Below are 57,671 nucleotides of genomic sequence, written 5' to 3'. Positions count from 1 at the left end.
GTCAGCTGGTTGTCCGGCAGCTACCTGGTGATCCTCGCGCTGCTGATGATCCTCGGCGCAGGCATGCAGCGCCGGCCCTGGGCGCTGCCGTTCAACCTCAGCCTCCAGGTCCTGGTGATCCTCGGCGCGTTCATCCACCTGTCCATCGGCATCATCGGCCTGCTCTTCGCGGCCGTCTGGGCGTTCATCCTGATACTGCGCGCCGAGGTCAAGCGCCGGATGGACCAGGGGCTGCTGCCCAGCCAGCGGATGAATCGGTAGAGGCGTGCCCCCGCACTCGCTCCGGCCATGCGCGGGCGTCGGCGAACTGCGTCCGGCGGTGTCCATCAGCGGCCCGGCAACGGCTGCCGACGCGGACCGAACGCGGCTGGGAGCATCGCTGCCGAGCGCTGGTTCGGTAGCGGGTGATGAGGTCAATTAGGCTGTGCGCCGTGACTGAGCAGACGTTGGTACTCATCAAGCCGGACGGCGTGGCCCGTGGCCTGGTCGGCGAGGTGCTGGCCCGTATCGAGCGCAAGGGCCTGAAGATCGCGGCCCTGGAGCTGAAGCAGGTGTCCGGGGAACTGGCCGAGGCGCACTACGCCGAGCACGCCGAGAAGCCGTTCTTCGGCTCCTTGATCGAGTTCATCACCTCCGGCCCGGTCGTGGCCGCAGTCCTGGAGGGCCCGCGCGCCATCGCCGCGTTCCGGCAGATCGCAGGCGGCACCGACCCCGTCGAGAAGGCCGTGCCGGGCAGCATCCGCGGCGACTTCGCCCTCGAGACCCAGTACAACCTCGTGCACGGCTCGGACTCGCCCGAGTCGGCCAAGCGCGAGATCGGGCTCTGGTTCCCCGAGTTCCCCGCCTGAGTTCCGCCGCCGACTCGCCGCGCCCGCTCGGGCGCGGCGAGACCGCGCGGGCCTCGCGGGCTCGCGCGTCACATCGTCCCTTGTCATGGGGGTCGTGCCGATGTGGCAAACCCGGGGCATCGGGCCGCTCACGCGCCGATGGCGAACCACGGGCGCACGATGTGGGATACTGGCAGTGGTCGTCAACGACACCGACAGTTCGCGCAGGTACGCGAATGGTCGGTGACGATGGCGACCGGATGACACCGCGGTTCGATGCCGATCATCGCTGCCACGGAAGGCCGCGCCCGGTTGCTGAGGGTGTGGCGGTCCGCGCAGGCACGCTGGATGAGCGCTCGCTTCCACGGAGTTCAGCCAACAGCCAGGCGCCGCGTGACCAGTTAGCCCGAAGACGAAGAACCAGGTGACAACCGGGCACGCGGGGCGAGACCACAGGACCTCACGTCGACGGCGTGAGGTGTACGGACAGCGCCCCCGCGTTGGCCGCGTCACTCCGTACCGGGAGGGACGCGCCCGGGGGTCCGAGGAGACTTCGTGGCCGATCAAGAGCCGCTGGAAACAACATCACAGGATGCCGATCAATTGCCGGAGCGAATCCGAGTTCACGCGCTTGCCAAGCGGCTGGGAGTGACGAGCAAGCGCATCCTGGCCAAACTCACCGAGCTGGGCGCCGACGCGCGCAGCGCGCAATCCAACGTCGACCGGGCGGTCGCGGAAACGGTGCGCGACGCACTCGTCGCTCCCGAACCCGCTGCGGCGACTCCCGCAGCGGAAGCCGAACCGCCTGCCGCCGAGCCGGAGGCAGCGGAGAAGGCCGCACCGGAGCCGGAGAAGCCCGCCGCGCAGCCGAGCGGCCTGCTCTTCTCCGCCCCTGACCCGGTGCACATCGGGCGATCGACGGTGAGCGCCGAGCCGACGCAGCTGTTCACCCATGCCGAGCCGAGCGAGCCGCAGGTCGCGGCGCCGCCGGTCTTCGAGGCGCCCTCCATCGCGGCACCGCTGTTCCTTTCGCCCGACGCGGCGGCCGCCGAACAGATGCGCAAGCAGCGCCGTGCCGAGCGCGAGGCCAAGCGCGCCGAGGAGGCCGCCGCGCAGGAGGTCGTCGAGGAGGAACCCGAGACCACCGAGGACGAGCAGGACAGCGCCGAGCAGCACGGCGACGGTGAAGGCCAGCCACGCCGTCGTCGTCGTGGCAGGCGCGGTCGTGGCCGTGGCCGCGGCGAGCAGCACGCCGATTCCGACGCCGAGGGCGACGAGGGCGATCAGTCCGAGTCCGACACCGAGGACGAGCCCGCCGCCGAGACCGCCGAGGACGCGGAATCCGCCGAGGCGAGCGACGAGGGCGAGGAGAGCGAGCACGAGGACGCGGTGCCGGAGGGCGCGAGCCGCCGTCGCCGTCGCCGCCGCCGCCGCAAGGTCGGCGGGGAGAGCGACGCCGAGCCCGCCGACGACGACCCGCCGAACACCGTCGTGCACGAGCGCGAGCCGCGCAGCAAGAGCCGCGGCCGGGCCGCCTCGGACGAGGTGCAGGGCATCACCGGCTCCACCCGGCTCGAGGCGAAGCGTCAGCGTCGCCGCGACGGTCGCGAGGCCGGTCGCCGCCGCCCGCCGATCCTGACCGAGTCGGAGTTCCTGGCCCGCCGCGAGGCGGTCGACCGGGTGATGGTCGTGCGCGAGAAGTCGTTCCCCGAACATCCGGCCGCCACTCAGGTCGCGGTGCTCGAGGACAACATCCTCGTCGAGCACTTCGTCACCAACACCGGCCAGGCATCGATGGTCGGCAACGTCTACCTGGGCAAGGTGCAGAACGTGCTGCCCAGCATGGAGGCGGCGTTCGTCGACATCGGCCGCGGCCGCAACGGCGTGCTGTACGCGGGCGAGGTGAACTGGGAGGCCGCCGGGCTCGGCGGCAAGGAGCGCAAGATCGAGCAGGCGCTCAAGCCCGGCGATCAGGTGCTCGTCCAGGTGTCCAAGGACCCGGTCGGGCACAAGGGCGCCCGGCTGACCACCCAGATCAGCCTGGCCGGTCGCTTCCTGGTGTACGTGCCGGGCGGCACCTCCACCGGCATCAGCCGCAAGCTGCCCGACACTGAGCGCAAGCGCCTCAAGGAGATCCTGCGCGACATCGTGCCCGCCGACGCGGGCGTGATCATCCGCACTGCCTCCGAGGGCGTCAGCGAGGCCGAGCTGGCCCGCGACGTGGAGCGGTTGCAGTCCACGTGGCGTGCCATCGAGGAGCAGGCGAACAAGGACGGCGGCGCGCCCAAGACGCTGTACGAGGAGCCCGATCTCCTCGTCAAGGTCATCCGCGACCTGTTCAACGAGGACTTCTCGCGGCTTGTCATCGAGGGCGACCGGGCGTGGAGCACGGTCGAGACCTACATCCGCACCGTCGCGCCGGATCTGCTCGCGCGGGTCTCCCGGCACGAGAACAACGGTGTGGACGTCTTCGAGACCTTCCGCATCGACGAGCAGCTCGGCAAGGCGCTCGATCGCAAGGTGTGGCTGCCCTCCGGCGGCACCCTGGTGATCGACCGCACCGAAGCCATGACCGTCATCGACGTCAACACCGGCAAGTTCACCGGGTCGGGCAACAGCAACCTGGAGGAGACCGTCACCAGGAACAACCTGGAGGCGGCCGAGGAGATCGTGCGCCAGATGCGGCTGCGCGACATCGGCGGCATGATCGTCGTCGACTTCATCGACATGGTGCTCGAGTCGAACCGCGACCTGGTGCTGCGCCGCCTGACCGAGGCGCTCGGCCGGGACCGCACCAGGCATCAGGTCTCCGAGGTGACCTCGCTCGGCTTGGTCCAGATGACGCGCAAGAAGCTGGGCACCGGGCTGGTCGAGGCGTTCTCGACCACCTGTGAGCACTGCCACGGCCGGGGCATCCTGGTGCACACCTACCCGGTGGAGCTCGCGCCCGCCGAGGACACCTCGACCCGTCGCGAGGGCGGCTCGCGCCGTCGCCGCGGCCGGGACAAGGGCGCGGCCGCCGCGGCTGCCACCAACGGCACGCCGCCGCCGAGTGAGTCGGTCGAGGAAGGGGCCGCCGTCAAGCGGGCGCATCCGGTGGCGCTTGCCATGGCCGCGCACAACGTCGAGACCGAGCATGCCGAGGAATCGGTCGCTGAGGCCGAGGTCGTCGCGACCGATGCCGACGCGGTGGCGGCGAATGTGGCCGATGCCGTTGTGGCCGCCAAGGAGTCGATCGCCGAGGAAGCTGCCGAGGCCGAGCCATGGGCCGAGGAGGTCGCCGAGGTCGAAGCGGTGACCGAGGAAGCCGTCGGTGTCGTGGCCGAGGAGGCCGTCGCGGAAGCGGCTGTTGCCGAGGAGGCCGAGGCCGAGGAGGTTGCCGAGATCGTGGCGGAGGCGGCCGCCGAGGCGCTGGAGGAGCAGGTCGAAGCGGTCGAGTCGGCGCCCGCGGAGATCGACCTGGTTCCGGCGACCGAGGAGCCGGAGCCGACGGTGCGAAAAGAGGCCGAGGAAGCCGCTGTCGCCGCCGCTGATCGAGCGGTTGCCAACGGTGAACCGGCGCCCCCGCAGGCGCCTCGCCGCCGCAGGGTGGCGCGTTCGGCGGCCGCGCCCGCGGCCGACAGCGCCGGAGCCGTTTTCGTGCTGTCCAGCGCCGACCAGGGCGGCACGCCCGCAGTCGACTACTCGCAGCCCGAGTCGGTCGACCTGCCGCAGCGTGGGCGTCCGCGCCGCAGGGCCGTCGGCCGTCCCGCGGGCCCGCCGGTCGATACGCCCAGCTGAGTCGAGTGTGATTCGGCCGGTCGGACCCGCGAGGGGCGACCGGCCGAATGCGTTCGGGCGTCGGGCAGCTCGGGAAAATGCGGCCCTGACGGGGTAGCCGAGTGATCGCCGACCGCCGAATTGGGTCGTAGACCGGGGGTCTGGTAGCCTTGGACGGTCGCTGCCTGGCGATGCGCCCGAAGCTGTTGAACACAGCGAGGTATGCGCCCCCGTGCAGCAACCAGCCAAGACAATTCACGTCACGACCTGTGGCGTGAGTGAAGCACGAGAAGACAATCGAGTGGAGGAAGCCGACCGATGGCAACGTACGCGATCGTCAAGACCGGCGGAAAGCAGTACAAGGTCGCGGTCGGTGACCTGGTGAAGGTCGAAAAGATCGAGGGTGCGCCGGGTTCCGCCGTCGAGCTCTCGCCCGTCCTCGTGGTGGACGGCGCCGAACTGACCACCGACGCGGCCAAGCTGGCCGAGCGTTCGGTGACCGCGGAGCTGGTCGAGCAGACCAAGGGCCCCAAGATCCGCATCCACAAGTTCAAGAACAAGACCGGCTACCACAAGCGCCAGGGTCACCGTCAGCCGCTGACGGTCCTGAAGGTCACCGGCATCAAGTAAGACATCCCGAGGAGACTCAGCTATGGCACACAAGAAGGGCGCGTCCAGCTCCCGGAACGGACGCGATTCCAACGCCCAGCGACTCGGCGTCAAGCGCTTCGGCGGCCAGACCGTCAAGGCTGGCGAGATCCTGGTGCGTCAGCGTGGCACCCACTTCCACCCCGGCGTGAACGTCGGTCGCGGCGGTGACGACACCCTGTTCGCCCTCGAGGCGGGCGCGGTCCAGTTCGGCACCAAGCGTGGCCGCAAGACCGTCAACATCGTCGTCCCGGAGCCGGTTCAGGCCTGACCGCCTAGCCGATCCAGACAAAAGCCGAGCGGGTCAGGGTACGTCACCCTGACCCGCTTTTCGCGTTCTCGTGGCGGCGACCGCCGAAGAATCAGCGCGAGCCCTCGAAGAACGACCAGCCCAGAAGGAGGATGATTCGACTCATGTCGAAATTCATCGACCGTGTCGTGCTGCACGTGCGTGCCGGAAAGGGCGGTCATGGGTGCGCGTCGGTGCACCGCGAGAAGTTCAAGCCGCTCGGCGGACCGGACGGCGGTAACGGCGGTAACGGCGGCGACGTCGTCCTCGAGGTCGACGGGAACGTGCACACCCTGCTGGACTTCCACTTCCACCCGCACGCCAAGGCGGGCAACGGCAAGCCGGGCGAGGGCGGCAACCGGGACGGCAAGACCGGCGGCGATCTGCTGCTGAAGGTGCCGGACGGCACCGTCGTACTGGACGAGGACGGTGAGATCCTGGCCGACCTGGTCGGCGTCGGCAATCGTTACGTCGCCGCCCGTGGCGGACGCGGCGGGCTCGGCAACGCCTCGCTGGCCTCCAAGGCGCGCAAGGCGCCCGGCTTCGCGCTGCTCGGCGAGGACGGTGAGGAACGCGAACTCGTCCTGGAACTGAAGTCGGTCGCCGACGTCGGTCTGGTCGGCTTCCCGTCGGCGGGCAAGTCCTCGCTGGTCTCGGTGCTCTCCGCGGCCAAGCCGAAGATCGCCGACTACCCGTTCACCACGCTCGTGCCGAACCTCGGCGTGGTGGCCAGCGGCGACACCACCTTCACCATCGCCGACGTGCCCGGCCTGATCCCCGGCGCCAGCGAAGGCCGCGGCCTCGGCCTCGACTTCCTGCGCCACTTGGAGCGTTGCGCGGTGCTCGCGCACGTCGTCGACTGCGCGACCCTGGAACCCGGCCGCGACCCCGTCTCCGACGTCGACGCGCTCGAGGCCGAGCTGGCCGCGTACAAGCCCGCGCTCGCCGCCGACGCCGGTCTCGGTGATCTGGCCGATCGTCCCCGCGTGGTGATCCTGAACAAGACCGACGTCCCCGACGCCGCCGAGCTGGCCGAAATGGTCACGGCCGAGTTCGCCGAGCGTGGTTGGCCGGTCTTCGAGATCTCCGCCGTGAGCCGAGCTGGCTTGCGCCCCTTGACCTTCGCGCTCGCCGACCTGGTGCGCGAATACCGTGAGGCGCACCCGAAGGCCGCGCCCAAGCGTCCGGTGATCCGGCCGATCGCGGTGGACGAGTCCGGCTTCAGCGTGATCGCCGATCCCGACGAGCCGGGCGGCTTCATCGTGCGCGGCGCGCGACCAGAGCGCTGGGTGCGACAGACCCAGTTCGACAACGACGAGGCCGTCGGCTACCTGGCCGACCGGCTGGCCCGCCTCGGCGTCGAGGACGAGCTGGTGCGCCTCGGCGCCGAACCGGGCGCCCCGGTCACCATCGGCGACGTCAGCTTCGACTGGGAGCCGCAGATCTCGGCGGGCATCGACCGGGTTCCCACCGGCCGCGGCACCGATGTTCGTTTGGAGCAGAGCGACCGGGTCAGCGCCGCCGAGCGCAAGCACGCCTCCCGGGTGCGTCGCGGCCTGGTCACGGAGGACGAGGACCGGTCGTGAGAAGTGCCGCCACCGAACGGTTTCGAACCTCTGGTGGCGGCATTTCCCGGGAACGGCCGATGTGGCAGGCCGGGTAGTTCTTTCGGTTGCGGTACAGGGGAGTTCAGTTGTGACGCAGGTGAATTCGGAGCTAGCGGACGCGGTGTCGCCCGGCGGGCTCAGTGAGGCGCGGCAGGCGATCGCCGCGGCGCGCAGTGTCGTGGTGAAGATCGGGTCGTCGGCCTTGACCAGCCTGAAAGGCGGTCTGGACACGACGCGGCTCGATCGTCTCGCCGATGCGGTCGAGGCACGCATGCGCGCGGGATCGGACGTCGTCGTCGTCTCGTCCGGCGCCATTGGCGCGGGTATCGCTCCGCTCGGGTTGTCCAGTCGCCCAAGGGATCTGGCGACAAAGCAGGCGGCGGCCAGCGTCGGCCAGCTGGCGCTGGCGCACGCGTGGGGCACCTCCTTCGCCCGCTACGGCCGCACGGTCGGGCAGGTGTTGCTCAGCGCCGACGATTTCTCCCGCCGCGAGCACCACCGCAACGCCCAGCGCACCCTGGACCGGCTGCGCTCGCTCGGCGCGGTCGCGGTGGTGAACGAGAACGACACCGTCGCCACCGAAGAGATCCGATTCGGCGACAACGATCGGCTCGCGGCGCTCGTCGCACACCTGGTCGGCGCCGACGCCCTGATCCTGCTCTCCGACGTGGAGGGCCTCTACGACGGCGATCCCCGCAAGGGCGCCGCCAATTTCATTCCCGAGGTGCGCAGCAGCGCGGATCTGGACGGCGTCATCGCGGGAAGCGGTGGCGCGCTCGGCACCGGCGGCATGGCCTCCAAGCTCTCCGCCGCGCGGCTGGCCGCCGACGCGGGCGTCCCCGTCCTGCTCGCCGCCGCCGAGGAGGCCGCCACCGCGCTCGCCTCCGGCACCGTCGGCACCGCCTTCGCCGCGCGTCCGGTCCGCCTGTCGGCCCGCAAGTTCTGGGTCCGGCACGCGGCCGACAGCCGCGGCGCCCTCGTCCTCGACGAAGGCGCCGTGCAGGCCGTCGCCCACCGCCGTCGCTCCCTGCTCGCCGCTGGCATCACGGCCGTCCGCGGTCGCTTCTACGGCGGCGACGTGGTCGACCTCCTCGCGCCCGACCACCGCCTGATCGCCCGCGGGGTCGTCGAATACGACAGCACCGAACTCTCCACCATGCTCGGCCGCTCCACCACCGAACTCCCGGACACCATGCAGCGCCCGGTAATCCACGCCGACGACTTGGTCAAAGCCTGACCCCAGGCCAACATACGGCGCGTATTCCGCACACACCCACCGGCTGCGCGAGGGGGCCGAGCGCTCCCTGGCACCATGCGAAATTTTCTGCGCCACAGAGCAATCCAGCGCCGCACCGGCACTGCCGTCAGTGCCATGTGCACGTCGCATACCTTGTGAACTCCTCGCAGCGATCGTGGAGCCTGCGAGGAGTGCGAGGGGCCTGCGAGGCGTACGAGCGGCGCGCGACACCACGCGGAAGCGCTGCGGCGCAACATGTTCGGCGCCCGGTTGGTGCTCGGTGGCGGTTTGCCATGTAGGACCGTATGAAACGCGTACGCCGCAGCAACCGGCCGTCGCGGTGGGCAGGTACTGCCTGCTGGCGCCACGTGCAGCTCGCTTACCTTCTGCGCTCCTCGCACGGGGTGTGCCGTGCGCGCGGAGTGCGAAAGGTATGCGAGGAGTGTCAGCGGTGCGCGCAACCGCGCGAAAGCCGCTGCGTCGCGGCACCAGGCGCCGCGTTGGTGCCGCTGCCCGTAGTGCCACGTGAGCTCGCATATCCTGCGCGCTCCTCGCAGGGGTTGTGGCCGGTGCGAGGAGTGCGAAGGTACGCGACGGCTCTCGGGTGCCGGGTCGGTGCGTTAGCTGGTTGTGCCGGATCGGGGGACTACGCCGGGTTGGTCGGTGTTGGCGGAGCCCTGGTTTTGGGCGTCCGGGATTGGGCCGGTGACGCCGGGCTGGCCGCCCAGGTCGGGTAGCGGCTGGGTTTCGCCGGATGGCGGGGCCGGTGCCGGCGGGGGTGGAGCTTCGTGAGCGGGTGGTGGCGCGGGAATCTCCTGGGGTGGCGGGGGCGCCGGGGCCTGTGGGGTAGGCGGTGGTGTGTCCAGGGTCGGGGGTGCCTGGGGGGATGGCGGCGCGGGGGTGTCCTGAGGTGGAGGTTGCACCTGCTGCGGTGGCGGTGCCGGGGCCTGTTGGGTAGGCGGCGGTGCGTCCAGGGTCGGCGGCGCCTGGGCAGTCGGCGGTGCCGGGGCTTCCTGGGTAGGAGTCGGTACGTCTCGAGTAGGCGGCTCGTGGATGGGCGGCGGCACGGGGGCATCCTGGGTCGGCGGTGGTGCCGGAGCCTCTTGCGTAGGTGATGGTGTGTTCTCGGTCGGCGGTGCCGGGGTGTCCTGAGTTGGTGGTGCCTGGCTCGGCGGCGGTGCCGGAGCTTCTTGTGTAGGCGACGGCACGCTCTGGGTCGGCGGTGCGGGGGTGCCTTGGGTCGGCGGCGGTGCCTCCGTGGTCGGTGCCTCCGTGGTCGGTGGCGCCGGGGTCTCGTGAGTCGGTGGCTGGATGTCCTGGGAAGGGGGTGCCTCGGGTGTCGGGGTCCGCGATTCCGGCGACGACGGATCGGGTGCCGAATCGATGGGCGGTTCGGACTGCGAATCCGATTCCGGCGGAACGCTTTCCGTCCCTTCCGGGGACTCCTTGCCCGGCGCTCGGTGCCCCGTCGACCCGTTCGACGACTGCGGGATCACCCCGGCGTCCGGAATACCCGGCAGCACAGGAGGTTCCGGCAACGCGGGGACGCCGTTGCCCGCCATCGTGTAGGCGGGCTTGTACACCATGTTCATCGCGAGCACGGCTTCTTGACGCAGCGCTTCCTGCGCCATCTGCGCGTCGATGACGTTCGCCGCCTCGAGCAGTTGCGCGATGGCGCCGATCGGCCCTGAGCTGCCGGGCGGCACGACGGCCAGCTTGACCGCTTCGGCCGCCGCCGCGACGCCGCCGAGCCGCGCGCCGACCTGTCCCATGACGGCGCTGAGTTCGTCGACGGAGGCGGCGAAGCCGCGGGTGCTCGCGTAGGCGGCGTTGGCGGCGGCGCCTTCCCATTCCATGCCGTTCATGACCCGGTCGGCGCCGCCGCGGGTGAGCGGCATCGACGTGGCCAGCGCGGCGGCGACCTCGAGCCAGGTGACCGAGGCGCGCAGGATCTCGCCCGCGTCGATCTGCTGGGTCTTGGCGTAGATCTCCTCGTGCGGCATCGACTCGAAGTGCTCCATCGAGTTGATGTAGGTGGGGTCGGTGCCGGTCATCGGGGCAGCCTCGTTTCCACCGCGCGCAGCGCGGCCGCGTTGGCGGCGTCGGCTTCTTCGTAGAGTCCGGCGCTGATCAGGAACGCTTCCTTCATGCGGTAGGCGGCCTCGATGTAATGGTCGAGCAGTGCCGCCGCGTCGCGCGCTTTGTGCCCGAAGCCGGCCTGCAATTGCTGCGCGGAGACGAAGCCGCCGAATCCCTTTAGTTCGGCTACGGATTCGAGCCGCTGCTGCAAATAAATCAGCCGGTCGGCCTGGTTGTCGTACATCTCGGCGCACCGCCGCGCGGCGTCCGGATCGAACTTGACGGTGCCTGCCTGCGCTTCCTGCTTGAACCGCGCTATATCGGCTCGGCTGGTCTCGATCGTCATGCGCACCCCCGTTGATCGGTCGGTCCGCCTAAGCCTAATGGGTGCCGCCGGACGGAGTCCGTCGAAAGCGTGCGCGTGGCAGAAGCGGAGGCAAGGTACGCCTGATATGCACTGGGCTGGACGGAATCCGCCGAAAGTTCGCGCCGCTCAACGTGCCTGAGCCGGAATGCGTTTCTGCAATTGTGCGGCGACTTGCTCGGGCGAGGCGGGCACGATGTGCACCGTGTCGCCCGCCTTGATCAGGTAACGCCCGTCGCCCTGCACATCGATCCAGGTGTAGTGGATCGCGGGGACCGGTTCGTCACGATCCAGCCGCGCTTCGATGCGCAGGTGTCCCTCGGCGGTGTGCGGTTTGAGCAGCAGCCTGCGGATGAGGGGCGCGGCGGGTTGGGCGGCGATGACGGTCTCGGTGTCGCGGACCGCGGCGGCGGCGGCCGCACGGGCGGGTTCACGCCCGGCGGGCGTTCTCGGCAGCAGCGTGGCGATGCGGCTGCCCAGCTTGCTCGCGTGCCCGATCGAGATGCGCACGCGACCGCCGAAATCGGGTCGGGTGCCGGGCTCCTGGATGGCGAGCACCGCGCGGTCGTACACCGCGCATGCCAGCAGTCGCAGCTCGCTGTTCGGGGTGTGTGCGCCGCCGATGGCCACGATCCTGGTGTGTGGTTCGGCGAGGATCCGCAAGCAGGCCGACAGGTCCGGGTCGGCGCCGAGCGGCAGGCGCTGGTTCAGCTGGGCGCGCAGCGCCTCGGCCTCGTGCTCGGTGCGCGGCGTCTCGAGGATGCGCAGCGGGTACGGGTGACGATCCACCTCTGTTTCTCGCCATATGTGGGCGAACTCGTCCGGGGTGAACGTCCAACCCACGCCGAATCACTCCTCACCGAACCCACCGAACTGCCCGCAGCATATCGGTGTCACGCACCGCGCGACGAACTGTTCGGGAACTGGTACCACTGGATCAGGGGCTAACGCCGAGCCGGAAAACCGGATATATCCAGACGAACCCTTGGTTTTCGCGCGGCCGATCGTGGGCCCGGGGCGCCCGGCTCCGGCGCGTCGATCAGGGGCGATGGGAGAGATGCCGTGCAGGTACTCGGGCCGTGGGACGAACTGGCGAAGATCGCCGCGCTGGGGGGCGGTAAGGCGCGCGGATTGCACACCGTACAGAACAGCGGTTTCCGCGTTCCGGACTGGGTGGCGCTCGGCACCGACGCGTTCGCGCGCTTCCTCGCCGAACACGAACTGGCCGAACGGTTTTCCGCGATCGGTGCGGCGGACGACCTGGATCGCGCGCTGGCGCTCGGCGCCGAACTGCGCGCGGCGATCGGTTCCGCGCCGCTGCCCTCCGACCTGCGGGAACTCATCGCCGACGGGTACGCGAGAATCGGCGGCGGACCGGTCGCGGTGCGTTCCTCGACGGTCGCCGAGGACGGCGCCGAGCACTCCTACGCGGGTCAGTTCGACTCCTTCCTCAACGTCAACGGGATCGAAGCGGTGGCCGGCCGGGTGCGGGACTGCTGGGCGTCCGCCTTCTCCGAGCGGTCGATACGGTACGCCTCCGCGCGGTCGCGTCCGGTCGGTGGCGCGCCGGGCGTTGTACTGCAACGTCTGGTGTCCGCGCGGGCCAGCGGTGTGCTGTTCACCGCGAATCCCAGCACCGGCGTGCCGGGAGAACTGCTGATCAGCGCGGTGTACGGCCTCGGCGAGGGCTTGGTGTCCGGCGCGGTGGACGCGGACACGGTCACCGTCGAGAAGGCGACCGGCGCCGTGCTCGACACGATCATCGGCGACAAGGACAGCAGCTACACCCCCGCCGCGGAGCAGGGGTGCGAGGCCGGCGAGGTGGCGGCGGCGCTGCGCGAGCGCGCCGTGCTCACCGGCGCCGAGATCGCCGAGCTGGCGGAGCTGGGCCGTAAGCTCGAAATCATCTGCGGCGCACCGCAGGACATCGAGTGGGCGCTTGACGACGTCGGCCTGTGGGTGCTTCAGTCCCGCCCGATCACCACCGAACCGAAACCCGCGAACGCACCGCTGCGCGGCGCCGGTGAGACCCTCGCGCCCGGCGAACTCCGAATCTGGGACAACTCGAACATCATCGAGAGTTTCAGCGGCATCACCTCCCCGCTGACCTACACCACCGCGGCGGGCATCTACGGCCGCGTATACCGCGGCTATGCCGCCTCGTTGCGCGTGCCGCGCGACCAGCTGCGGCAAACCGACGCGTGGACTCCGGTGCTGCTCGGTTACTTTCACGGCCGGGTCTACTACAACCTGCTGCACTGGTACCGGATGGTTGGCATCGCGCCGGGCTACCCGCTCAACCGCCGGGTGCTGGAGGCCGCGCTCGGCGTAGCCGAGCCGCTCGCGGACGACATCGCGAAAAACTTGCGTCCCTTCGTCTTCCACAACCCGCTGGCGCGCCTGCGATCCCGCACGGTGACGACGGTGACCTATCTGCGGCGGCTGTTCGGCATCGACGCCATGGTCGAGGACTTTCGCACCGAGTTCTACCGCGTCTACGACGAATACGACGGACTCGACTACGCGTCGCTGTCCGGCGCGGAAGCCTATGCCGCCTATCGCGAAGTCGATCGTGATCTCGTCGAGCGCTGGGGTCCGCTGATGGTGCTCGACGCGATCCTGCTGACCTGCACCGGCCTGCTCTACGCGCTGACCAAGGCGCTGCTGCCGAAGGCGCCCGAGTGGTTCCTGTACGCGGTCGTCGGGCCCGGCGCCGACGTCGAATCGGCCGAGCCGGCCCGCGCGATGACCGCGTTGGCCAGGACGGTGGACGCGGATCGGGAACTGACCGCGCTGGTGCGGTCGACCCCGCCGGATCGGCTGTTCGCCGCACTGGCCGATCACCCGGATTTCCGCGCCGAGGTCGACGCGTACCTGGACCGCTACGGCTACCGCAGCCTGGACGAGCTGAAGCTGGAGACACCGGATCTACGTGAGGACCCGTCGGGCTTGTTCGTCATGCTGCGCAGCGCGCTCGGCCGGGTGCACGAGGCCGTCGCGCCGTCCGATCGGCGCGACGAGGCCGAGGCCTATCTCGACGCCCATCTGAGTGGCGCGCGCCGCCGCGTCTACGAGCGCTTGCGGGCCAAGGTGTCGCGGTGCGCCGCCCACCGCGAGCGGCTGCGGTTCTGCCGCACCAGGGCCTTCGGCATGGTGAAGCGGATGATCCGGGCGATGGGCCGTGACTTGGCCGAACGCGGCGTGCTCGACGAGTTCGCCGATGTGTTCTACCTGACGGTGGACGAACTGCGCGGCTGCTACGAGGGCGACGACACCGGCCCGTTGCGCGCGCTGGTCGCCGCGCGCAAGGCGCAGTGCGCCGCGGACGCCGAGCTGGTCGCACCCGCCCGCTTCGTCACCAGGGGCGGCGCGTTCGGGCGGGCGGAACTGGCCGCGCAAGGCTGGGTGCCGGTCCGCGAGATGCCCGCGGCGACCGTGGGCACCGTGCTCGGCGGCACGCCATCGGCGGCGGGGATCGTCGAGGGCGAGGCGGTGGTCGTCGGCGAGCCGAGCGACTTCGCGGGCGGCATCCTGGTGGCCTACCGGACCGACCCGGGTTGGGTCGCGGCGCTGCCCTCGGCGTCGGCGCTGGTGATCGAGCGCGGCAGCCCGCTGACCCACGTGGCGATCGTGGCGCGCGAACTAGGGGTGCCGACGGTCGTCCAGGTCGCGGACGTCACGAAGAGAATACGGACCAGTATGCGAATTCGGGTGGACGGAACGGCCGGAACGGTTACTGTGCTGTCCGAAGGAGATCACCGCGATGGTACCTGACAAAGATGTTGCGGCCGTGCGAGATTGGCTCCTGCGACCGGCGCGGGAGACCGGCGTCCACTTCGCCGACGAGGCCGACGGCTGGGAATTCCGCAGCTACCACGAGCTGGCCGAGCAGTCGTGGTCCATCGCCGCGCTGATGCGCGAACACGGATTCGCCGGCGGCGAGGGCGCCTGCGTGATCATGCCCACCGGATTCGCCTGCGCCGCGGCTTTTTACGCCGTCTGGGCCTGCGGCGGTGTGTTCACGCCGATCGCGCCGCCCATGTTCGGCGATCTCGACCAGATCGTCGCGCACATCGCCGCCGTCCTCACCGCCGCCGAGCCGCGGCTGGTGGTCACCTCCCCGGAATTCGAGGACCTGGTGCGCCGGGCGGCGGTCGCGGCCGAGCGGACCGACGAGCCGCTGGTGATCGGCGCAAAGCTGCCGCAAGCGCCCGACCGGCGCGAATTGGGCGCGCCGGCCGACTGCGCGTTGTTGCAGTTCACGTCGGGTTCCACGGGCACGCCGCGCGGGGCGCGGGTCAGCTGGCGCAATCTGGCGAACAACATCGCCATGATCTCCCGGCTCATCGAGTGGCGTCCCGGCGAGGCGATGGTGTCGTGGCTGCCGCTCTACCACGACATGGGCTTGGTCGGCGCGTTCCTGACGACCGTCACGAACCAAGGCGACCTCTACCTGATGCGCCCGGACCAGTTCGTCCGCGACCCGTCCCGCTGGCTGCGCGCGATGGCCTCGGCCCAGCATTCGCCCTCGCCCTCGTTCGCCTTGGGCTATGTGGCGCACCGGGTGCGGCCGGAGGAGATCGCCGATCTGGACCTGTCCGGCTGGCGCACGCTTGCCGTCGGCTCGGAGCCGGTGGAGGTGGCCGACCTGCAAGCGTTCGCCGAGCTCACCGGCCCCCGCGGCTTCTCGATGGACGCCTACACGCTCGCCTATGGCCTCGCCGAGGCCACGCTCATGGTGACCTCATCGGCGCGCCGACGGCCGATCACCGCGCTGCGCCTCGACACGCCGAATCTGCGCTTCGGCCAACCCATTCGAGTGCTGGCGGAATCGAAGCTGGACGACGTACACCGGGTCGAGGGCGCGGGCTGGATCACCGGCCTGGGGTTTTCGACACCGGAATCGACCGTCCGCGCCGTTGACGAGGCCGGGCGCGAGCTGCCCGATGGGGTGCTCGGCGAACTCGTGGTCGTCGGCGATTCGGTGGCCATGGGCTACACGGGCAACGACGGCGGCGCGACCCGGATCCTGGACGGCGAGCTCTATACCGGCGACGCCGGTTTCCTCTACCACGGTGAAGTTTTCGTACTCGGCAGGATGGGCACCAGCCTCAAGGTGCGCGGTCGCTCGGTGTTCATGGAAGACGTCGAATCCCGCGTCGCCAGGGAAACCGGCATCACCAAGGGCAAACTTGCTGCCGTGGCGCTCACCGATCGGGGGTCACCCGGCATCGCGTTGTTCGCCGAAGCGCCGTCCGGTGAATGGATCGCCCAGGCTCGCAGAGTGATTCGCGGTGAACTCGGCCCCGCCGCCGCGATCACCATCGTCACGGGCCCGCGCGGCACGATCCATCGCACCTCCAGCGGAAAGCCACGCCGCCGCCACCTGTGGCGGATGCTCCAGGACGGCGCGCTTGCCGGGGTCGAGGTCCACGAGGCAGACGGAACCACGGGATCCCGCACCGGGCCATCGGCGATTTCCGCCGCGCCCACCCTGCCGGTGGAGCGAGTGCGGCAGCTGCTCGCTTCCGCGCTGGAAAGCATTGCGCTGCCCAATGATTCGTCGGTCCTCTTCGAGGGCTCGCTGGCCGAAGGCTTCGGCAACGAAGGCTCCGACGTGGATTTCCTCGCGGTCGTCCCGGGAGCCGATGACCTGCCGACCCTGCCGACGGTCCTGTTCATCGACGGTCGCCGCGTCGAGGTGCGCACCCGCTCGGTGGCACAGCTGCGACGCCAGCTCGAAGAGGCGGCGGCGGGCGATCCGGCCGGGCTGGACGAGGACCTGCTCAACCGCTGCCAGCGTTTCCTGCGCGCCACGGTGGTCCGGCCCGGTTCGGTGGACCTCGACACGCTGCGCGCGCTCCTTCCGCACGACGACTTCCGAATCCGGATGGCGGACTGGTGGACCGCCCGCGCGGTGCATGCGCTGCGCTACGCGGTGGCGCTGCGTACGCTGCGCGCGTCCGACGAGGCCGGTGAATGGGCCCGCGACGGACTGCTCCAGGCGGTCAAGGGCTGGGCCGCCCGCCGTGGCGAGACCTACCTCGAAACCAAATGGCTGCCAAGCCAACTCGACCGGATCGGCGCTCACGACGTCATCGACCGCTACCGGAAGCTGACCGATCGGGCCGCGTGGCCGGAAGCGGACGGTGGGATTCACTGCGATCCGTCGACCAACGGCCGCCGTCCCCGGACCGAAGACGTCATCTGGCAAGGACTCTGGGAGCTGGTCACCGATCTCGGCATCGAACGATCCGACGACCCGCACCGCATCCTTTTCGCCCGCCGCCCCGGCGTGACCACGTGGACCATCGGCGGCCGGGTGCACGTCGTCCGCGACGATCGCGACGTCTTCGCGCTCTCCGACGACGCCGCCCGCGCTTGGCGATCGGTGATCTTCAAGCATTCCCTGCGCGACGTCCTCGCCCGTGCCCCACGCGACATCGCCACGGAACTGGCGGAATTCGTGCGGCTCGGCTTGGTCGGGTTGCAATGGCGTGGCGCGGCCCCGATCGAACCCGCGCTCGCTATGTGCAAGCCCGTCGCGCCCTACACGCCGGTGCCGAGCGCGCACCGGCCGGCGCTCGGACTGACCGGCGCGGCCCGCGACGACGGAATCGCCACCCTCGCACCGCTGCCCGCACGGCGCTTCACCGAATGCGGGCTGCACCTGGTGTGGTCGAACATCGTGCTGGAGAACGCCAGGGAGGATCTGGCGGGCGCGGTGAAGAACGGTCAGGGTGGCGTCGCCGACATCGCCGCGCACCGTCTGGTCGCCATGGCGGTGCGGGTGTTGCTGTCCGCCTACGGCATTCATCCGCTGCCCGCCGACGTCGCTCCGTCGGCCACAGTCGCGCGCTCGGTGCCGCCGGGCGCACGGCGGCGCGCGGAGGTGCTGGCGCAGCTCGATGCCGCACGCCGGGTGCGGTTCTCGGAACTGTTGCGCGGCGGCGGAGACACGATGGCGGGACTCGCGATCCTCGACGATTTCGTGGCGTTGGTGCGCGAGGTCGCGGGCGGCGCCGACGCCGCGCTCGCCTTCCCCGCCTCGTTCGACTCGCGCGAACAGTGGCGGCGCACTCTGGCCATCGGCTACGACTGGCTGCGCCTGGCCGCCTACCTGAACACCGACCTGCCTCTCGACGAGGCCCGCGATCTGCTCACCACCGGTGGCCACCAGCCCCACCTCCGGGAAAGCGAACCCACATGACCGCCGCCGACACCGACCTTGCCGCCCGGGTGCGCCGCCTCGTCCAGACCATGGCGCCGCAACCGCCCGCCGACCTCGCCGACGAACACCGCCTCGTGGAGGATCTCGGCTTCGACTCGCTGCGGCTGATGGAGCTGACCGTGGTGCTGGAGCGGGCCTTCGAGCTACCGAGGCAACGTCCGGAGGACGTCGTCGGGGTGCGCCGGGTCGGCCAGGTCATCGCGCTGGTCGCGGGCGCACCACGGGGGAACGATCATGGGTGAGCGTGAGACCGTGCTGGTCACCGGCGCGACCGGCCTGGTGGGTGCCGAGGTGGTCGCCCGGCTCTCGGCCGCGAGCAGGCCGGTCGCCGCGGTGCTGCACAGCAACGCCGATATCGTCCGCAACGACGGCACGGTGCTGGAGGCGGGCACACCGGTGGCGGGCGACATCCGCCGCCCCGGCTTCGGCTTGTCCGCGCGCGACACGGCCGACCTGGCCGAGCGCGTCGGCATGATCGTGCACTGCGCGGCCACCACAGCATTCGACGCGCCCGCCGCCGACTACAACGAGCTCAACGTGCAGGGTGCCGTCCACGCGATCGCCATGGCACGCGAGTGGGACGTGCCGTTGGTGCACGTCAGCACCGCGTACGTGTGCGGGATGCGCGGCGGAACGGTCGCCGAGGACGAGCTCGATGTCGGCCAGTCGTTCGGAAACGAATACGAGCACAGCAAGTTCCGCGCCGAACTGCTGGTGCGCGCGGCGGGCGAACAGGGACTCCGGTGGGCGATCGTGCGGCCCGGCATCGTCACCGGCGCCGCGTCCACCGGGGAGATCCGCGAATACAAGAACCTGTATACCGTCGTGAAGCTGATGGTCGAGGGCAAGCTGCGGACCCTGCCCGGCCGCTACGATGCCACCCTCGCGCTGGCGCCGGTCGACCATGTGGCCGACGTGATCGCCGCGGCGGTACTGGATTTCGACTCGGCGAGCTTCCGCACGCTGCACGCGCTCGGTGGCGACGCGCTCTCGCTGCGCGAGGTGTCCGACGTGCTGGCCGAGTACCCGTCCTTCGAAGTGGCGACTTTCGTGCCGGAATCGACGTTCGCCGAAGAGGATCTGGATTCGGTGGAACGCGAATACTACCGGCGGATCGGCGCGCTCTACACCAGTTACTTCGTGCGCAGGCTCGACTTCGACACCACCCGCGCCGAAATACTGCTCGGCCGCCCCGCGCCGCCCACCGGCAAGGAGTACCTGCGCCTGCTGCTGGACTACTGCCTGGAATCCGGCTACCTGGGTGTCGCGCTGCCTTCGATCGACGAGGTGCTGGCCGCCAACGGTTTCGGCGGTGCGGCGCGATGACGGCGATGCCACTGGACCGGAGCGGCGCGTCGCTGCACGCGCTGCTCGCCGAGCTGACGCCCAGCGCGGCCAAGATCGACGCCTACGCGGACGACACGTACGTGCAGGAGGCCGTCGAACAACTCGAACGGCTCGGCATCGACCCCGTCGGCTTCGCCAGGCAGCATTCGCTGCTGCTGCTCAAGCCGGACGCGATCGTGGCGCGCGCCGTGGAGCCGACTCTGCAATGGCTGCCCGCCAACGGGTTCCGCGTCGTCGCCGCACACCGAATGCGCGTGAACCGGCACTTGGTGCGCGCGCTGTGGTACTTCGCGTGGAACATCGCATCGCCGGAGCGCAGGCGGCTGGCCGATCTGCTGATCGGCATCTCGGAGGTGCTGGTGCTGGTAGTGCACGGCGCCGACGACGAGCTGCCGGTGCCGATCCGGCTTACCGAGGCCAAGGGCGCCACCGATCCGCGCCAACGCAAGCCCGGCGAACTTCGCTACGTGCTCGGCAGGCACAACTTCCTGCTGAACCTGGTGCACACGCCCGACGACCCGGCCGATGTGCTGCGCGAACTGGCCGTGTACTTCGACGAGGACACCCGCGCGGATCTGCTCGGGCAGGCCGCGGCGCGGATGGACCGCACGGCGGCGGTCAGCGCGTTGGCCGCCGACCTGTACGCGCGGGTCCCGGTTCGCAGCTTCGACCGCGACGACGCGCTGCGCTCCGTCCTCGACGCGCTGCGCCGCGCCGGAATCGACGCGGGCCGAGCCGAAGACGCGGACGGCGCGCGGCTGCTGTATGCGGCGTGGTCCGCGGGCGCGCAGCTGGATCCGTGGTCGGTCCTGGTGCTCGGATCCTACGTGCTTCCGATGCGGGTCGGATCGCAGTCGCAGACGCTGCCGCCGGTGGCCGCGCGAGAATGGTTGGAGGGCCGATCGTGACAACGCACGCGGCAGTCGAGAAGACCGCCACGCACAACCGCACCATTCCGAAGCAACTGGCGCACCGCTGCGCGGTCTCGGAGGTGTTCGTCACCTCGCTGGACGCCACCGGGGCCGACGCCTTCCTGGTCGGCGCGCAACTACCACGCATGCACGCCTACTACGGTGACCACGCCGGATCTCTCGGCATGCGCCACGACCCGCTGGTGGTGATGGAGGCCGCTCGGCAGGCGGCGATCGCTGTGGCCCACGAGTTCTACGGCGTGCCAACGGATATGGCGTTCGTCGTGCGGACATTCAACGGCACCGGCTCGGACACCTCGGCGTGGGAGATCGGCATCGCACCCACCGATCTGGTGATGGAGGTGCGGGTACCGCGCAGGCACCACCGTGGCGAAGCATTGCAGGGCCTCGACATGGTGCTGGAGATCTCTTCCGGCGGCGAGCCGATGCTCACCGTGGACGGTTCGTTCTCCTGGACGACGCCGAGGCAGTGGGCCGCGCTGCGTGTTCAGTTCCGAGAGAGCTTGGGACTAGGGGCCTTTCACGGCGCATCCGCCCTCGGTGAGCGGGCCGAGGCTGCCGTGGTCGGGAGGGAGAACCGGCGCAACGTCGTCATCGCGCCCCCGGAGGCGGATGGTCGCGTCAGCCGTGCCGCTCTCGTCCCCGATCTGTCCCATCCATTCCTGTTCGATCATCAGCTCGACCACGTGCCTGGCAGCCTGTTGATCGAGGCGTGCAGGCAGACCGCGCTGAGCATGGTGCTGCGCGACCAGCCCCGATTGGTCTGTCTGGCAAGCACCTTCGACCGGTTCGTGGAACTGGATCTGCCCGCCGAGTGCGTCGCCGAGATCACCGAGCCCGGCCTCGACACCACCCTCGTGCACTGCGAGATCCGGCAGGCGGGCGCCGTCGCCGCCCGGCTCGACCTCGAATTCGACGCGGATGCCTTGGATTCCGAGCCGATCGGCGATTCCCGGTGAACGCCGCCGAACTGCTGCGGACGACCCGCGCGTTCCGCAGGCGGCTGGACCTCGCGCGTCCCGTCGACCGCTCCGAGCTGCTGGACTGCCTCGACACCGCCGTGCACGCGCCGAGCGGCACCAACCGGCAGCCGTGGCGCTTTCTCGTCGTCCAGGACCCGCGCACCCGGCAGCAGATCGCGGAGTACTACCGCAAGGGTTTCGCGGCCTACTTGTCCGCCCGCACCCCGCGGCCGGATCAGCTCGGCGACCTCGCCTCCGGCCGGTATCTGGCCGAACACCTGCACGAGGTGCCCGCGCTGGTGCTGGCGTGCTCGCTGGGCCGCCCGCCCGCGACCGGTTCGGCCCTGCACCTGGCCAGCTTCTACGGGTCGATCTATCCGGCGGTCTGGAATTTGCTTCTCGCACTGCACGATCGTGGTCTCGGCGGCACCGTGACCACCGCGCATCTGGCCTACGAGCGCGAGGTCGCCGAGCTTTTGGGCATTCCCTTCGACGAGGTCACGCAGGTCGCGCTGCTCCCGGTCGCGCACCTGCGGCCCGGACCGCCGAAGCAGGCCAGGCGCAGGCTGCCCGCGTGCGAGGTCACCGCGTGGGAGCGCTGGGGCGGGGCATGAGTAGCGAGGTGCGGGCGCCGAGCCCGCTCGAATCGGTACGGCGCCTCGCGCGCTTCACCGCCGTGATGTACAAGCCGCACTACCTGCTCTACGCCATCGTCTTCGTGCTGGCCTTGGAGGGGACGGCCGCCCTTGTCTCCCAACCGGAGACGCCGTGGCGGCCGAGCTCGGCCACCGTCCCGCGCATCGTTGTCGTCGCCCTCGTGCTGCTGTACCTGCGGATGGTCGACGAACAGAAGGATCTGGACTACGACCGGGTGCACCATCCGGACCGGCCCCTGGTCACGGGTGAGGTGAGCGCGGGCGAGCTGCGCGCGGCCATGGGCGTGCTCGCGGTCGGCGCGGTCGGTGCGAGTCTCGTCCTGGCGGCGGTCTCGGGCGTGGCGATAGCTGCGGTGTTGGCGTACGGGTTGTTCCTGTGGGCGGTGGAGCGGTGGTCGACGGCGGTGCGTACCGGCATCGTGCTCAATCTCGTTGTCACATATCCGATTCAGATTCTGATGGCTGGATACGTTCTCATCTCGGCGATCGGCACCGGGGAGGTCGCTGCCCGCTGGCAGGCGGTCGCCGTCGTGGCGGTGTTCGCGGGTGCGTTCCTGCATTTCGAGTTCGCCCGCAAGACCGCGCGGGAACGGCGTCCGGGCGAGCACCTGTACTCGAATCGGCTAGGGGTCATGGGTTGTGTGGTCGCGATCCTCGGGTTCGCCGACCTCGCGGTGGCGGTCGACCTGGTGCTGGTCCGGCCGTGGGAGCGCAGCGGGGCACAAGCCGTCGTGGCCTGGATTCCCGTGGCGCTCTTGGCGATCCCGGTGTGCGGGGAATGGCGGTTCCTGCGTTCGAACGAGCCGGAGCATCCGGTCCTGCCCGCCGTCGCCTTCGTGTTCGCCCTCTACCTGGCGCTCATCGCGCAGGCGGTGGTCTGCACGACCTGAGCGTCAACCGCCGTAGCGCCGGATGACGTCCTGATCGGGATCGGCGGCCGGAAGGGCATGGTCGGACGCGCTGGGCCCGACGTAGATCTCCTCGATGTACCGCGTGGGCTCGGGCGGCAGATGCCGCCAATGTGCGCGCGGGTCCTCGGAGCGATCGCGAGATTCGTTTTGTGTCATGGCCTCCCCCTCTGGAGCACTACCACGATGCTACCGATCGGCCGGGCAGGCCTCCAGTATATTGTCGGGCGACGCGGTCGGTATCACGCGCAGCAGCGTGAAGCCATAGCGCGCCAAAAGATCTCGGTATTCCGATTCGCTTCGTTCGCGTCCGCCCGCGTTCACCAGCATCTCGATATCGATGTACTTGCCGGGATGCGGCCGATCGTGCTCGGGCAGTACGAGTTCCACGAGCAGCAGCCGCGCGTCCGGTCGCATCACGCGGCGCAGCGCGCGCAGAATCCGGCCCGCGTCCGGTTCCGGCCAGTCGTGGATGATGTGCTTGAGCAGATAGGCGTCGCCGCCCTCGGGCACTGACTCGAAGAACGATCCGGCCGTCACCGTGCAGCGATCGGTCACGCCGCGCTCGGCCAGATCCGGCGCCGCGTCGGCGACCACCTCGGGCAGGTCGAACAGAATGCCGCGGGAGCGCGGTGCGCGCCGCAGGATCTCGGCGAGCAGGCTGCCGCGCCCGCCGCCGACGTCGACGATGGTGTCGTAGCGCGCGAAATCGTGGGCCGCCAAAAGCGGTTCGAGGGCGAGCGTGCTGATGCTCGTCATGGCGTTGTCGAACAGCTCGCCGAGCTCGCGATCGGTCTGCACGTAGTCGAAGAACGGCATCCCGTTCACCCCGGTGCGCACCGGCCGTCCGGTGCGCACCGCGTCGGTGAGATGCGACCAGTGGCCGCGGTGCCGGGCGGACCCGAAGAACAGCGACGCGTCGCGCAGCGAGACCGGAGCGTCCCGGCACAGCGCCCGCGCCTGCGGGGTCAGCCGGTAGGCGCCGTCGCGCCGCTGCGCGAAGATGCCGTGGCTGATCAGCAGGCGCAACAGCCGGTGCAGCGCGTCCTCGTCGGCGCCCACCGCGGCGGCCAGTTCCGCGCCCTGTCGCGGACCGCGGGCGAGCTCGTCGGCGACGCCGAGTTCGGCGGCCGCCGCGATCGCCTGCGCCAGCCAGCCGGACGTCATCATCTCCATCAGCGCGATGTGGCCGGGAACCGTCCTTCGATGCAGCACGGCCAGCGCGGCACGAAAGCGTTCGACGGCGCGCAGCAGAGGGAGGGGCGGCATCGTGGTTCGTCCGTAGGCCATGGGCGGTCCGTTCCATCGGTCGGTCGTCGGCGCACTCGCTCATCGAGCAGCGTACGTCGCCCACCCGGTCGTCCGAAGGATATGCACCGCCCTGACCCCGGAACGACGATATGTCGCACCGGCGCGCGCCGGTTGTCTTCTGCTACGCCGATCGTCGCCCGGGGCCGATCACCTGCGGTGCAGCACGACCGGCAGCTTGGACGGCGACGGCACGAAATCGAGGGTGGCCGGCCGCACCCGATACTTCGGATCGGGCGTCGGCTGCCAGCGCGCGAACAGCGCCGCGGTGGCGAGGGTGATGGTCATGACCGCGAAATTGTTGCCGGGACAGTGCCGCGCTCCCACGCCGAACGGCAGGATCGCCTTCTTGTCGATCTCCTCGACCCGTCCGGCGAACCACCGATCCGGATCGAAGGTTTCAGGCGCGGGGTAGTAGCGCTCGGTGTGGTGCACGAGGTACGGGCTGTACACCACCATCGCGCCGTCGGGCAGGGTGACGCCGCCGATGGTGACCGGCCCGTCGGCGGTCTGCGTGCTCACCCACGGCCCCCAGAATCGCAATGTCTCCAGCACCACAAGTCGCAGATACGGCAGCGCGACCACGTGGTCCGGCCGGACGGGCGACTTGCCGACGAAATCGTCCAGTTCCCTGCGCAATTCGTCGCCGACGTCGCGGTTGCGCATGGTCTCGTGCCAGACCCAGGCCATGATCGAAGCCGTCGAGCCGACGCCCGCCGCCAGCATCAGGATCAGTTCGTCGACGATCTCGTCGTCGGTCAGGCGCGCGCCGGTCTCCGGGTCGGTGTGGCGGACCAAGCCCGAAAGCACGTCGTGGAAATCCCGGTCGGCCCTCCGGTATTCGGCGACCACCGCGCCGATCTGCGCCCGCAGCGCGGCGGACTTGGCGGCGAAGCGGCGATTCGCGATCACCCGGAGCCGCCGCACCGGCAGCGGCAGCGCGGCCCGCTGGATCACCTGACCGAGCAGCCAGGGAATGTTCTCGCGCACTTCGCGTTTCGCCGACGCGCCGAAGTCGGCGGTGAACAGGGTCGCGGAAATGATGTCGAGCACCAGCCGGTGCGCCTCGTCCACCAGATTCAGCTCGCGATCCGCGGGGAGTCCGGCTGCCCACGCGTTGGCCAGCTCCGCGGCGACGGCGGTGTACTCGGCGAGCCTGCGCTGACGCAGCGCGGGCGCGATCATGCGGCGGCGCAGCTCGTGCGGTGCGCCGCTGAGCACGTTCGAGGCATCGTGGATCACCTCGTGCGTCGCCTCCCGCAGCTCCTCGCGGTGGAACGACCCGGCCTCGCCGAAGCCGACCTCGCGGATCAGCTCGGGCGTCGTCAGCACGTAGGCGGGCCGCGGGCCGAGGTAGATGCGCACGATCGGCCCGATCTCGGCCAGCCCGGCGACGAACGGCAGCCCGCCGCGCAACGCGGCGAGGCTGTGACCGAGCAGCGGGAGACGACCGGGAGCGGTGGGAATGGCCGCCTGCGCCGCGGTGCGGTCGGCACCGCCCGTCAGCTCGGTGTATTCGGCGACGATTTGGTCGGTCAGCCGCGACTGCCGAGCCGTATCGGCATACTCGCTCAGTACCTTTCGCATCGGGATCAGCCGCGCCGGATCGGCGGCAAGGTCGCGCAGCGTCGTGGCGATCGAGTCCGCCGAGGGATCTGGCGTCCGGACACCGCCGCCCACGGGCACCGTCTCCGCGAGATCGGGATCGCAGTAGACCACCGGCAGCCCCATGGCCACGGCCTCCAGCAGTGCCATGCCTTGGGTGTCGAATCCCGCGGAGGGGAACAGCAGTACGTCGTGCGCCGCCATCGCGGTGAGGCAGTCGAGCTGGGGCACGCCGCCGTGCAGCCGGACGCGGTCCGCGAGCCCGCCCTTCTCGATCGCGGCGCGGGCCGCCGCCGCCAGCTCACCGGTGCCGTAGACGTCCAGCGTGCAGCCTGGCGTCCGGCGGACGGCCTCGATGGCTTCCATCAGCCGCTTCTCCGGCGACAACCGCGCGCACCACAGCACCCGCAGGGGCGCTGGGTCTTCCGCGACGGCCGCGGTGAAAGTCGCTGTGGACTCGTTCGTTTCGCCGCTGTCCGGGTGCGTGGCCGCGGCGGCGCGGGCCTCGTCGAGCAGTGCGTCGTCGATACCGTTGGAGATCACCCGAATCGGGCGGTCGAGCCCGTGCGCGCGGAAACGGTCGGCGAAGTGTTCGGTCGGCACGATCACCCGATCCGCGGCGCGCGCGTGGTTCACCATCGTGTGCCAGGCGTGCCGCGCCGCGCGCGTTTCGTTGTTGCGCGACAACGATTCCCGGTGCGGAACGAAGCGTCCGTGCAGCATCCGCACGGCGAGCGCGGACAGGTACGGCGCCGGCGACGTGTGCTGGATGAACGCGTCGTCGCGGCTGTGCACCGTCTGCACGACCGGAATCCCGTGGCGGCGCGCGGCGCGTAGCCCCGCGATCGCGACGCCGTAGGTGGTGTGCAGATGCACGACGTCGACCGGATCGCGGTCGGCGAAGGCCGCGTCGATGCGGCGACCGTTCTCCGGCGTCGGCAGCACCATCGCGAATCCGTTCACCCGCACGCCCGCGAGTGCCGAAAGGACCACCACGTCGGGGTCGGGTTCGGTAGATTCCGGCGTGGGTGCGGCGACGACGGTGACCCGGTGACCGGCCCGTGCCAGACCGCTCCGCAGGGCGTTCACCGATGTCTGGATTCCGCCGAGAGTGGCGGGATGGAAGTCGGTGAACAACGCGACGTGCATGGCCCCACCGTACGGACGCAGGAGGTCCGATGAGGGAGAATCGCGCCGACCGGCTGGAGGCGACGGCATGAAGGTGGCGATACCGCTGACCGGCACCCGCGGGGACGTGCAACCCGCGGTGGCGCTCGGTCTGGAACTGCGCCGCCGCGGCCACGAGGTGACCGTCGGCGCTCCGCCCAATCTCACCGATTTCACCGCACGCGCCGGGCTGACCGCGATCCCATGCGGTCCGGACGTGCAGCAGCTGTACGCCTCCGACGAGGGGCAGCGCGCGCTGGCCGCGGGCAGCAGTTTCCGCTTGATGCAGCTGGTCGGCAAGCAGATGGCCGGCTACGCCGAGCGGATGAACCGGGAGGTCGTCGAGGTCTGCCGCGACGCCGACATCATCGTCTCGACCTTGCTCACCGAGGATCGGGCCGCGTCGGTGGCCGAGGCGATGCGGGTGCCGATGGTGACCATGCACGGATTCCCCGGCCGCAGGAACGGGGCGTATCCGTTCCCCGGCGCGCTGCCGCCGCACTGGCGTCCGCCCGCCGCGGTCAACCGCGCCACCTGGACGCTGGCCGAGAACCTGCGGAGGGTGGTGTTCCTGCGCTACCTCGACCGATTGCGCCGCGAACTCGGCTTGCGCAGGTCGGTGGCGAGCACCGCGGCCATGCTGGATCGCCGCGGCGTGCCCGAGGTGCAGATCTACGACCGCGCGCTGGTGCCGGGTCTGGCCGAGGAGTGGGGTGAACGCAGGCCGCTGGTCGGCTTCCTGCCGCTCGAGCGCTCGGCGCGCGAGGCGGTGGGCGAGCTCGCCGCCGATCACAGCGAGGTGCTGGCCTGGATCGCGGAGGGCGAGCCACCCGTGTACTTCGGATTCGGCAGTATGCCCATCAGGGACACGCACGCGGTGCTCGGCATCGTGGAGCAGGTCTGCGCGCGGCTCGGCAAGCGCGGGCTGGTGAGCGCGGGATGGAGCGATCTGGACGCCGCGAACGCCGAAACCGGCCCGAACGTGCGAGTCGCCGGACCGCTCGCGCACGACATCGTCTTCCCCCTGTGCGCCGCGGCCGTGCACCACGGCGGCATCGGCACCACCTTCGAGAGCCTGCGCGCGGCCCTGCCGACGCTGGTCTGCTCGGTGTCGTTCGACCAGCCGATGTGGGGCGGTCAGGTCGAACGGCTCGGGGTCGGCGCGCACCTGCCGTTCCAGCGGCTGGATGCGGAGCGGCTGACCGAAGGCGTGCGGACCTTGCTCGCGCCGGAGACCGGGCAGCGGGCGAAAAACCTGGCGGCGCAGCTTCATTCGAGCTCCGACGCGACCCGGCGCACGGCCGACATCGTCGAGCGTGCCGCGACGTGAATGCACTGGGTACACGAGAATCAGCCCGCCACACCGGTGATCGGCACCGTGCGAAGTCTCCTGGCGACCGGTCGGGGAGGGCAGGCCGTCGCGGCGGTGCTGTGGTGCCTCGGGCTCACACCGTCGTCGGATACGGCTGCGCCGCGGTGCTGTACGCGCGGCGGTAACGCGCCTCAGGAGCGTTTGCCGGTGCGCTTGGCTTCCCGCTCGGCGGCGGTGGCGAGATACTCGCCGAGTTCGCGGCGCAGCGTCACATCGAGCGACCGCGCGAGGGTGGCGTGCACCGAGGCGGTGGCCAGCTCCCGCATCTTGTTCAACATCGTTGTGGTCTCGGCGATTTCGCCGCTGGTCTGCGGCAGCCAGCCCGGACCGTGCTCATCGATGATGTGCTGCTTGGCCGCGGTGATCATGATGTGGGTGATGTCATCGATCCGGTCGGCGACCTTGGCGTAGATCTCGATGAGGGTGCGCAGCTCCAAGCCGTATTCGTGCAGTTCGGCGAAGGAGGCCAGCAGCTGGGTGTCGGTGAACACCACGGTCTCGCCCTCGACGCGGACCAGCTTCATCTCGGTCAGCCGGGCGACCAGATCGGCGGCCTCGGCGCCGAGCAGCGTGTCGATCAGCTCGCGTGGCACTTCGAAGGTCTCGGTCTTCGCCCAGCTCGCGGTGACCGCGTGTTGCAGGCCGAGCACCTCGGTCAGGTCCTTGCCGGTCTCCCAGCTGGTGATGAAATCGGCGATGTGCGCGGTGGTGAAGCCGCGCTGCAACAGCGCGTCGATCAGTCGCAGCCGGTCCAGGTGCGCCTCGCCGTAGATGCTGGCCCTGCCGTCTTTGCCGATCGGCGGCGGCAGCAGGCCGCGCTCCTGGTACGCGCGCACGTTGCGGGTGGTGGTGCCCGCCGCGCGAGCCAGATCGTCGATCCGGTACTCGGCCACCGCGCTCACCTCCTCGCCCGCCGCGGCGCATCGGATACCCCGGCGGCCCGCGAGCTTGATCGTCGAAGAGACCGAGTTTAGCGAGACGAGCCCGGGGGCACCGGCGGGGCGCGCGCCGGGCTCGCGTCGCTGCGGCAGGCCGGACGACGCGCTCGCTAGGAGACCGCCGCGATCCGCGCCGCCCGCGTGCCCGCGTCGGCGGCCACCACGTGATAGTCCTCGAGCCGCAGATCGCGCAGCTGGTGCACGTACTGCGTCGCGAAACCGGGGTACATGGTGGCGTTGAAACCGTCGTCGGTCAGGTACCAGCTGCGGCAGCCGGAGTTCCACGTGGTCGCGCTGAGCCTGCGCTGAATCGCCGCGTTGTACCGGTCCTGGCGGTCCCTGCGGACGTCGAGCATGCGCAGGTCGCGATCCAGGACGGCGCCGATCGCCTCGACCAGGTAGTCGATCTGCGCCTCCATGTAGACCAGCGCCGAATTGTGGCCGGGTCCGGAATTCGGCCCGAAGGTGAAGAACAGATTCGGATAGCCGGACACGGCGACGCTCTTGTACGCGTACGCGCCCCGCGACCACTCCTCGGCGAGCACCCGGCCGTCGCGGCCGGTGATCGGGATCGGCGTGCCGGTCTTGGACACGTCGAACCCGGTCGCGAACACGATGCAATCCGCTTGGTGCTCAACGCCTTCCGCGGTGCGGACGCCGTGTGGTGCGAGGCGCGCGATCGGCCAGGTGATCAATTTGCAGTTGTCGCGCTGCAACGCCGGGTAGTAATCGTCGGTCATCAGCAGGCGCTTGCACCCGGCGCGGAAGTCCGGCGTCAGCTGGCGGCGCAGCCACGGATCGCGCACCTGCCTGCGCAACTGGGCCCGTCCGACGAGTTCGACCACCCGGGTCAGCGGGGTGTTCCACACGACGCCGAGCGCCACCGACTCGTGCCCGTAGAACCAGGCGCGCCTGGCCAGTGATTCCGCCACTGGCACGTGCCGGTAGAGGCCCTTGGCGATCGGGCCGGTGCGCCGGTTCACCCGGGGCAGCACCCAGCCCGGCGTGCGCTGAAACACCTTGACCGAGGCGGCCTTCTCGACCAGGTCGGGGATGATCTGCACGGCGCTCGCCCCTGTTCCGATCACCGCGACCCGCTTGCCGGTGAAGTCGTAGTCGTGATCCCAGCGGGCACTGTGGATCTTGTGCCCTTCGTAGGTCTCGAAGCCGCGGATGGCGGGGAAGTTCGCGTTGGCCAGCGGTCCTGAGGCGAGTACCACGGTGCGCGCCCGCACCGGAGCGGCGCCTTCGATCGCGACGTCCCACATGCCCGCGTCCTCGTCGAATACGATTCCGGTGACGGTGCAACCGAATCGGACGTGCGGACGCAGCCGATGCCGCGCCGCCATCCCCTCGATGTAGCCGAGGATCTCCGCGCTGCCCGAATAGGTCTGCGACCAGTTCGGATTGGGCGCGAAACTGTAGGAGTACAGCCGCGACGGAATGTCGCAAGCGGCACCGGGATAGGTGTTGTCGCGCCAGGTGCCGCCCAGTGCGGCGCCGCGCTCCAAGATGGCGAAATCCTCGATGCCACGCTGCTTCAAGCGGATCGCCGCGCCGATGCCCGCGAAGCCGCCGCCGATCACCGCGACGTCCAGCGTCTGGGTAGTGGTCATGACGTCGTCTCTCATGCCGCGGGCTCGTAGGTGATCTCCTTGGCCCAGGTGGGATCTCCGCGCAGCAACCGCTTCGGCACCCGCGCGGTGACCTTGACCAGAGCGTCTGCCAGCAAGTGATACGGGTGATCTCGGTTCACCACCCAGCCGCCGTGCATCTTCACGATCTGATACATCGGCAGCCTGCGCGCGAAATCGCTGCGCTCGCCGACATTGCGGTAGCGCTTCAGCGCCGTGTAGAGCTTCTCCTCGTCCACGCCCATCGCGACGATGTTGTCGCGCATCTTGTTCAGCAGCGGCACGTAGCTCAGCACGCCGATCAGGAAGGTCGGCTTGACCCAACCGCCGATCAGCTCGATGAGCAACTTGCGCATCTCGGCGTGCCCGAGCAGGTCCATCACCGCGAAATCGACCGCGAGATGCCGAGATTCGTCGGCGTTGATCCGCTTGAACGCCTCCTGGCAGACCGGATCCTCGATCTCGTCCATGATGAACTTGACCAGTGCTCCGTCCAGCGCCACCTCTAGCATCGGGATCACCGTGCCGAGGAACGACAGCGACATGTCGTCGGAGTACTTGTCCAGGAAGTCGATGACCAGCTTGACGTTCACGTTGGGCTGCGGGATCTCGTCGCCGTCCAGCATGCCCCAGCGGCGCATCAGCGCCAGTTCGGCGTTGGCGTGCTTCTGTTCCTCGGCGTGGAAGTAGCGGTAGATCTCGCGCAGGGTTTCGGTGGGCGCCTTCTTGGCCATGGCCGCGAAACCGCGAGCGCCGACGTTCTCGATCCACATCAGATCGGCCATGAAGGGCTTCAGGCGCGCGTGCAGCTCGGGTGTGATGGTCTCCGCACCGGGCGCGTCCCAGTCGATGTCGGCCAGCGCCCACTGGCGGTCCTCGATCTTGCGGAGCATGTCCTCGAAGTCCATAGCGATGGCGGCCATGTCAGACTCCCGTCTTGTCGGTGACCGCGGAGCGGTCCGTAGCGGTCGATTCGTCCTGCGGCAGCAGCCTTTCCAGCAGGCCGAGGGCGAAGGTGTACGGCGCGGGGAAGTAGCGCTTGAGACGCCAGATCAGCTGCGCGTCGAGTTGCGGCAGCACGTAGAGGCTGCCGTGGTCGTTGGCGTCGAGCGTGACGCGTACGACGTGTTCCGGGGTGAAACCGGTCCAGCGCATGAGGGTTTCGGCCAGCCGCATGGACTGGGCGGTGATGCGGCCGTCCCTGGCCACATTGGTCTCGACGAAGGTGGGGCACAACACCGTGACAGCGACCCCGCTGCCGCTCAGTTCGGCGGCCATGGTCTCCGACAGCGAAAGCACCGCGGCCTTCGAGGTGTTGTAGACGGCCATCGAAGGCGCGGCCGCGAAGGCGGCCGCCGAGGCGACGTTGACGATGCCGCCGCGGCCCGCCTCCCGCAGCATCGGGGTGAAGATCTCGCAGCCGTGCACCACGCCCCAGAGATTGATGCCGAGCGCCCATTCCCAGTCGGCGAAACCGATGGCGCCCACGGGTTTTCCGCCGATGCCCACACCCGCGTTGTTGATCACCAGTGAGACCGGCTCGTCGAAGACCGACTCGGCGAAGCGGGCCAGCACCTCCACATCCGCGCGCCGGGACACATCGCAGCGGAAGGCGTGCGCGGCGCCGGGACGGGTGCGCTCGATGAGCGCGACGGTCTCCTCGGCGCGCGCCTGGTCGATATCGGCGCAGACCACCTGACCGCCGCGGGCCGCGAGCTCGACCGCGAAGGCGCGGCCGATGCCGCTGCCCGCGCCCGTCACCACGGCCCGCGCGCCGTGGCTGCGGCGCGATCGAAAGTTCAGCGGGACAAGTCTTTCCAACATTTCAGCTCACCCGTTCCACATCGGTGCGCGCGGCCAACGCCGCGCCGAGGAATTGCGCGGCCCGGCGTAACGCCAGGTCGGCCTCGGGAACAGCCGGGGCTCGCACCCACTCGCCGCGCACCGCGCCTGCGCGACCCCGGTCGGCGATGGTGCCCGACGGGGGTGGTCCGGCCGCCGACATGATCGCGGCGATCAGGTTGCGCGCGAACCAGATGCCGGGCGTGTTCAGGGGAATGGCGCAGTTCAGCGGCCGCAATCCGTACTCGGCGGCCGCGGCGGCAAGACCGCCGCGCAGGGAAGGCGCGGCGGGAACGCCGGGGACCGAGGTCCTCGTTGACCTTGTCATGCTGCCAAGGATCATCTGTTAATGTGCCATTTGTCAATGGCAGATTGGGCGCGCTCTCGTTACGGCCAGGAGGACCCCGGCCGTCGCTGGTGTCAGTGGTCAGTAGCCGCGAGCGGGATCGATCGGGGCGAGCAGTTCGCGTCCCGCGACGAAGCGGACGACGTTCGCCTCGACGTGGTCGGCGAAGGCGGCGAAACGCAACTGCGGCGGATTCGAATCATGCGGCGTCACAATGGCATTCGGCAACACCCAGAGCGGATGCCCGTCCGGCAGCGGCTCCGGGTCGGTGACGTCGAGCCCGGCGCCCGCGATCGCGCCGGAGGCGAGCGCCGCCACCAGCGCGTCCGTGTCGACCAGGCTGCCGCGGGCCACGTTGATCACCCACGAGGACGGCTTGAGCCGGGCCAGCACTTCGGCGCTGATCAGGTGCTGGGTATCGGCGGTCGCGGGCGCGGCCACCACCACGTGATCGGTGCGCGGCCAGATCTTGGACACCTGCTCGGCCGAGATCGTCTCGACCGTCGGCGGAATGCCTGGGCCGGTGACCGGTCGCCCGGACCGGTTCACCGCGATGATGTGCGCGCCGAGCGGGACGAGCATCAGGATCAGCGCGCGGCCGATGCCGCCCGCGCCGACGATGGTGACCGTCTTGCCGCGCAGGGTGTCGACGTGCGGGAAGAAGTCCTGCTGGCGCCAGCTGCCCGCGCGCAGGTGCTCCGGCAGGTAGCGCACCCCGGCGAGCAGCATCATCAGCGCGTGCTCGGCCACGCTGGCGGCGAAAGCGCCTGCGGCGGAGGTGAACCGGACGTTCGGATGACGCGCGATCAGACCCCCGGTGAACCAGTCCTCGACGCCCGCCGCCGGCAGCTGCACCCACTCGATGGATTCGGGCAGCCGCTCGGGGAACTCCCCTGGCCCGCCCGACCAGATCAACGCCCTCGCGTCGGCGAGGTCGCTCAGCGTCGCGCCGCCTTCGGTGACCGCCTTCTCCAGCAGCGTCGGCGCGGGCTGGGTGGGACCGATCGCGATCGGTACTGCCGTCTCGTTCACGACAGCGCCTCGCCCACGCTCGGCTCGGTCGCGCACAAGGACGCGCTGAGCCACTGGATCACTCGCTGACGCTCGATCACGATCGCGGACCTCCTTCGCCCGGCACCGACGGCCCGTGCTCGGACCGACTGCTCGACACCGCGACGGTAGCACCACGCGGTACTAGGAATCCTCCTCCGGCGGCTCCGTCTCGAGACGATCCCGGTCGGCCCACTCCAGCAGTTCGTCGATGGCGAAGACGGCGTCGTCGATTCCGGCGTGCAGGTCGCCGACCTCGGCGTAGCGGGACGGCACCGTCTTCATGGTGAAGTCGCGCGGATCGATGTCGGGAATCTCGTCCCAGCGGACCGGCGTGGAGACGGTCGCCTCCGGCACGCCGCGCACCGAATAGGCCGCGGCGATGGTGTGATCGCGGGCGTTCTGGTTGTAGTCGACGAACAGCAGTTCCGGGTCGCGGTCGCGTCGCCACCACGTGGTGGTGACGTCGTCGGGGGCGCGGCGCTCCACCTCGTGCGCGAATGCCAGCGCCGCCCTGCGCACGTCGGCGAAACCGTGCTCCGGCGCGATCCGCACGTACACGTGCAGCCCGTTGCCGCCCGAGGTCTTCGGCCAGCCAACGGCGCCGAGTTCGTCGAGCACCTCGTGCACGACGCCCGCGACGCGCTGCACCCGCGGCCACGGGCAGTCCGGCATCGGGTCCAGGTCGATGCGCCACTCGTCGGGTCGTTCGGTGTCGGCGCGGCGGGAGTTCCACGGGTGGAACTCGACGGTCGACATCTGTACCGCCCAGATCACGTCGGCCAGTTCCCGCACGCACAGCTCGTCGGCGTGTCTGCCGTAGCGCGGGAAGAAGACCCGCACCGTCGGAATCCACTCCGGCGCGCCCTGCGGCAGTCGCTTCTGATGCACCTTGTCGCCGGACAGGCCCTTGGGAAAGCGGTGCAGCATGCACGGACGGTCGCGCAGCGCGTTGACGATGCCGTCGCCGACGCTCAGGTAGTACTGCACGAGATCGAGCTTGGTCGCACCGGTCTCGGGGAAGTACACCCGATCCGGGTTGGAGATGCGCACCGTGCGGTCACCGACATCCAGCTCGACGGCCGATGAAGACTTGCTCGCCACGGTCCGAGCTTACGGGTCGGACCGGACGACGTCCGACCGAAACGCGGTCCGAACGGCGCCCGATCCGCACACCGCCCTGGTTCCGCACCGTGCACCGTTCTGGTATGCATGAAGGTATGAGCAAGGCGACGCGTATCACGGTGACGCTGGATCCGCAGGTCGCCGAATGGGCCAAGCAGGCCGCCGAGCGCCAGAACCGCAGTCTTTCTTCGCTGATCAACGCGTCGCTGCGTTCCGCGCTCGTGCACGACAGTCTCACCAGCCTGACCGTCGACGACGCCGCCGACCTGGCCGCCGCCCACGACGAACTCGACCTCACCGAGTCGGCCGCCGCCGACGCCCGCCGCCGCTCCCGCGGTGCCGCATGAGGCGCGGCGAAATCTGGAGCTACGCACCGACTCTCAGCGACGGCACGCCCTTCCCGCGGCGCAGCACGGTGGTACTGGTCTCCGACCCGGCCGTTATCACCTCGCCGTACCGCTGGTTGCACGTCGTCCCGGTGGTGGCGAGCGATCCCGGCCACGTGCTCGGGGTGTACACCGAACACGGCTGGGCGGACGCGCTGGAACTGCACCGCGCCTACCGGCCGTGGCTCACCGAGAAGCTGGGGAAGTTGACCGCCGCGGAGAGCGAGTCGCTGGACGCGAGCCTGCGGGCGACGCTGAGTTTGTAGTGGTGTATCGCGCCTGCTCTCGCCGAGGGTGTCGCTATCTGTGCTCAGGGCAGCGACAGGCATGAGCACGGAGCATCACCGCGAGCCTGTGTTCGCCGCGATGTGTCGCAGCAGCCCGCATTCGAAGCTTCGCTTGCTCGTTGCCATCAGGGTTTCCGATCACTCGTGGACTGCGGCCGAGGCTTCGGATTTCGGCTCTGTGACTGGAGTTGGACCGGTGCGTAGCAAGGCAACTGTGAGTACAGCGCCGGTCGCGGCCAATGCGGCAGCGACCGCGAATGCGATGTTCAAGCCCGCCCGGTAGGCGTCGGCTGCCGTGGAATTGCGGGTTGTGAGCTCGGCGATCAGCAGGACGCCCGTGACCCCGAGCCCCGACCCGACGCGCTGTGCGGTGTTGACGATGCCCGCCGCGATCCCGGCGTCGGCTTTGTCGACCGAGGTGACCGCGGGGGCCGTGACGCCGACGAAGGCGGCGGGCAGGCCGACGCCGAGCAGTATCGCGCCGGGCAGCACATCGATCAGGTAGCTGCCGTGCTCGGGTAGGCGGGCGAACCAGGCCATGGCCAGGGCTTGCAGCAAGAGGCCCGCGGTCAGCACTCGCCAAGCGCCCAGCCGATCCAGCGCATAGGGCAGCAGGGTGCGGGAGATCACGATGTTCACCACGGCGACCGGCAGCACCGCGAGGCCGGATTCGGTCGGGCTGTAGTGCTGGGTGTTCTGCAAGTACAGCGCCAGCAAGGCGAAGGTCGGTACGTGCGCCGCGCCGACCAGCGCGTTCACCAGAGCCGACCCGCTGACCTCACGAATGGTGAACAGCCGCAACGGCATCAGGGGATGGGTACTGCGTGCTTCGAGGAACACGAAGCACGCCAGCACCGTGACCCCCACCGCGAGCAGGGCCACCGCCAAGGTTCGTGCCGACTCGTCTCCGACAGCGCCGATGGCATAACCGATGATCAACAGCGCCGCGGTACCGGTGATCGCGCTGGGCGCATCGAGCCGGCGCACGGCTCGATTCGGCCGTGCCGGATCCGGCGGCAGCACCCGGACGAACGCCACCGCCAGCATCCCCACGGGCAGATTGATCAGGAAGATCGACGGCCAGCCGAACAGATCGGTCAGCGGTCCACCAACCGCGGTGCCGACGGCCGCGCCCGCGGCACCCATGGCACTCCACACCCCGAAGGCGCGATTCCGCATGCCGGGCTCGGTGAACGTCGCGGCGAGCAAGGCCAGCTGAGCGGGGATGACTACGGCCGCGCCGAGACCTTGCAACGCCCGCGCGGCGGTGAGAATCATTGGCTCCGTGGCGAAACCGGCCAGCGCGGACGCCACGGTGAATACGGTGAGGCCGCCCGCGAACACCCGGCGCGGACCGAGCAGGTCAGCGGCGCGCCCGCCGAGCAACATGAATCCGCCGAAAGTCAGCAGGTAGGCGTTGGTCACCCAGCCCAGTCCCGCCTCATCGAGCCCGAGGTCCGCCCCGATGCTGGGTAGGGCCACATTCAGCACGGTCGTGTCCAGGAAGACCACCAGCTCGACGACCGTGATCAACAGCAGGATCAACCGGTCTCTCGGCCCCTGGATTCCCTTGCTCGCCATGAGCTACTCCTCTCACTAGAGTGTTACTCCAGTGAGATTTCACTAGAGTCACGCTCTAGTCAAGTAGTATTCGAGGCATGACAGGGAAAAGCGCCGGCACACGAGCGGCCAAGACGACGGCCAACCGAGCCAAAATGCTGGTGGCGGCACGCGAACTGTTCGCTACCCGCGGCTACACGGCCACGACCATGAAGGCCATTGCCGATGAGGCGGGAATGGCCGTGCAGACGCTGTACTTCACCTTCGCCACCAAGCGCGCGATCCTGTCCGAACTACTCGACGTGGAGATCGCCGGTGACACCGAACCGGTTGCCACCATGGACCGCCCCTGGTTCGCCGCCGCCGTGGCGGCTGCCCCCGCCGAGCAGATCCGACTGCAAGTCGCCGCGGCGGCAACGATTTACACCCGCGTCAGCCCCCTGCTCGAAGTCGTCCGGTCGGCCGCGACGACCGACCCCGAACTCGCCGAGCTCTGGCAGACCAACATCACCCAGCGTCACCTTGTCCAACTCCGCCTCGCCGAGGCCCTCGCCGCTAAAACACCACTGCGCCATGGCATCACCGCGGCCCGAGCCGCCGACATCGCATTCGCAGTACTCGCCCCCGAGACCTATCGGTTGCTCGTCCACGATCGCGGCTGGACCGGCGACGAGTGGCAGTCCTGGGCCACCGACGCCCTCACCCTGCAGTTGCTTCCGTCGGGATCGTCCCGTGAGGAAGCCATGGGAGCCCCGCGGCCGAAGGACGCTCGTCGATGAGTGTGCTGGTTTTGGGTGGATACGGAGCGGTCGGTGCACACCTGGTGCGGCTGCTACGCGCCGACGGCATCCCAGCGTTCGCGGCCGGACGTGACGCGGCACGCGCGGACCGGGTAGTCGATCTCGCCGCGATGGACAGTATCGAGACCGCGTTGTCCGGAGTATCGATGGTGGTGAATTGCGCAGGTGTCGAAGACATCCGGCTCGCCAACGAGTGTGCCCACCGAGGGCTTCCGTTCGTCGAGATCTCCGCGACCTCTGACTACGTACAGGCACTGGAGCGCGTCGCGGGGCCGATAGTCCTCGGTGTCGGATTGGCGCCCGGCCTGACAACCCTGCTCGCCGTCAACGCGCTGGCGAGCGACGCAGGCCCGGTCGACATCATGATCGGGCTCGGGTCCGGCGAACACCACGGACCCGCCGCGACAGCCTGGACCTACCGGCTGATGGGACAACACTTCCCCGACCCCGACGGCACCGCCATCCGCAACTTCACCAGGCCCACACACTTCACGATTCCCGAACAGGCCGGGTACAAGCCGTTCCCCGCGCTACGCGCCGACTTCGCCGACCAGCACCGTCTCACCCGCGAATTCGCCGTACCGGTCCGCACCTACCTGCGACTCGACTCCCGCCTCGCCACCGCCGGACTGGCCGGTCTCACCTGGGCGCCTGCCCTGCGAGCGCTGACCCCAGCACGAATGCCCGGCAGCGACAGATGGGTCGTACTCGCCCGGACCGCCAACGGAGCGACACGGTGGGCGAGCGGCCGTGGACAATCTCTGGCCACCGCCGCGGTGGCCGCCACCACCGTTCGGGAGATCACACGCCGCCGAATCATCGAGCCGACATGGATCCACGAACTATTCGACCTCGACCAGCTGCGGCGCGATCTACCGGCGACGGGAATTCTGGTTTCCGCCCCGTAGCTGCGTTGCCGCCCACGGAACCGGATTCGAACTCTCCACTCGGAGCCCTGGCACCAGCACGTCGGCGAAGCCGAGGCTCTTCGCCTTGCCGAGATCGCCGCCGGTCAGCCGTCATCGTCTGGGCCGTCGCAGTCAGGACCCTGTATGCCTGGTCTGACCAGGTGTGGTTGCGTTCGCGAGCGCCGGTCTTGTGCGGGCCACTGCGTGGGCAGGTGCGGTCAGGTGACCGAGGCGAGCGCGAAGGGGAGGACGGCGGGTGCGCCCGCACGGCGGAGGGCGTGGGCCGCGACCGTGAGGGTCCAGCCGGTGTCGGCGCGGGCGTCGACCAGGAGAACCGGGCCGTCGAGACCGGAGAGGTCGGGGACGTCCCAGGAGTTGTAGAGGCCCGCGACGCGGTGCGCGGAGTTGGCCGCGGAGACCGGAGGGTGGCCGGGGCGGGTCGCCAGAGTGCCCAGGTCGCGGAGTCGGCCGACCTCGGCGAGGCGGGCGGCGAGCGTGGCGGTCAGCACGGCATGGCGCTCGGATGAGAGAGCCATGACCGAGGTGGGACGGGTGGACCAATCCCATTCCCGCAGAACCCCGATGCAGGCGTCGAAGACGACGTCGGGGACGGGGTCGTCGGGTGCGTCCAGCAGCGCGCGCAGACGTTGGCCCCAGCCGAGATCGGTGAGCCTGCCGAGCACCCGCCCGGTCTCCGCGCCGTCGGAGATCTTGCCGGACAACGGGATTCCGAGCTTGGCCATGCCGGTCGGCCACTGTTTGCGCGGCGCGAGGTCGAGGCCAGGGCGATCGAGGCGGGCGCGGGTTGCCGCGACGGCGTCGGCGTCGACCGTGGCATCGGGCCGCGCCCCGGTGCAGTTGTCGCAGCGGCCGCAGCCGGGCGCTCGAGCGTCCAGCGCGGGCAAGCCGGGGTCGTCGAGCTGGCGGCGCAGGAAGTTCATCCGGCAGGCGGTGGTCGACTGGTAGTCCAGCATCGCCTGCTGTTCGATCTCGCGGGCCGCGGCAAGGCGTTCGTAGCGTTCGGTGTCGTAGACCCACGGCTCGCCGGTGCTGACCCAGCCGCCGCGGACCCGGCGCACCGCGCCGTCCACGTCCAGCACCTTGAGCACCATCTCCAGCCGGGAACGGTTCAGCTCGACCAGCGGCTCGAGCGCCGCGGTCGACAGCGGGCGGTCCAGGTCCAAGGCGTCCAGCACGGTCCGCACGATGTGCTCGCGCGGGAAGGCCACCGAGGCGAAGTAGCTCCAGATCCGGGTGTCCTCCGGGCCGGGCAGCAGCACCACCTCGGCGCGCTCGGTACCGCGACCGGCGCGGCCGACCTGCTGGTAGTAGGCGATGGGTGAAGAGGGCGCGCCGACGTGCACGACGAAACCGAGATCGGGTTTGTCGAAGCCCATGCCGAGCGCGGAGGTCGCGATGAGCGCCTTGACCTCGTTGCGCAGCAGCGCCGATTCCAGCGCCTCGCGTTCGGCCGGGTCGGTCTGCCCGGTGTAGGCCGCGACGGTGTGGCCGTGCGAGTTGAGCACGTCGGCCAGATCGTGGGCGGCGGCGACGGTCAGCGTGTAGACGATGCCGGAGCCTGGCAGCCGGTGCAGGTGGCCGCTCAGCCAGGCCGTGCGCTCGACCGCGTCGTCCAAGCGCACGACCGACATGTGCAGCGACTCCCGGTCGAGCGTGCCGCGCAGCACCAGGGTGTCGGTACCGATTTGGGTCGCGACGTCGGTGACCACGCGGTCGTTGGCGGTCGCGGTGGTGGCCAGCACCGGCACGTCCGAGCCGAGATCGGCGATCAGGGTGCGGATGCGGCGGTAGTCGGGCCGGAAGTCGTGGCCCCAGTCGGAGACGCAGTGCGCTTCGTCGATGACCACCAAGCCCGCGTCGGCGGCCAGCCTCGGCAGGACCTGATCGCGGAAGTCCGGATTGTTCAGCCGCTCCGGGCTGACCAGCAGCACGTCGATCTCGCCTCCGGCGACCCGCTCGTGGATCTCGTCCCATTCGGTGACATTGCCCGAGTTGATGGTCGCCGCGACCACACCCGCGCGCTCGGCCGCCGCCACCTGATTGCGCATGAGCGCCAGCAGCGGCGACACGATCACCGTGGGGCCCCGCCCCTCGGCGCGCAGCAGCTTCGCCGCGATGAAATAGACGGCCGACTTGCCCCACCCCGTGCGCTGCACGACCAGGGCGCGCTGCCGCCGCACCACCAGCGCCTCGATCGCGGTCCACTGATCCTCGCGTAGCCGCGCGCCCGCCCCCGCCAGCTCGCGCAGCAACGATTCGGCCCGCTCCCGCAGGTCGGAAGTGGCGCCGTCGATCGCGAAACTCTCCTCGGCCGTGGTCACGCGCTCCATGGTGCCCCACCCCACCGACACCTTCCGCCGCCCGCCCCCATCCCGGCGCGGATGCTCGCCGTCTGGGAGATCGGCATGAATCCCGATCCGCTCCCGAACCGGCGATTCTGCGGGTGCTCCGTCGTCCGCCGCCACGCCGGCGCGGATGCCCGCTCTCTGGAGATCGGCGCGGAGTATCGATCCACCACTGAACCGGCGGCTTCGCGGGTGCTCCGCGTCCGACGCCACCCCGGTGCGGATGTCCGCCCCTGGGAGATCGGCGGGAAGTCCCGATCCGCCTCCGAACCGGCGGCTTCGCGGGATCATCGTGGTACCCGGTGGTCGCCCGAGAACGCCGCCGGGGCGACGATGAACAGCGATGGCGGGATCGCAGGAGGCGAACGATGTCGTACCAGTACCAGCCGCCCCCGAACTGGGCCCCGCCGGGCGCGCAGTTCCGCAGCAGCGGGAACGCGGGGCGAACGCTCGTCGCGGTGCTGACGGGTTTGGTGGTGACGCCGATCGGGATCGCGCTGGCCGCGCACGGCGCCGCCGACACCAGACAGTGGGTGATCCTCGGCGACACCGCCGACCGCCTCGGCTCGACCTTCCAAATCATCGGCGGCGCAGCGCTTCTGCTTTTGGTCGCCGCCCTCGCGGCCTACTCGCCCGTGGGAACGATCCTGGCCGGCCTGGTGTGGGGCGTGTTCCCGGGCATCGTCTACTTCCTGTTCCCGGACGACACTTTCCGCCTGATCGACGGCCTGCCGCTGATGTCCGCCGAGACTCGACTCGCGGTGCACGCCTGGGTGATCAACGGCAGCATCTTCCTAGCCGGTGTACTGCTGGTTGGCGCGGGAATCGCGGGCACGTTGCGCCGCCGCTGAATTCGACGTGCCGTGCGGCGCACCGTGGAGTCACCTGCATTTGCTGACCGGAAGTGGCAGGTGTCCAACGGAATCTGCGCGATGCGGTCACCGGTGTCCGAGGATCGCGGCCAGCAGCCCGCCGGTGTAATCGGGTCCGAGCGTGCTCAACGCGGCTGGTGTGGTCGGGGTCGACACCGTCTGGACATCGCAACCGTTGGGCGGGAAGCCCGCGTCGGCGACTCGGTCCTTCAGCCAGGCAAAGGCGGCGGGCGCGCCGAGACCCCATTCGAAGGTGTGCGCGGAGACCACCGAGGCGATGACATCACGCCGGTAGGTCACGGAAGTTCCTGCGGCGCAATATCCATCGACGAACTGATCAGCGGACGCGATGGTGCTCAATTCGTCGTCGACGGCGTTGTAGACATACAGCGGTGCGGTGGGGGCGGTGTCGCCGAGAGCTCGTTCGGCGAGCACGCGCTGCGTGAGCGGCGCGCTCATGACCTGCTGCAACGGCTCGGTCAACAGGGTGTCGAAGTCCCGGAACGCGAAGCTGACCAGGTTCTGCGGTGTGCAGCTCGCCGCCGCTGCCGCGAGCAGCTGTTGGCCTTCCTCGGTGACGATGCCATCGAGCATCGCCGCGAATTCGGGCGAGTCCTGCCGCAACGCTGCCACGCCGACGGCGACCAAACCTGCCACCGGAGAACCGTTTCCGTTCATGATCGCGGCGGCGAAATCCGGAACAGGCGCACCGATCGCCATCCCCGCGACATTCAGTTCCGGTGCGTAGCTCGGCTGCACCTGCGCCGCCCACGTCGTGGCGATTCCGCCGCCGGAGTATCCCCAGAACAGGGCGGGGGTGTCCGCTCCGATCGGACCGAGCGGGGCGAAGTTCTCCGCGGCTCGAACCCCGTCGAGCGCAACGTATCCCGGCTCCCGTGGCGTCAGGAAGCGATTCTCGACGCCACCGAGGTCCGGCACCGACACCGCCCACCCCTGGGCCAAGCCGGCCGCGATCATCGCTGTTTCGCTGGCTGTCGTCGACAGTGTGATCGGCCCGCCGCTACCTCCGAACTCGAACCACGGCGCGCCGGTCCGCAGAACCTGCGAGGGCATGCAATTCGGCGCGACGGCGTCGATCATGCTGTCGTAGGACAGGATCGCGGTCGCGGGCCCGCCGTGATCCGCCATCAGGATCGTGGTCACCGCGGCATACGGATCACCGTTCGAATCGGTTGTCCGATAGAGCAACTGCCAAGCGCGAACCCGCATCGGAATCAGCTGGAGCGCGGCAGGCGTGATCGGCCTCGACCGCAGGACGGTGCCCGGCTCGGTCGACTCGTAACCGGGAGGAGGCAGATAGAACGCATCGCTGGTGTTCGGTATCGCCGCTGCCGGCGCGGCAAGCCCGACCAGAACCGCACACGTCGCGGAGACGGTGAGAACGAGCGCCGCCATCCGCGTCCGCCACTCCCGCACAAGGCCGCCCCGCCCAGTCGCCGCTGTCTGCATCTGCCGACTATAGAACGCGTTCTAATTCTTGTTCGCGTTATCGCCCGACGTACACCTTCGCCGCGCCGACGCCCCCGGCCCGCACTGCCTCCGGGGCCGGCACCGCTTCCTGGGTCCGTACCAGGCCGCCTGAGCCGCCGCCCCGGTAGTTGAACACCGACGAGCGCCGATGCGACACGGCTGCGCAGTCAGCGTCGGCTATCGACTACCTTCCTCATGAACTTCTCCAGCCGGCATTCGCAAATCTCCGGTCAGCAGGGAGTATCTGCGGAAGGCATCAATGCTGTCGGGAACAAAAGGCCTCTGCCGCATGGCATCCCGCAACCTCGACTCCGGTATCCAGTCATGCCAGGCGATCTCGGATGGATCCGGAAGAACATCCTGGTCGATGACAGTCTCGTGCAGGCCCAGCCAATACGGCGCGATTGCACCGTGGCACAGAAACTTGAACAGAAACCGCGTTCGCCCTCGCACTCCGAGCTCCTCGACCAGTTCACGGCTGGCCGCGTCCAGATATGACTCGCCCACGGCCACCGCGCCACCGATCAGCCAGTTGTATTGCCCGGGAAACAGCGAATCGGTCTCCGCTCGCCGATGCACGAGGATTCGACTCGCGCTATCGCGACACACAACCGTCGCTACCCGGTGCAACCACCGCTCTTGAATCGCCCTGCCCCGGTCGACGACACCGAGAATTCGATCGTGCTCGTCGACCCGTTCCACCAACTCGCCCATGAAGCCCACAATGGCAGCGAAGCTGACGCAGGGTGTCGTGCTGTGCGGGTCGGTCGCCAGCCGGGGACGAGAACTCACCACTGCGAGATGCACCTGCCCCGCGATCATGGTGCCCGTGGACGAGCCCGGAGCGGCCCGCCGTCGCTGGTTTCCGCCCCGCAATTCGCGGCCCACCGCGCCGGGACATCCTCCGGCTGCTTGAGGGGCCGTCTCCAGCCGACGACCCTGTCGGCCTTGCTGGCGAACCCGGCCGGACCTCGGGGTCCGGCCGGGGTGGAACTCAGCCCTTGACGCAGAGGACCTGGCGCAGCGTCGCCACCACGTCGACCAAATCGCTCTGGGCAGCGATTACTTCGTCGATGTCCTTGTAGGCGGCGGGGATCTCGTCCACCACGCCTGCGTCCTTGCGGGACTCGACGCCCTCGGTTTGGGCGATCAGGTCGGCGACGGTGAACTGCCGCTTGGCGGCGTTGCGGCTCATGCGCCGTCCCGCGCCGTGCGACGCGGACTGGAACGAGTCGGGATTCCCCTTGCCTCGCACGACATACGAGCGCGTACCCATGGAGCCCGGGATCAGCGCCAGATCGCCCTCGCCGGCGCGGACGGCGCCCTTGCGGGTGACGAGCATCGGCATGCCGTCGATGATCTCCTCCGCCACATAGTTGTGGTGGCAGGAGATCGGTGTTTCGAAACGCACCTCGCGACCGGCGAATTCGTCACGCACCGCACGACAGACCAGAGCCAGCATCACCGCGCGGTTGCGCGCGGCGTACTCCTGCGCCCAGGTCAGGTCGTGCCGGTAGGCGTCCATTTCCGTTGTGCCGGAGAGGAAGACGGCCAGATCCCGGTCGGGCAGGTCCACGTTGTGCGGCAGCGAACGGGCGACGGTCATATGCCGCTCGGCGAGTTCCTTGCCGATATTGCGGCTACCGGAATGCAACAGGATCCATACGGTGTCGTCCTGATCCAGGCAGACTTCGATGAAGTGATTGCCTCCGCCCAAGGTGCCCATCTGCTTGTGCGCCTTCGACTCTCGCGCGCCGACACCCTTGTCGAGAGTGGTGAACGACCCCCAGAACCGGTCCCAGCCCGACCGCAAGGCGGCGGTGCCCGTGCCGAAGGCCGAAGCCTCGGCGCCGATCTTGCCGACGTTGACCGGGTCGTCGTGCGCGTGGAAACCCACCGGCACGGCGGCCTCGATCCGAGACCGCAGCGAATGTAGGTTGTCGGGCAGGTCGGCGGCCGTCAGATTCGTCCGGACGCTCTCCATGCCGCACCCGATGTCGACGCCGACGGCCGCGGGCGCCACCGCGTTCTTCATCGCGATGACCGACCCGACCGTCGCCCCTTTGCCCAGGTGCACGTCCGGCATCACGCGCACCCCGTGCACCCACTCGAGTTGCGCGATGTTTCGCAGCTGCCGCAGCGCGGCAGGCTCGATATCGTGCTCGTTGGCCCACATCAGCGTCTGCGCCCTGGTACCGCGCAGCTCGACGGGAAACATCGGTCTACCTTCTTTCTCTTTCGATGATTCCACGGTAAAGACTGGTTGACCGCTGCGCACTCGATTAAAACGCGCCGTCACCGGGCCTCGGCGCACCGCACGGTGCCGCCCGCCCGGCGCGTTCCGGCGACCCGCCGGGGCGTCTCGGGGCAAGTCGTTGTCCCCGATTCGGCGCCCGACCTACGCTGAACGGAGGATGCCGTTCGGGCGTAGGGGGATGATCTGTTCGGAAAGCTGCGACGCCTTTATCGGCGCTATGCGAATACCTTCAACGTCCTGCTGACGCTGATCGTCCTGGTGTCCTGGCTACTCGGACCGGTCCTGCTCAACATTCTGACCCTCGGCCAGTCGTACATCATCTCGATCGCGGTCGTGCTGCTCATGCTGTCGTCGATCCAGGATTATCTGAACGACCTGATCGGACCGGAGAGCATCAGCGTCGCCCCGGGCCAGTCCGCGCACAATCAGGCCATCATGCGGCTGCTGCTGAATCAGAAAGTGCAGAACGTCCGCATGATCGAATACGACAGCGAATCGGTCAAAGCGCTGATCTTCTTCTTCCTGGACAAAGGCGCGAATGTGCACGTCCTGCTCCAGCACCCGGATTCCGCTGTCAACGAGAGCCAGCGCAGGCGCTTGATCTTCCAAATCGTGACGAAGCACGAGGAGTACGCCGGATACGAGGACCGGATCACCTTCTCCTATTACCGCGACACGGCCTCGGTGCGCGGCAGGCAGGTGGACGACACGCTCATCTCGCTCGGCTGGTACACCTACGACCGCAGGTCGGGCATCACGGGCCGCCAGGTATGGGGCCACAACAATCCCGCGGTGCTCACCGATCAGAAAAGCGCCGAGGGTAGGGTGCTCGTCCAGTTCTACGATTCTCTGTTCGGAAACCTGCTGGCGAATTCGGAACCGTGGGAGGAAGTTGTGTCGCGATACGAGCTCTACATTCGCAGCAGCGACGGGAGCGGTTCGGCGCGCCAGCTGCGTTTCGAGGTCGAGCTGGGCCGGGTCGACGACCGGTATCACCTGCCCAACGGCGTCACGCTCGTCACGTCCGGCAGCGGCGATCTGGCGACCATCTCCCGATCCGAACTGCTGCCCGTCCTGAGTTCGGCGTTCGACGATCGCCGGTGGGACGTGGCGGCGATCTCGGATGGCGTGCTCGATCCCGCGACGTGCCGCCTGGCGATCAGCGCGCGAAGCAGCGCCGACGATCGGCTGGTCGGATTCGTCTCGGTGCATTCCACCGGGAACCCGGAGGTCGCCAAGTTGCACTGGCTCGCGGTGGACACGGGGTGGCGCGGCCATGGCATCGGCAACGCCTTGGTGCGGGCCGCGTGCGGGTGCGCGATCTCGCAGGGCTACACCCGAATGACGTTGCGCACCGAGGATTTTCGTGTCGCGGCGGTCGCGCTCTACCGCGGCTTGGGCTTCCGCGAGGTGCCGGAGAACGGGTAGTCCCTCGCGGCGTTGCCGTGGGCGAGGGTGGAGACGAGATTCTCGGCGTCGGCGGTGGTGATGACGTCGTCGGCCAGCCATTCGTCGAGCAGCTTGCCGAGGGCGTCGCGCCACAGCGCGGCGCCGAGGTAGTGCAGTTCCGGGAGTCCGTAGCCGTCGGAGGAGTAGAGCACCGAGCGGAACGGTGCGAGTTCGAGCGCTTCGGCCAGCAGCGTGCGTGCGCCGCGACCGACGTGCGGGATGGCGAGCCCAAGATCCATCCGGACGTGCTCGAAGACGTGCGCGAGGTAGGCGGCATTGCGGTGGAACGGCCAGCAGTGCAACAAGACGACCGTGAGACCGGTGTGCGCGGTCGCGCGCAGGAAGTCGGTGAGCAGCAGCGGGTCGGCGTGCTGGAGGCGCAGGTCGGGGTCGCCGAAGCCGGTGTGGATCTGGAGCGGCAGGCCGAGTTCCGCGCAGAGCCGCGCGCCGAGTCCGACGAGCCAGCCGAGCGTGGCCGGATCGCTGAGCCGGTGTTCGGGCGCGAGCGTGGGCGGCGGCGTATCGGTCAGCGGGAAGTCGAGGCCGGTCCGGTAGGCCACGACCGTCTTGAGGCCCGCCGCGCCCGCGGCCCGTTCGCGGACCGCGGCTTCGATGCGGTCGAAGGCCTTCGCGGTGCCGCCCACCTCGGCGACGACCTGTTCGGCGACCTGTTCGAGCCGCACGATCTCGCCGGTCTCCCCACCGGCCAGCTCGCCGAACTCGGTAAGGCCGGTGAGCCCGTCGGGCAGGCCGGTGTCTACCAGCCAGCGGGCCGTGCCCGCCGCGCCGAGCAGTCGCGCGGTCACCTCGCGCCAGCCGAGATCGGCGCGGCGCGCCAGGTACGCGTCGGCCCCGGTGTGCGGCGGCAGGTCCAGCACCGGCGCGCACCAGCGCCGGACGGCGAGCCCGAGCGCCGAGTCGAACGAACCGCGCCTGCCCTCGCCGAGCAGAGCCTCGAAGCCGGGACGGTCCAGATCGGCTGCCGTGACGCCGTGGCAGTGGTGATCGGTGAGGGTGACGTCCCCGGTGAGCGTCATCAGAACCGCCAGAGCGTGAACGCGACGAGTTCTTCGGGTCTGGCGCCGCGGTAGCGTTCGGACTCGGCCCGCCGCACGGTGACCAGCGCGTCGTGCAGTTCGGGCCCCATGGCGTCGGCGAGCACGGTGGACGCGGCGAGATGCGCGGCCGCCTCCGCGGCATCGGCCGGGAGTCTGCGCACCTGATACCGGCGTGCGAAAGTCGCTGGGTCACCAGTGATTTCCTTGGGCAGGGCCAAGCCCTCCGCGATGCCGGCGAGTCCGGCGGCGATCACGGACCCGACGATGAGATACGGATTGCCCGTCCCGTCGAAGCATTTGACCTCGGCATTGGCGGCCCAGCGCTCGGTTCCCTGCACGCCGGTGACGAAACGGATTGCCGCCTCGCGTGTTTCGCGTCCCCAGCACTGCCAGATCCCCGCCCATCGGGAGGGTTGCAGCCGCAGGAAGCTGGCCGGGTTCCCCGCGCCGACCGCGACCAGCGCGGGCAGTTCGCGCAGCACGCCGGCGAGGAACGCCGCGCCCGCCTCCTTCATGCCGTAGGGCCCCGGTCCGTCGGCGAACAGCGAGCCGCTCTCGTCGTGCGCCGAAAGATGCAGGTGCGCACCGGAACCCGCACCGCCGGGTATCAGGCAGGGTGCGAACGTCGCGCGCCAGCCGTACTTCCCGCTGAGGTCACGGATGGTGTGCCGCAGCAGCACCGCCGCGTCGGCCGCGGCGACCGGATCGCTGGGCGCGATGGAGATCTCCAGCTGTGACGCCGCGTATTCCGGGTGGAACTGTTCGACCCTGAGGCCCTGCCGAATCAACAGGCTCACCAATTCGCGGGCGTATTCCGCCACTTGGCCGAGCCTGATCATGCCGTAGGCGGGACCGTTGATGGCGGGCGTGAAGCCGATCGGGTCCTCGGTTCGGCCCAGCGCCCACTCGGTTTCGAAGGCCATCGAAAGCCGCAAGCCCGCCCGCCGCGCCGCCTCGACCTGCCGCGTCGCGAAACCGCGCTGGCAGGCCGCGAACCGTGTGCCGTCCTGGGTGTACTTGTCGGCGGGCGCCCATGCCCAGCCGTGCTGGCCGGCGAGTTCGGTGAGCGCGCCGAGGTCGGGCACGAGCCGCAGGTCCCCGTCGGGTCCGCCGAGATAGCGGCCCACCGTCATCAGATCGTCGAAACCGAAGGTCTCGAAACACGGCGAGACGCCGACGCCGAAGCGCGCCGCATGCGCCAGACGTGCGGCGGGGACCGTCTTCACCCGGGTGATCCCTGCGTTGTCGACGAAGGACAGCGCGATCATCTCGGCGTCGATGTGATCGATCGGCGCCGCCGCGTCCCCGTCGGCCGGAATGCGCTCGGGCATGGTGGGCATGAATCCCAACGATAGGCGCTGCGCGGCGCGGTGGCGGGACAACGCGGGTGGACGCGCCGGGGCTCGACGGGGCCGCCGACGCGGTTCCGGGAACGGCGGGCAGGTCCGGCTAGTTCGCGTGCTCGCGCAGCAGGGCCTCGATGCGCTCCCGGTCCGGAATCGCACTGCTGGCGCCGAGCCGTGTGGTGGCGAGAGCGCCTGCGGCACAGGCCCATTCGAGAGCGGCGCGCGGTCCGCGATGCCAGGCGGCGGCCAGCGCGCCGGTGAATGCGTCACCCGCGCCGGTGGTGTCGACCACGTCGATCGAAACGCCGGGAACGGACAGTTCCGCACCGTCCGGACCGCGATAGGTCGCACCGGCCGATCCCCGGGTGACCACCAAGTGGCGGACGGCGTGCAGCGCGCCGCCGAGCTGGGCGGCCTCACCCGAATTCACCACCGCCACATCGACGTCGTCCCACACTTCGGACGGAAGACGTTGCGCGGGTGAAGGATTGAGCATCACGACGGTGTCTTTCGCACGTGCGTGACTGGCGGCCGCGGCGACGGTCGGCACCGGAATCTCCAACTGGCACAGCAGGACATCGGACGCGCCGATCAACGCGAGGTCGTCGGCGGTCAGCTCGGTCAGCGCCGTGTTCGCCCCGCCGACCACGATGATGCTGTTCTCGCCCGTGCCGTCGACCACGATGGCGGCGATCCCGCTGGGACCGGGCAGCGTGCGCAGCCGGTCGGTTCCGACGCCCGATTCGGTGAGCACCCGGCGCAGGTCGCCCGCGAACACGTCGGACCCGACCGCTCCGAGGAAAGCCACCGTGCCGCCCGACCGCCGCGCCGCGATCGCCTGATTCGAGCCCTTGCCGCCGGGCACCATGGCGAAACCGCTGCCGAGCACCGTCTCCCCGGGTGCGGGCCGTCGCCGGGTGGTGGTGACGAGATCCATGTTGATGCTGCCGAGCACGGCGATCACGGGGGCGTCAGCGGTCATACCGCCGGACGGTAGTCCGCGGTCGGCACGCCCGCACGCAACCGAACGCCGCGCCCGCGCGCCGGGCCGCTCGTGCAGGTGGAAAGGGCCGCCGACCCGGTGCGTAGGCTGTTAGCCATGACGGTAGGAACGACGACCGAGCTCGATGTCCGCGAGGCGGTACACGACGCCGCGCGAAAGGCCCGCGTCGCGTCCAGGTCGCTGGCCCAGCTGACCACCGCGCAGAAGAACGAGGCGCTGCACGCCGCGGCGGACGCGCTGCTCGCCGCGGCCGACACGGTGCTCGCGGCCAATGACAAGGACATCGCGACCGCCGAGGTCGCTGGCACCGAGGCCTCGCTGCTCGATCGGCTGCGGCTGACCAAGGCCCGCATCGATGGCATCGCGTCCGGTTTGCGTCAGGTCGCCGGTCTTCCGGATCCGGTCGGCGACGTGGTGCGCGGCTCGACGCTGCCCAATGGCCTCGAGGTTCGTCAGGTGCGGGTGCCGCTCGGTGTGGTCGGCATGGTCTACGAGGCGCGTCCGAACGTCACGGTCGACGCTTTCGGTCTCGCGCTGAAGTCGGGCAACGCCGCACTGCTTCGCGGCTCCTCCTCGGCCGCCGAGTCCAACTCCGCCTTGGTCGACGTACTGCGCAAAGCGCTGACGGCACAGGGCATCCCGGCCGACGCGGTGCAGCTGCTGCCCAGCCACGACCGCTCCAGCGTCACCCATCTGATCCAGGCGCGCGGCCTGGTCGACGTGGTGATCCCGCGCGGCGGCGCCGGGCTGATCGACGCGGTGGTGCGCGACGCCACCGTGCCGACCATCGAGACCGGCACCGGCAACTGCCACGTCTACGTGCACGCGGCCGCGGATCTGGAGATGGCCGAGCAGATACTGATCAACGCCAAGACCCGCCGTCCGAGCGTTTGCAACGCGGCCGAGACGGTCCTCATCGACAAGGCCATCGCCGACACCGCGCTGCCCAAGCTCACCGCGGCACTGGAGCGGCACGGCGTCACCATCCACGGCGACCTGCCCGGCCAGGTGCCCGCTACCGACGCCGACTGGGGCGAGGAGTACCTCACCCTGGACATCGCGCTCAAGATCGTCGACGACCTGGATGCCGCGGTCGAGCACATCAACACCTGGGGCACCGGCCACACCGAGGCCATCGTCACCGGCGAGTCGGCGGCGGCGCGGGAGTTCACCAGCCGGGTCGACGCCGCGGCGGTCATGGTCAACGCGTCCACCGCGTTCACCGACGGCGAGCAGTTCGGTTTCGGCGCCGAGATCGGCATCTCGACCCAGAAGCTGCACGCGCGCGGCCCGATGGCGCTGCCTGAGCTGACGTCCACCAAGTGGATCGTCTGGGGCGACGGGCAGACCCGCCCGGCGTAGTCCGCCGCCGCGCGGGCGTTTTTCGGAGGCGACAGCCTCCCGCTTCACGAAGGAAGGACTGACCAGTGGCCGATGCACCGCAAGAGCCGATCTTCACCTCGGTCGATGACGTGATCGAGCGGCTCGCCACCACCGGCTATCTGGCCGACAAGGCCACCGCCACCTCGGTGTTCCTCGCCGACCGGCTGGGCAAGCCGCTGCTCATCGAGGGTCCGGCCGGTGTCGGCAAGACCGAGCTGGCCCGCGCCGTCGCGCAGACCGCGGGCGCGGAACTGGTGCGCTTGCAGTGCTACGAAGGTGTCGACGAGGCCCGGGCGCTGTACGAGTGGAACCACGCCAAGCAGATCCTGCGCATCCAGGCCTCCAGCGAAAACGATTGGCAGGAAACCAAGGCCGACGTCTTCACCGAGGAGTTCCTGCTCTCCCGTCCGCTGCTCACCGCGATCCGCCGCACCGACCCGACGGTGCTGCTGATCGACGAGACCGACAAGGCCGACGTCGAAATCGAGGGCCTGCTGCTGGAGGTGCTCAGCGATTTCGCCGTCACTGTCCCGGAACTGGGCACCATCACCGCCAGCCGCAAGCCGTTCGTGGTGCTGACCTCCAACGCCACCAGGGAGCTGTCGGAGGCGCTCAAGCGCCGCTGCCTGTACCTGCACCTGGACTTCCCGGACGAGGAGCTGGAGCGTCGCATCCTGGCCAGCCGGGTCCCCGAGCTGTCCGCCGCGGTGTCCGCCCAGCTGGTGCGCATCGTGCACGTGCTGCGCGGCATGCAGTTGAAGAAGCTGCCCTCGGTCGCCGAATCGATCGACTGGGGCCGCACCCTGCTGGCGCTCGGTCTGAAGGACCTGGACGACTCCACCGTGCGAGCCACCCTCGGCGTGGTGCTCAAGCATCAGAGCGATCACCAGCGCGCGCTGGCCGAGCTGAAGCTGGCCTGAGCCATGGTCACGGGATCTGGCCCGGCGGAGACGGTGTCGCTGGACGCCCCGCACGGGCTGCCCGGTCATCTCGTCGGCTTCGTCGAGGCGCTGCGGGCGCGCGGCATTCCGGTCGGTCCGTCGGAGACCGTCGACGCGGGCCGGGTGATGACCGTGCTGGATCTGCTGGACCGCGAGGTGCTGCGCGAGGGCTTGGCCTGCGCGCTGCTGCGTCGCACCACTCACCGCGCCACTTTCGACGGACTGTTCGACCTGTGGTTCCCGGTCGCCGTCGGGCAGCGCGGCACAACCGCGGACGAGGTGGAGATTCCGCGCACGCCCGCCGGTGAGGTGGACATTCGGGCGTTGCGCGAACTCCTCGCCGAACTGCTCGCGATGGACGATCCTGGGCGGCAGCTCGAACAGCTGGTCGGTCAGCTTGTCGAACAACTCGGCCAGTATCAGTCCGCGCGCGGCCCGTCGTTCTCGGCGTATCAGGCGCTCAAGGAGGTCCAGCCGCAGACGCTGCTCGCCAAGATCCTGGCCGGGCTGGCCGTCGGGCCGGACACCAGTCCGTTCGACGCCGAGGTCGCTCGCCGGGCGGCGCGGCAGCGCATCGCGGGCTTCCGCACCGCCGTGGAGGCCGAGACCCGCAGGCGGGTTGCCGAACGCATCGGCCGCGAGCGGGTCGCGAGCTACGGCGTCGCGCGGCAGGCCGAGGACGTGGATTTCTTGCGCGCCTCCGAACGCGAGCTTGCCGAGCTGCGGCGCAGCAGCCAGCGGCTGGCCCGGATCCTGGCCTCGCGTCTTGCCGTGCGGCGCAAGCATGCTCGGCGCGGCGAGATCGATCTGCGGCGCACGCTGCGCAAGTCCATGTCGACCGGCGGCGTGCCGATCGACCTGGTGAACCGCAAGCCGCATCCGGGGCGGCCGGAACTGGTCCTGCTGTGCGACGTCTCCGGATCGGTGGCCGGTTTCAGCAATTTCACCCTGTTGCTGGTGAGCGCGTTGCGCGAACAATTCTCGCGGGTACGGATTTTCGCGTTCGTCGACAACACCGACGAGGTGACCCGGTTCTTCGACCCGAACACCCAGCTCGACGAGGCGATGGCCAAGATCTTCGCCGAGTCCGGCGTCGTCGGCTTCGACGGCCATTCCGACTACGGCGGCGCGCTGACTGCGTTCGCTCGGGAATTCCCCGACGCCGTCACCAGCCGCAGCTCGCTGCTGATCCTCGGTGATGCCCGCACGAATTACCGTGACCCGCAGCTGGATACGCTGCGCGCCCTGGTCGGGGTCGCCAAGCACGCGCACTGGCTCAACCCGGAGCCGCGAACCCAATGGGGTTCGGGCGATTCCGCCGCCGATCGCTACCGCGAGGTGATCGAGATGCACGAATGCCGTTCGGCCAGACAGCTCACCGACGTGGTCTCCCGGCTGCTGCCGATCTGACATGGACGGCGCGCAGCTGCTGGCGTACTGCCTCGCCAAGCCGGGCGCTTGGCAGGACGAACCGTGGGAAGGCGACGTGGTCGCCAAGGTCGGCGACAAGATCTTCGCGTTCCTCGGCGGCGATTCGGTCGGCCTGAAGTGCGGTCGAAACCGGGACGAGGCAGATGAACTCGTGCATATCTACCCGGACGACGTCACCGCGTCGGCCTACATCGGCCGCTACGGATGGAACAGCATCCGGGTCGGCGGCGCGGTAGCGCCCGACGAGCTACGCGAGCTCGTCGACCAGTCCTACGACGCGATCCTGAGCAAACTGCCGAAGTCCAAGCGCCCCAAGTAGTCCCGGGCGACGATCAGGATTCGTTAAGCGTTTCTTTGGCGGCCCCGATCACGATCCCCCGCATGGGGAACGGAGCGCCGGAAGGCGTCGAGGCGGGGTGCGTCGGGCAGACCGGCGATGGGGAAGGGGACCAACGGGGCGAGGATGCCGAGCGGTTGGCTGGGCTGGCCGCGGCACGATTGCTCGACGCCCCCGGTGCGGCGGAGGAGTATCTGCGTAAGGCGCTGGCGCTCGGCGCTGGGGCGTTGCCCGCCGAAACGCTCGCGCGGTGGCATTCGCAGCTGGTGATGGTGCTGGCGGGTCGCCCGGGGCGGGAACTGGAACTGGCGGAGACGGCCCTGCACGCCGCCGCGCGGTGGGGCGGAGTGTCCGACGCGGACGCGGTGCATCTGACCTTGGTCGCCGCCCGCGCGCTGCATCGGGCGGGGCGGCACGCCGAGGCCGTCGAGCTCTTCGGGCCACCACTCGCCGCGGGCGCCGCGCCCTATCCCGCAGGCGAAATGGCCGTTCTGCGTGGGCAATTCGGCAAATCGCTGCGGCTCACCGGCAAGTATCGCGAAGCGGGCGAGCAATTCCTGGAAGGCGCACGGCTGATCGGCGCAGATCGCTCGCGCGTCGAGCTTCGAGCCGAGCTGCTCTGGTCGGCCGCCTCCGCGTTGGATGCCGGCGGCGCGGAGGACCAGGCGCGGCCCGCGTATCTGCGCGCCGCCCAGCTGTGGGGCGAACTCGGCCGCATCGGACCGCGCTCGCGCTGCCTGCGTTCGGCGGCCTGGCTGCGGTACTGGTCCGCGGACACGGAGTCGGAACGGGAGGGCGGAATCGCCGCCCTCGGCGAGGTGCTCGCCGAACTCGAGGCGCTGGCGCAGCGCGAGCCCTCGGCGCAGGTGACCCTCGAACTCGAATACACGCGTAACCAGCTCGCGGACATGCGCGAGCGCTGACGGCGTTCTTCAGCCGATGCTCAGCGGTTCTTTGGCGGCGTGCCGGACCGTAGCGGCAGACACCGGGAAAACCTCGGTGCGTCGCGAATTCGGAGACCGGAATGAAGATCTACGCCGCCGCCGTCGTGGTGGCGATGGCCGGGCTGCTCACCACCCGCGCGGCCGCCGTCGAGCCGGACGCCGTGGCGGCCCCGCCGAGCGGCGTGGCGCACGCCGGGATCTCGGAGCTCGTCACCGGGCCCGGATACGTCCTCGATGTCCCGCAGGTCGCGGGCGGCGATCCCGCCGCGGCGGCGTTCAACGCGGGAATGCATGCGGCGGCGCGCTTTTGGATCGACCAAGTGGACGCGCGGACCACTCTCGCGCCGGGCCCCGGCCAGATCACCTCTCTCGGGCCGCGAGTGCTGAGCGGGCTGCTGTCGGTCTCGGTCGATACCGGCGGCGCGACCGTCGTCCTGCGCACGAGTCACGTGACCGACGTGCGAACCGGCCGCACACTCACCCTCGCCGACCTGTTCACCGATCTTCCCCGTGGCCTGGACGCCCTCGCCACCCGAGCCGCCGGCCTCCTCCCGCCGCGGTCCGGCCTTCCGGCCAGCGTGCTCGAGCCCGCCGAGCACAACTACCGCGTCTGGCTGGCGACCCCGGCGGGCCTGCAGATCCACTTCGGCGCCTCGGCCGAGGACCCCGCCGGCGACATCGTGGTCACCGTCCCGTGGTACCAGCTGGACGCGGTCCTCGCGCCGGGAACGCGCGCGGTGGTCGGCGGCTAGCTATTTCTTCGCACCGATCGCTCCTGGTCCTTCTTCGACATGCGGAGAATTGACTGATTATCCGAACGAATATCCGAGGCTTTCACGTCGCGGAAATGGCTGCGCCCGAAGGTAATCCATCGATTACTCTGACCGCTACGACTGACGTCGCCGGGGAGAATTCGCATGGATGGGGAAGACGACAGGTTTCATCGCGTCACTGTCGGCGGGAGCGTCGCGGGCCAGGTTGTCGTCGGCGAGCGCAACGTCGTGATCAACGCGCAAGGGTCACAGGTTTTCGTCCGCAACGGATCGCCGCCAGACGTGCGGCGGCGGACGCGACCGATGGGAATGCCGATCCCGCGGGCACGCGCCGACATGATCGGCAGGTTGCGCGAATTGCGGTTCGTCGCCGAATCGCTGGATCAGGGTGTGCCGGTGGAGATTTCGGGTCCGCCTGGGGTCGGGAAAACGACGGTGCTTCGCCGGTTCGCGGCGGACCGCGCTCGCGGCGGGCATCCCGTCGTCTATCTCTCGGCGGCCGGACTCGCGGTCGAGGACTTGATTCAATCGCTGTTCCAGGCCTGTTACGACGCCGCCGACTACCGGCCGGAGCCGACGGTGCTGCGCCGGTTGATGGGATCCATCCGCGCGCTCGTCGTGATCGACGATTTCGGTGGTTCCGCCACCGATCTGGACAGCGTGCTCGACCTGGTGCCAAAGGGTGATCTGATCGTCGCGACGGCGACGAGAATGCTGTGGGGGCAAGGCCGTTCGCTGGAATTGCAAGGCCTGCCGGAACCGCAGGCGATGGCGCTGCTCACGCGCGTGGTCGGCCGCGGTCTCGGCCACTCGGACGCGGCGCTGCGGCTGTGCCGCGCGGCCCGC

At 69.6% G+C, this 57,671-nt stretch carries 50 protein-coding genes (1 of these 50 running past the window's edge); 29 read left to right on the top strand and 21 right to left on the bottom strand.

From position 1 onward, the window contains the following. The 7 genes from NX1_RS27725 to proB all read left to right on the top strand — a co-directional run. A protein-coding gene (locus tag NX1_RS27725; protein WP_068065463.1) for a DUF4233 domain-containing protein crosses the window boundary here: on the top strand, positions 1 to 261 show its 3' portion. 177 nt of this gene lie to the left of the window's left edge; the window shows 261 of its 438 coding nt (coding positions 178-438); its start codon lies off the left edge, out of view; its stop codon occupies positions 259 to 261. Positions 262 to 431: 170 nt separating this feature from the next. Continuing rightward, complete coding sequence (ndk, locus tag NX1_RS27720) at positions 432 to 848, top strand: nucleoside-diphosphate kinase (protein ID WP_068065460.1); 417 nt, start codon at positions 432 to 434, stop codon at positions 846 to 848. 534 nt (positions 849 to 1,382) lie between these two features. Beyond that, positions 1,383 to 4,607 (top strand): translation initiation factor IF-2 N-terminal domain-containing protein, encoded by a 3,225-nt coding sequence (locus NX1_RS27715; protein ID WP_068065457.1) that lies wholly within the window; start codon positions 1,383 to 1,385, stop codon positions 4,605 to 4,607. A 297-nt stretch (positions 4,608 to 4,904) separates the two neighbouring features. Continuing rightward, positions 4,905 to 5,216, top strand: coding sequence for a 50S ribosomal protein L21 (gene rplU, locus NX1_RS27710; RefSeq protein ID WP_068065454.1), 312 nt, complete (start codon positions 4,905 to 4,907; stop codon positions 5,214 to 5,216). Between the two features lie 22 nt (positions 5,217 to 5,238). Next, entirely contained in the window at positions 5,239 to 5,505 is a 267-nt protein-coding gene (gene rpmA, locus NX1_RS27705; RefSeq protein ID WP_068065451.1) for a 50S ribosomal protein L27, read from the top strand. A gap of 143 nt (positions 5,506 to 5,648) precedes the next feature. Next, a complete protein-coding gene (gene obgE, locus NX1_RS27700; RefSeq protein ID WP_068065448.1) occupies positions 5,649 to 7,109 on the top strand; it encodes a GTPase ObgE in 1,461 nt (486 codons plus the stop codon). Positions 7,110 to 7,251: 142 nt separating this feature from the next. Then, a complete protein-coding gene (gene proB / locus NX1_RS27695; RefSeq protein WP_068065501.1) occupies positions 7,252 to 8,367 on the top strand; it encodes a glutamate 5-kinase in 1,116 nt (371 codons plus the stop codon). A gap of 620 nt (positions 8,368 to 8,987) precedes the next feature. Here proB and NX1_RS27690 read toward each other — a convergent pair. From NX1_RS27690 to NX1_RS27680, 3 genes are all read right to left on the bottom strand, one after another. Then, positions 8,988 to 10,421, bottom strand: coding sequence for a hypothetical protein (locus tag NX1_RS27690; RefSeq protein ID WP_068065445.1), 1,434 nt, complete (start codon positions 10,419 to 10,421; stop codon positions 8,988 to 8,990). Further along, positions 10,418 to 10,792, bottom strand: coding sequence for a hypothetical protein (locus tag NX1_RS27685; RefSeq protein WP_068065442.1), 375 nt, complete (start codon positions 10,790 to 10,792; stop codon positions 10,418 to 10,420). Before NX1_RS27685 ends, NX1_RS27690 begins: the two co-directional genes overlap by 4 nt. A gap of 147 nt (positions 10,793 to 10,939) precedes the next feature. Beyond that, the gene (locus tag NX1_RS27680) at positions 10,940 to 11,653 is read right to left on the bottom strand and encodes an ESX secretion-associated protein EspG (protein WP_068065439.1); all 714 of its coding nucleotides are present in this window, start codon (positions 11,651 to 11,653) and stop codon (positions 10,940 to 10,942) included. A 219-nt stretch (positions 11,654 to 11,872) separates the two neighbouring features. Between NX1_RS27680 and NX1_RS27675 the strand changes: the two genes are divergently transcribed. From NX1_RS27675 to NX1_RS27640, 8 genes are read left to right on the top strand one after another with little or no spacing between them, the layout of a single operon-like run. Then, positions 11,873 to 14,584, top strand: a complete 2,712-nt coding sequence (locus tag NX1_RS27675; protein WP_068065436.1) for a phosphoenolpyruvate synthase — start codon at positions 11,873 to 11,875, stop codon at positions 14,582 to 14,584. Between the two features lie 16 nt (positions 14,585 to 14,600). Continuing rightward, the gene (locus NX1_RS27670) at positions 14,601 to 18,020 is read left to right on the top strand and encodes an AMP-binding protein (RefSeq protein WP_245668706.1); all 3,420 of its coding nucleotides are present in this window, start codon (positions 14,601 to 14,603) and stop codon (positions 18,018 to 18,020) included. Continuing rightward, entirely contained in the window at positions 18,017 to 18,283 is a 267-nt protein-coding gene (locus NX1_RS27665; protein WP_068065431.1) for an acyl carrier protein, read from the top strand. The genes NX1_RS27670 and NX1_RS27665 overlap by 4 nt, the downstream gene beginning before the upstream one ends. Beyond that, a complete protein-coding gene (locus tag NX1_RS27660; protein ID WP_068065428.1) occupies positions 18,276 to 19,367 on the top strand; it encodes an SDR family oxidoreductase in 1,092 nt (363 codons plus the stop codon). Before NX1_RS27665 ends, NX1_RS27660 begins: the two co-directional genes overlap by 8 nt. Continuing rightward, positions 19,364 to 20,296, top strand: a complete 933-nt coding sequence (locus NX1_RS27655; protein ID WP_245668705.1) for a nucleoside-diphosphate kinase — start codon at positions 19,364 to 19,366, stop codon at positions 20,294 to 20,296. Before NX1_RS27660 ends, NX1_RS27655 begins: the two co-directional genes overlap by 4 nt. Next, positions 20,293 to 21,279 carry a ScbA/BarX family gamma-butyrolactone biosynthesis protein gene (locus NX1_RS27650; protein WP_245668704.1) on the top strand — a complete coding sequence of 329 codons (987 nt, stop codon included), beginning with the start codon at positions 20,293 to 20,295 and terminating at the stop codon, positions 21,277 to 21,279. Before NX1_RS27655 ends, NX1_RS27650 begins: the two co-directional genes overlap by 4 nt. After that, complete coding sequence (locus NX1_RS27645) at positions 21,276 to 21,896, top strand: nitroreductase family protein (protein ID WP_068065422.1); 621 nt, start codon at positions 21,276 to 21,278, stop codon at positions 21,894 to 21,896. The genes NX1_RS27650 and NX1_RS27645 overlap by 4 nt, the downstream gene beginning before the upstream one ends. Continuing rightward, complete coding sequence (locus tag NX1_RS27640; RefSeq protein ID WP_068065419.1) at positions 21,893 to 22,828, top strand: UbiA prenyltransferase family protein; 936 nt, start codon at positions 21,893 to 21,895, stop codon at positions 22,826 to 22,828. Before NX1_RS27645 ends, NX1_RS27640 begins: the two co-directional genes overlap by 4 nt. 3 nt (positions 22,829 to 22,831) lie before the next feature. Here NX1_RS27640 and NX1_RS36585 read toward each other — a convergent pair whose 3' ends face one another. The 3 genes from NX1_RS36585 to NX1_RS27630 form a co-directional block, all read right to left on the bottom strand. Then, positions 22,832 to 23,005, bottom strand: a complete 174-nt coding sequence (locus tag NX1_RS36585; protein WP_157120121.1) for a hypothetical protein — start codon at positions 23,003 to 23,005, stop codon at positions 22,832 to 22,834. A 30-nt stretch (positions 23,006 to 23,035) separates the two neighbouring features. Beyond that, positions 23,036 to 24,136, bottom strand: a complete 1,101-nt coding sequence (locus NX1_RS27635; protein ID WP_068065415.1) for a methyltransferase — start codon at positions 24,134 to 24,136, stop codon at positions 23,036 to 23,038. Between the two features lie 168 nt (positions 24,137 to 24,304). Beyond that, positions 24,305 to 26,908 (bottom strand): cytochrome P450, encoded by a 2,604-nt coding sequence (locus NX1_RS27630; protein WP_084501807.1) that lies wholly within the window; start codon positions 26,906 to 26,908, stop codon positions 24,305 to 24,307. A gap of 67 nt (positions 26,909 to 26,975) precedes the next feature. On the opposite strand from NX1_RS27630, the gene NX1_RS27625 reads away from it, so the two are divergent. Continuing rightward, positions 26,976 to 28,256, top strand: coding sequence for a glycosyltransferase (locus tag NX1_RS27625; RefSeq protein WP_068065412.1), 1,281 nt, complete (start codon positions 26,976 to 26,978; stop codon positions 28,254 to 28,256). A 173-nt stretch (positions 28,257 to 28,429) separates the two neighbouring features. Here NX1_RS27625 and NX1_RS27620 read toward each other — a convergent pair whose 3' ends face one another. The 7 genes from NX1_RS27620 to ligD form a co-directional block, all read right to left on the bottom strand. Beyond that, positions 28,430 to 29,191, bottom strand: coding sequence for a MerR family transcriptional regulator (locus NX1_RS27620; RefSeq protein WP_068065491.1), 762 nt, complete (start codon positions 29,189 to 29,191; stop codon positions 28,430 to 28,432). A 155-nt stretch (positions 29,192 to 29,346) separates the two neighbouring features. After that, positions 29,347 to 30,852, bottom strand: coding sequence for a flavin-containing monooxygenase (locus NX1_RS27615; protein WP_068065409.1), 1,506 nt, complete (start codon positions 30,850 to 30,852; stop codon positions 29,347 to 29,349). Between the two features lie 11 nt (positions 30,853 to 30,863). Next, entirely contained in the window at positions 30,864 to 31,793 is a 930-nt protein-coding gene (locus tag NX1_RS27610; RefSeq protein WP_373864920.1) for a ferritin-like domain-containing protein, read from the bottom strand. A 1-nt stretch (position 31,794) separates the two neighbouring features. Beyond that, positions 31,795 to 32,694 (bottom strand): SDR family NAD(P)-dependent oxidoreductase, encoded by a 900-nt coding sequence (locus NX1_RS27605; RefSeq protein WP_068065406.1) that lies wholly within the window; start codon positions 32,692 to 32,694, stop codon positions 31,795 to 31,797. A gap of 1 nt (position 32,695) precedes the next feature. Then, positions 32,696 to 33,040: a hypothetical protein gene (locus NX1_RS27600; RefSeq protein ID WP_157120119.1), complete on the bottom strand. Its 345-nt coding sequence runs from the start codon at positions 33,038 to 33,040 to the stop codon at positions 32,696 to 32,698. Between the two features lie 99 nt (positions 33,041 to 33,139). Then, positions 33,140 to 34,090 carry a D-isomer specific 2-hydroxyacid dehydrogenase family protein gene (locus NX1_RS27595; RefSeq protein WP_068065401.1) on the bottom strand — a complete coding sequence of 317 codons (951 nt, stop codon included), beginning with the start codon at positions 34,088 to 34,090 and terminating at the stop codon, positions 33,140 to 33,142. 162 nt (positions 34,091 to 34,252) lie between these two features. Continuing rightward, complete coding sequence (gene ligD / locus NX1_RS27590) at positions 34,253 to 35,212, bottom strand: non-homologous end-joining DNA ligase (RefSeq protein WP_068065398.1); 960 nt, start codon at positions 35,210 to 35,212, stop codon at positions 34,253 to 34,255. A 116-nt stretch (positions 35,213 to 35,328) separates the two neighbouring features. Here ligD and NX1_RS27585 point away from each other — a divergent pair, with 116 nt between their 5' ends. Both NX1_RS27585 and NX1_RS27580 read left to right on the top strand, forming a co-directional pair. Beyond that, the gene (locus NX1_RS27585; protein ID WP_067840783.1) at positions 35,329 to 35,580 is read left to right on the top strand and encodes a DUF6364 family protein; all 252 of its coding nucleotides are present in this window, start codon (positions 35,329 to 35,331) and stop codon (positions 35,578 to 35,580) included. Then, a complete protein-coding gene (locus tag NX1_RS27580) occupies positions 35,577 to 35,885 on the top strand; it encodes a hypothetical protein (RefSeq protein WP_067840785.1) in 309 nt (102 codons plus the stop codon). The genes NX1_RS27585 and NX1_RS27580 overlap by 4 nt, the downstream gene beginning before the upstream one ends. Before the next feature lie 159 nt (positions 35,886 to 36,044). Here the strand turns inward: NX1_RS27580 and NX1_RS27575 are convergent, their stop codons facing one another. After that, on the bottom strand, positions 36,045 to 37,487 hold the full coding sequence (locus NX1_RS27575) for an MFS transporter (RefSeq protein WP_068065396.1): 1,443 nt from the start codon (positions 37,485 to 37,487) through the stop codon (positions 36,045 to 36,047). 77 nt (positions 37,488 to 37,564) lie between these two features. Between NX1_RS27575 and NX1_RS27570 the strand changes: the two genes are divergently transcribed. Then, positions 37,565 to 38,245: a TetR/AcrR family transcriptional regulator gene (locus NX1_RS27570; protein ID WP_068065393.1), complete on the top strand. Its 681-nt coding sequence runs from the start codon at positions 37,565 to 37,567 to the stop codon at positions 38,243 to 38,245. Continuing rightward, positions 38,242 to 39,174, top strand: coding sequence for an NAD-dependent epimerase/dehydratase family protein (locus tag NX1_RS27565; RefSeq protein ID WP_068065390.1), 933 nt, complete (start codon positions 38,242 to 38,244; stop codon positions 39,172 to 39,174). The genes NX1_RS27570 and NX1_RS27565 overlap by 4 nt, the downstream gene beginning before the upstream one ends. Positions 39,175 to 39,392: 218 nt before the next feature. Here NX1_RS27565 and NX1_RS27560 read toward each other — a convergent pair whose 3' ends face one another. Further along, the gene (locus tag NX1_RS27560) at positions 39,393 to 41,525 is read right to left on the bottom strand and encodes a RecQ family ATP-dependent DNA helicase (RefSeq protein ID WP_068065387.1); all 2,133 of its coding nucleotides are present in this window, start codon (positions 41,523 to 41,525) and stop codon (positions 39,393 to 39,395) included. A gap of 383 nt (positions 41,526 to 41,908) precedes the next feature. Here NX1_RS27560 and NX1_RS27555 point away from each other — a divergent pair, with 383 nt between their 5' ends. Beyond that, positions 41,909 to 42,391: a hypothetical protein gene (locus NX1_RS27555; protein WP_068065383.1), complete on the top strand. Its 483-nt coding sequence runs from the start codon at positions 41,909 to 41,911 to the stop codon at positions 42,389 to 42,391. Between the two features lie 87 nt (positions 42,392 to 42,478). On the opposite strand, the gene NX1_RS27550 is transcribed toward NX1_RS27555, so the two are convergent. The 3 genes from NX1_RS27550 to NX1_RS27540 form a co-directional block, all read right to left on the bottom strand. After that, positions 42,479 to 43,882 (bottom strand): lipase family protein, encoded by a 1,404-nt coding sequence (locus NX1_RS27550; protein ID WP_068065380.1) that lies wholly within the window; start codon positions 43,880 to 43,882, stop codon positions 42,479 to 42,481. Between the two features lie 198 nt (positions 43,883 to 44,080). After that, positions 44,081 to 44,725 (bottom strand): NUDIX hydrolase, encoded by a 645-nt coding sequence (locus NX1_RS27545; RefSeq protein ID WP_218024191.1) that lies wholly within the window; start codon positions 44,723 to 44,725, stop codon positions 44,081 to 44,083. A gap of 172 nt (positions 44,726 to 44,897) precedes the next feature. Next, the gene (locus NX1_RS27540) at positions 44,898 to 46,121 is read right to left on the bottom strand and encodes an RtcB family protein (protein ID WP_068065377.1); all 1,224 of its coding nucleotides are present in this window, start codon (positions 46,119 to 46,121) and stop codon (positions 44,898 to 44,900) included. A gap of 297 nt (positions 46,122 to 46,418) precedes the next feature. On the opposite strand from NX1_RS27540, the gene NX1_RS27535 reads away from it, so the two are divergent. Beyond that, on the top strand, positions 46,419 to 47,588 hold the full coding sequence (locus NX1_RS27535) for a GNAT family N-acetyltransferase (RefSeq protein WP_068065374.1): 1,170 nt from the start codon (positions 46,419 to 46,421) through the stop codon (positions 47,586 to 47,588). Here NX1_RS27535 and NX1_RS27530 read toward each other — a convergent pair. The 3 genes from NX1_RS27530 to NX1_RS27520 form a co-directional block, all read right to left on the bottom strand. Further along, positions 47,546 to 48,646, bottom strand: a complete 1,101-nt coding sequence (locus NX1_RS27530; RefSeq protein WP_068065371.1) for an amidohydrolase family protein — start codon at positions 48,644 to 48,646, stop codon at positions 47,546 to 47,548. The two genes, NX1_RS27535 and NX1_RS27530, sit on opposite strands and share 43 nt — an antisense overlap. Beyond that, the gene (locus tag NX1_RS27525) at positions 48,646 to 50,007 is read right to left on the bottom strand and encodes a type I glutamate--ammonia ligase (protein ID WP_084501806.1); all 1,362 of its coding nucleotides are present in this window, start codon (positions 50,005 to 50,007) and stop codon (positions 48,646 to 48,648) included. Before NX1_RS27525 ends, NX1_RS27530 begins: the two co-directional genes overlap by 1 nt. A gap of 109 nt (positions 50,008 to 50,116) precedes the next feature. Beyond that, positions 50,117 to 50,995 (bottom strand): ribokinase, encoded by an 879-nt coding sequence (locus NX1_RS27520; RefSeq protein ID WP_068065368.1) that lies wholly within the window; start codon positions 50,993 to 50,995, stop codon positions 50,117 to 50,119. 117 nt (positions 50,996 to 51,112) lie between these two features. Here NX1_RS27520 and NX1_RS27515 point away from each other — a divergent pair, with 117 nt between their 5' ends. The 7 genes from NX1_RS27515 to NX1_RS27485 all read left to right on the top strand — a co-directional run. Further along, positions 51,113 to 52,378, top strand: coding sequence for a glutamate-5-semialdehyde dehydrogenase (locus NX1_RS27515; protein ID WP_068065364.1), 1,266 nt, complete (start codon positions 51,113 to 51,115; stop codon positions 52,376 to 52,378). A 65-nt stretch (positions 52,379 to 52,443) separates the two neighbouring features. Beyond that, entirely contained in the window at positions 52,444 to 53,319 is an 876-nt protein-coding gene (locus NX1_RS27510; protein WP_068065360.1) for an AAA family ATPase, read from the top strand. 3 nt (positions 53,320 to 53,322) lie between these two features. Next, positions 53,323 to 54,750, top strand: a complete 1,428-nt coding sequence (locus NX1_RS27505; protein WP_068065357.1) for a vWA domain-containing protein — start codon at positions 53,323 to 53,325, stop codon at positions 54,748 to 54,750. Position 54,751: 1 nt separating this feature from the next. Then, on the top strand, positions 54,752 to 55,090 hold the full coding sequence (locus tag NX1_RS27500; RefSeq protein WP_068065354.1) for an MmcQ/YjbR family DNA-binding protein: 339 nt from the start codon (positions 54,752 to 54,754) through the stop codon (positions 55,088 to 55,090). 62 nt (positions 55,091 to 55,152) lie between these two features. Further along, positions 55,153 to 56,031 (top strand): ATP-binding protein, encoded by an 879-nt coding sequence (locus NX1_RS27495; RefSeq protein ID WP_157120117.1) that lies wholly within the window; start codon positions 55,153 to 55,155, stop codon positions 56,029 to 56,031. A 101-nt stretch (positions 56,032 to 56,132) separates the two neighbouring features. Beyond that, positions 56,133 to 56,804 (top strand): hypothetical protein, encoded by a 672-nt coding sequence (locus tag NX1_RS27490; RefSeq protein ID WP_068065348.1) that lies wholly within the window; start codon positions 56,133 to 56,135, stop codon positions 56,802 to 56,804. Between the two features lie 165 nt (positions 56,805 to 56,969). Next, positions 56,970 to 57,671, top strand: a 702-nt coding sequence (locus tag NX1_RS27485) for an ATP-binding protein (RefSeq protein ID WP_169812298.1), incomplete at its 3' end; no start/stop codon positions are given.

This window comes from Nocardia xishanensis NBRC 101358 (assembly GCF_001613365.1).
Taxonomy (GTDB): Bacteria; Actinomycetota; Actinomycetes; order Mycobacteriales; family Mycobacteriaceae; genus Nocardia; species Nocardia xishanensis.
Note: the sequence above shows the minus strand (reverse complement) of the source record. Positions and strands in the feature narration are given on the sequence as shown.

Coding starts and splice junctions, on each gene's coding strand:
- rplU (WP_068065454.1), top strand. CDS start 4,905: ATGGCAACGTACGCGATCGTCAAGACCGGCGGAAAGCAGTACAAGGTC.
- rpmA (WP_068065451.1), top strand. CDS start 5,239: ATGGCACACAAGAAGGGCGCGTCCAGCTCCCGGAACGGACGCGATTCC.
- obgE (WP_068065448.1), top strand. CDS start 5,649: ATGTCGAAATTCATCGACCGTGTCGTGCTGCACGTGCGTGCCGGAAAG.
- NX1_RS27690 (WP_068065445.1), bottom strand. CDS start 10,421: ATGACCGGCACCGACCCCACCTACATCAACTCGATGGAGCACTTCGAG.
- NX1_RS27685 (WP_068065442.1), bottom strand. CDS start 10,792: ATGACGATCGAGACCAGCCGAGCCGATATAGCGCGGTTCAAGCAGGAA.
- NX1_RS27665 (WP_068065431.1), top strand. CDS start 18,017: ATGACCGCCGCCGACACCGACCTTGCCGCCCGGGTGCGCCGCCTCGTC.
- NX1_RS27660 (WP_068065428.1), top strand. CDS start 18,276: ATGGGTGAGCGTGAGACCGTGCTGGTCACCGGCGCGACCGGCCTGGTG.
- NX1_RS27655 (WP_245668705.1), top strand. CDS start 19,364: ATGACGGCGATGCCACTGGACCGGAGCGGCGCGTCGCTGCACGCGCTG.
- NX1_RS27640 (WP_068065419.1), top strand. CDS start 21,893: ATGAGTAGCGAGGTGCGGGCGCCGAGCCCGCTCGAATCGGTACGGCGC.
- NX1_RS36585 (WP_157120121.1), bottom strand. CDS start 23,005: ATGACACAAAACGAATCTCGCGATCGCTCCGAGGACCCGCGCGCACAT.
- NX1_RS27635 (WP_068065415.1), bottom strand. CDS start 24,136: ATGGCCTACGGACGAACCACGATGCCGCCCCTCCCTCTGCTGCGCGCC.
- NX1_RS27630 (WP_084501807.1), bottom strand. CDS start 26,908: ATGCACGTCGCGTTGTTCACCGACTTCCATCCCGCCACTCTCGGCGGA.
- NX1_RS27625 (WP_068065412.1), top strand. CDS start 26,976: ATGAAGGTGGCGATACCGCTGACCGGCACCCGCGGGGACGTGCAACCC.
- NX1_RS27615 (WP_068065409.1), bottom strand. CDS start 30,852: ATGACCACTACCCAGACGCTGGACGTCGCGGTGATCGGCGGCGGCTTC.
- NX1_RS27610 (WP_373864920.1), bottom strand. CDS start 31,793: ATGGCCGCCATCGCTATGGACTTCGAGGACATGCTCCGCAAGATCGAG.
- NX1_RS27605 (WP_068065406.1), bottom strand. CDS start 32,694: ATGTTGGAAAGACTTGTCCCGCTGAACTTTCGATCGCGCCGCAGCCAC.
- NX1_RS27600 (WP_157120119.1), bottom strand. CDS start 33,040: ATGACAAGGTCAACGAGGACCTCGGTCCCCGGCGTTCCCGCCGCGCCT.
- NX1_RS27585 (WP_067840783.1), top strand. CDS start 35,329: ATGAGCAAGGCGACGCGTATCACGGTGACGCTGGATCCGCAGGTCGCC.
- NX1_RS27580 (WP_067840785.1), top strand. CDS start 35,577: ATGAGGCGCGGCGAAATCTGGAGCTACGCACCGACTCTCAGCGACGGC.
- NX1_RS27575 (WP_068065396.1), bottom strand. CDS start 37,487: ATGGCGAGCAAGGGAATCCAGGGGCCGAGAGACCGGTTGATCCTGCTG.
- NX1_RS27570 (WP_068065393.1), top strand. CDS start 37,565: ATGACAGGGAAAAGCGCCGGCACACGAGCGGCCAAGACGACGGCCAAC.
- NX1_RS27565 (WP_068065390.1), top strand. CDS start 38,242: ATGAGTGTGCTGGTTTTGGGTGGATACGGAGCGGTCGGTGCACACCTG.
- NX1_RS27560 (WP_068065387.1), bottom strand. CDS start 41,525: ATGGAGCGCGTGACCACGGCCGAGGAGAGTTTCGCGATCGACGGCGCC.
- NX1_RS27555 (WP_068065383.1), top strand. CDS start 41,909: ATGTCGTACCAGTACCAGCCGCCCCCGAACTGGGCCCCGCCGGGCGCG.
- NX1_RS27550 (WP_068065380.1), bottom strand. CDS start 43,882: ATGCAGACAGCGGCGACTGGGCGGGGCGGCCTTGTGCGGGAGTGGCGG.
- NX1_RS27545 (WP_218024191.1), bottom strand. CDS start 44,725: ATGATCGCGGGGCAGGTGCATCTCGCAGTGGTGAGTTCTCGTCCCCGG.
- NX1_RS27540 (WP_068065377.1), bottom strand. CDS start 46,121: ATGTTTCCCGTCGAGCTGCGCGGTACCAGGGCGCAGACGCTGATGTGG.
- NX1_RS27530 (WP_068065371.1), bottom strand. CDS start 48,646: ATGACGCTCACCGGGGACGTCACCCTCACCGATCACCACTGCCACGGC.
- NX1_RS27525 (WP_084501806.1), bottom strand. CDS start 50,007: ATGCCCACCATGCCCGAGCGCATTCCGGCCGACGGGGACGCGGCGGCG.
- NX1_RS27520 (WP_068065368.1), bottom strand. CDS start 50,995: ATGACCGCTGACGCCCCCGTGATCGCCGTGCTCGGCAGCATCAACATG.
- NX1_RS27515 (WP_068065364.1), top strand. CDS start 51,113: ATGACGGTAGGAACGACGACCGAGCTCGATGTCCGCGAGGCGGTACAC.
- NX1_RS27505 (WP_068065357.1), top strand. CDS start 53,323: ATGGTCACGGGATCTGGCCCGGCGGAGACGGTGTCGCTGGACGCCCCG.
- NX1_RS27500 (WP_068065354.1), top strand. CDS start 54,752: ATGGACGGCGCGCAGCTGCTGGCGTACTGCCTCGCCAAGCCGGGCGCT.
- NX1_RS27495 (WP_157120117.1), top strand. CDS start 55,153: ATGGGGAACGGAGCGCCGGAAGGCGTCGAGGCGGGGTGCGTCGGGCAG.
- NX1_RS27490 (WP_068065348.1), top strand. CDS start 56,133: ATGAAGATCTACGCCGCCGCCGTCGTGGTGGCGATGGCCGGGCTGCTC.